Annotated in this window: 51 protein-coding genes and 1 pseudogene (1 of these 52 only partly in view); 41 read left to right on the forward strand and 11 right to left on the reverse strand. The window is 63.2% G+C overall.

Annotation, left to right across the window (positions count from 1 at the left end; all coding sequences use genetic code 11):
* The 3 genes and pseudogenes from AC2VNO_RS19545 to AC2VNO_RS19555 all read left to right on the forward strand — a co-directional run.
* Positions 1-266 (forward strand): annotated as a pseudogene (locus AC2VNO_RS19545) (ribonuclease D); the annotation flags it as partial.
* A complete protein-coding gene (locus tag AC2VNO_RS19550) occupies positions 263-574 on the forward strand; it encodes a YcgL domain-containing protein (protein ID WP_486935693.1) in 312 nt (103 codons plus the stop codon). The pseudogene AC2VNO_RS19545 and the gene AC2VNO_RS19550, both read left to right, overlap by 4 nt.
* A complete protein-coding gene (locus tag AC2VNO_RS19555; protein ID WP_486935694.1) occupies positions 575-1,024 on the forward strand; it encodes a YcgN family cysteine cluster protein in 450 nt (149 codons plus the stop codon).
* Between the two features lie 53 nt (positions 1,025-1,077).
* Here AC2VNO_RS19555 and AC2VNO_RS19560 read toward each other — a convergent pair whose 3' ends face one another.
* Positions 1,078-3,177 carry a S9 family peptidase gene (locus AC2VNO_RS19560; RefSeq protein WP_486935695.1) on the reverse strand — a complete coding sequence of 700 codons (2,100 nt, stop codon included), beginning with the start codon at positions 3,175-3,177 and terminating at the stop codon, positions 1,078-1,080.
* An 85-nt stretch (positions 3,178-3,262) separates the two neighbouring features.
* On the opposite strand from AC2VNO_RS19560, the gene AC2VNO_RS19565 reads away from it, so the two are divergent.
* The 9 genes from AC2VNO_RS19565 (at position 3,263) to AC2VNO_RS19605 (ending at position 16,207) form a co-directional block, all read left to right on the forward strand.
* Positions 3,263-3,745 (forward strand): hypothetical protein, encoded by a 483-nt coding sequence (locus tag AC2VNO_RS19565; protein ID WP_486935696.1) that lies wholly within the window; start codon positions 3,263-3,265, stop codon positions 3,743-3,745.
* A 69-nt stretch (positions 3,746-3,814) separates the two neighbouring features.
* Positions 3,815-5,611: a VWA domain-containing protein gene (locus tag AC2VNO_RS19570; RefSeq protein ID WP_486935697.1), complete on the forward strand. Its 1,797-nt coding sequence runs from the start codon at positions 3,815-3,817 to the stop codon at positions 5,609-5,611.
* Complete coding sequence (locus tag AC2VNO_RS19575) at positions 5,604-6,434, forward strand: class II glutamine amidotransferase (protein WP_486935698.1); 831 nt, start codon at positions 5,604-5,606, stop codon at positions 6,432-6,434. The genes AC2VNO_RS19570 and AC2VNO_RS19575 overlap by 8 nt, the downstream gene beginning before the upstream one ends.
* A 216-nt stretch (positions 6,435-6,650) precedes the next feature.
* Positions 6,651-8,324: an AMP-binding protein gene (locus tag AC2VNO_RS19580; protein ID WP_486935699.1), complete on the forward strand. Its 1,674-nt coding sequence runs from the start codon at positions 6,651-6,653 to the stop codon at positions 8,322-8,324.
* Between the two features lie 95 nt (positions 8,325-8,419).
* Entirely contained in the window at positions 8,420-12,463 is a 4,044-nt protein-coding gene (gene hrpA / locus AC2VNO_RS19585; RefSeq protein ID WP_486935700.1) for an ATP-dependent RNA helicase HrpA, read from the forward strand.
* Positions 12,464-12,542: 79 nt separating this feature from the next.
* Positions 12,543-13,664: a beta-ketoacyl-ACP synthase III gene (locus AC2VNO_RS19590; RefSeq protein ID WP_486935701.1), complete on the forward strand. Its 1,122-nt coding sequence runs from the start codon at positions 12,543-12,545 to the stop codon at positions 13,662-13,664.
* Positions 13,665-13,699: 35 nt separating this feature from the next.
* A complete protein-coding gene (locus tag AC2VNO_RS19595) occupies positions 13,700-14,491 on the forward strand; it encodes an MlaA family lipoprotein (RefSeq protein WP_486935702.1) in 792 nt (263 codons plus the stop codon).
* Positions 14,492-14,502: 11 nt separating this feature from the next.
* Entirely contained in the window at positions 14,503-15,708 is a 1,206-nt protein-coding gene (locus tag AC2VNO_RS19600) for a PP2C family protein-serine/threonine phosphatase (RefSeq protein ID WP_486935703.1), read from the forward strand.
* Positions 15,695-16,207 carry an STAS domain-containing protein gene (locus tag AC2VNO_RS19605; protein WP_486935704.1) on the forward strand — a complete coding sequence of 171 codons (513 nt, stop codon included), beginning with the start codon at positions 15,695-15,697 and terminating at the stop codon, positions 16,205-16,207. Before AC2VNO_RS19600 ends, AC2VNO_RS19605 begins: the two co-directional genes overlap by 14 nt.
* Positions 16,208-16,268: 61 nt before the next feature.
* Here the strand turns inward: AC2VNO_RS19605 and tal are convergent, their stop codons facing one another.
* Positions 16,269-17,207: a transaldolase gene (tal, locus tag AC2VNO_RS19610; RefSeq protein WP_486935705.1), complete on the reverse strand. Its 939-nt coding sequence runs from the start codon at positions 17,205-17,207 to the stop codon at positions 16,269-16,271.
* A 142-nt stretch (positions 17,208-17,349) separates the two neighbouring features.
* On the opposite strand from tal, the gene AC2VNO_RS19615 reads away from it, so the two are divergent.
* From AC2VNO_RS19615 to AC2VNO_RS19645, 7 genes are all read left to right on the forward strand, one after another.
* The gene (locus tag AC2VNO_RS19615; protein ID WP_486935706.1) at positions 17,350-18,534 is read left to right on the forward strand and encodes a multidrug effflux MFS transporter; all 1,185 of its coding nucleotides are present in this window, start codon (positions 17,350-17,352) and stop codon (positions 18,532-18,534) included.
* Positions 18,527-19,261, forward strand: coding sequence for a sulfite exporter TauE/SafE family protein (locus tag AC2VNO_RS19620; protein ID WP_486935707.1), 735 nt, complete (start codon positions 18,527-18,529; stop codon positions 19,259-19,261). The genes AC2VNO_RS19615 and AC2VNO_RS19620 overlap by 8 nt, the downstream gene beginning before the upstream one ends.
* A 137-nt stretch (positions 19,262-19,398) precedes the next feature.
* Positions 19,399-20,415, forward strand: coding sequence for a substrate-binding domain-containing protein (locus tag AC2VNO_RS19625; RefSeq protein WP_486935708.1), 1,017 nt, complete (start codon positions 19,399-19,401; stop codon positions 20,413-20,415).
* A gap of 73 nt (positions 20,416-20,488) precedes the next feature.
* Complete coding sequence (gene pstC, locus AC2VNO_RS19630) at positions 20,489-21,859, forward strand: phosphate ABC transporter permease subunit PstC (RefSeq protein WP_228580066.1); 1,371 nt, start codon at positions 20,489-20,491, stop codon at positions 21,857-21,859.
* 7 nt (positions 21,860-21,866) lie between these two features.
* On the forward strand, positions 21,867-23,237 hold the full coding sequence (pstA, locus tag AC2VNO_RS19635) for a phosphate ABC transporter permease PstA (protein WP_486935709.1): 1,371 nt from the start codon (positions 21,867-21,869) through the stop codon (positions 23,235-23,237).
* Between the two features lie 32 nt (positions 23,238-23,269).
* Positions 23,270-24,052, forward strand: coding sequence for a phosphate ABC transporter ATP-binding protein PstB (gene pstB / locus AC2VNO_RS19640; protein WP_486935710.1), 783 nt, complete (start codon positions 23,270-23,272; stop codon positions 24,050-24,052).
* An 88-nt stretch (positions 24,053-24,140) separates the two neighbouring features.
* The gene (locus AC2VNO_RS19645) at positions 24,141-24,494 is read left to right on the forward strand and encodes a metalloregulator ArsR/SmtB family transcription factor (protein WP_486935711.1); all 354 of its coding nucleotides are present in this window, start codon (positions 24,141-24,143) and stop codon (positions 24,492-24,494) included.
* A gap of 35 nt (positions 24,495-24,529) precedes the next feature.
* Here AC2VNO_RS19645 and AC2VNO_RS19650 read toward each other — a convergent pair whose 3' ends face one another.
* On the reverse strand, positions 24,530-25,735 hold the full coding sequence (locus AC2VNO_RS19650) for an MFS transporter (protein ID WP_486935712.1): 1,206 nt from the start codon (positions 25,733-25,735) through the stop codon (positions 24,530-24,532).
* Between the two features lie 77 nt (positions 25,736-25,812).
* Positions 25,813-26,898, reverse strand: coding sequence for an ACR3 family arsenite efflux transporter (gene arsB, locus AC2VNO_RS19655; RefSeq protein ID WP_486935713.1), 1,086 nt, complete (start codon positions 26,896-26,898; stop codon positions 25,813-25,815).
* 170 nt (positions 26,899-27,068) lie between these two features.
* On the opposite strand from arsB, the gene AC2VNO_RS19660 reads away from it, so the two are divergent.
* Together AC2VNO_RS19660 and AC2VNO_RS19665 are read left to right on the forward strand one after the other, a co-directional pair.
* Positions 27,069-27,680 carry an ABC transporter ATP-binding protein gene (locus AC2VNO_RS19660; RefSeq protein ID WP_486935714.1) on the forward strand — a complete coding sequence of 204 codons (612 nt, stop codon included), beginning with the start codon at positions 27,069-27,071 and terminating at the stop codon, positions 27,678-27,680.
* The gene (locus AC2VNO_RS19665; RefSeq protein WP_486935715.1) at positions 27,677-28,480 is read left to right on the forward strand and encodes an ABC transporter permease; all 804 of its coding nucleotides are present in this window, start codon (positions 27,677-27,679) and stop codon (positions 28,478-28,480) included. The genes AC2VNO_RS19660 and AC2VNO_RS19665 overlap by 4 nt, the downstream gene beginning before the upstream one ends.
* Before the next feature lie 64 nt (positions 28,481-28,544).
* Here the strand turns inward: AC2VNO_RS19665 and AC2VNO_RS19670 are convergent, their stop codons facing one another.
* Positions 28,545-29,732 (reverse strand): acetyl-CoA C-acyltransferase, encoded by a 1,188-nt coding sequence (locus AC2VNO_RS19670; protein ID WP_486935716.1) that lies wholly within the window; start codon positions 29,730-29,732, stop codon positions 28,545-28,547.
* Between the two features lie 180 nt (positions 29,733-29,912).
* Between AC2VNO_RS19670 and AC2VNO_RS19675 the strand changes: the two genes are divergently transcribed.
* From AC2VNO_RS19675 to AC2VNO_RS19695, 5 genes are all read left to right on the forward strand, one after another.
* Positions 29,913-30,518 carry a TetR/AcrR family transcriptional regulator gene (locus AC2VNO_RS19675; RefSeq protein ID WP_486935717.1) on the forward strand — a complete coding sequence of 202 codons (606 nt, stop codon included), beginning with the start codon at positions 29,913-29,915 and terminating at the stop codon, positions 30,516-30,518.
* 177 nt (positions 30,519-30,695) lie between these two features.
* The gene (locus tag AC2VNO_RS19680; RefSeq protein ID WP_486935718.1) at positions 30,696-32,366 is read left to right on the forward strand and encodes an AMP-binding protein; all 1,671 of its coding nucleotides are present in this window, start codon (positions 30,696-30,698) and stop codon (positions 32,364-32,366) included.
* Between the two features lie 60 nt (positions 32,367-32,426).
* On the forward strand, positions 32,427-33,194 hold the full coding sequence (locus tag AC2VNO_RS19685) for an SDR family NAD(P)-dependent oxidoreductase (protein WP_486935719.1): 768 nt from the start codon (positions 32,427-32,429) through the stop codon (positions 33,192-33,194).
* An 89-nt stretch (positions 33,195-33,283) separates the two neighbouring features.
* Entirely contained in the window at positions 33,284-33,736 is a 453-nt protein-coding gene (locus AC2VNO_RS19690; protein WP_228580054.1) for a MarR family winged helix-turn-helix transcriptional regulator, read from the forward strand.
* A gap of 414 nt (positions 33,737-34,150) precedes the next feature.
* The gene (locus AC2VNO_RS19695; RefSeq protein ID WP_486935720.1) at positions 34,151-35,962 is read left to right on the forward strand and encodes an acyl-CoA dehydrogenase C-terminal domain-containing protein; all 1,812 of its coding nucleotides are present in this window, start codon (positions 34,151-34,153) and stop codon (positions 35,960-35,962) included.
* A 94-nt stretch (positions 35,963-36,056) separates the two neighbouring features.
* Here the strand turns inward: AC2VNO_RS19695 and AC2VNO_RS19700 are convergent, their stop codons facing one another.
* Both AC2VNO_RS19700 and AC2VNO_RS19705 read right to left on the reverse strand, forming a co-directional pair.
* Complete coding sequence (locus AC2VNO_RS19700; RefSeq protein WP_486935721.1) at positions 36,057-37,067, reverse strand: alpha/beta fold hydrolase; 1,011 nt, start codon at positions 37,065-37,067, stop codon at positions 36,057-36,059.
* Positions 37,064-37,366, reverse strand: coding sequence for a winged helix-turn-helix domain-containing protein (locus AC2VNO_RS19705; RefSeq protein ID WP_486935722.1), 303 nt, complete (start codon positions 37,364-37,366; stop codon positions 37,064-37,066). The genes AC2VNO_RS19700 and AC2VNO_RS19705 overlap by 4 nt, the downstream gene beginning before the upstream one ends.
* 173 nt (positions 37,367-37,539) lie before the next feature.
* Here AC2VNO_RS19705 and AC2VNO_RS19710 point away from each other — a divergent pair, with 173 nt between their 5' ends.
* Positions 37,540-37,800 carry a hypothetical protein gene (locus AC2VNO_RS19710; protein ID WP_486935723.1) on the forward strand — a complete coding sequence of 87 codons (261 nt, stop codon included), beginning with the start codon at positions 37,540-37,542 and terminating at the stop codon, positions 37,798-37,800.
* A 9-nt stretch (positions 37,801-37,809) separates the two neighbouring features.
* On the opposite strand, the gene AC2VNO_RS19715 is transcribed toward AC2VNO_RS19710, so the two are convergent.
* The gene (locus AC2VNO_RS19715) at positions 37,810-38,286 is read right to left on the reverse strand and encodes a DUF721 domain-containing protein (protein WP_486935724.1); all 477 of its coding nucleotides are present in this window, start codon (positions 38,284-38,286) and stop codon (positions 37,810-37,812) included.
* 519 nt (positions 38,287-38,805) lie between these two features.
* On the opposite strand from AC2VNO_RS19715, the gene secA reads away from it, so the two are divergent.
* From secA to AC2VNO_RS19730, 3 genes are all read left to right on the forward strand, one after another.
* Positions 38,806-41,544 carry a preprotein translocase subunit SecA gene (gene secA / locus AC2VNO_RS19720; RefSeq protein ID WP_486935725.1) on the forward strand — a complete coding sequence of 913 codons (2,739 nt, stop codon included), beginning with the start codon at positions 38,806-38,808 and terminating at the stop codon, positions 41,542-41,544.
* Positions 41,545-41,600: 56 nt separating this feature from the next.
* Positions 41,601-42,830, forward strand: coding sequence for a bifunctional glutamate N-acetyltransferase/amino-acid acetyltransferase ArgJ (argJ, locus tag AC2VNO_RS19725; protein WP_486935726.1), 1,230 nt, complete (start codon positions 41,601-41,603; stop codon positions 42,828-42,830).
* Between the two features lie 79 nt (positions 42,831-42,909).
* Positions 42,910-43,869, forward strand: a complete 960-nt coding sequence (locus AC2VNO_RS19730) for a Nudix family hydrolase (protein ID WP_486935727.1) — start codon at positions 42,910-42,912, stop codon at positions 43,867-43,869.
* Positions 43,870-44,111: 242 nt separating this feature from the next.
* Here the strand turns inward: AC2VNO_RS19730 and AC2VNO_RS19735 are convergent, their stop codons facing one another.
* On the reverse strand, positions 44,112-45,014 hold the full coding sequence (locus AC2VNO_RS19735; protein ID WP_486935728.1) for a carbon-nitrogen hydrolase: 903 nt from the start codon (positions 45,012-45,014) through the stop codon (positions 44,112-44,114).
* Positions 45,011-46,072 carry an agmatine deiminase family protein gene (locus AC2VNO_RS19740; protein ID WP_486935729.1) on the reverse strand — a complete coding sequence of 354 codons (1,062 nt, stop codon included), beginning with the start codon at positions 46,070-46,072 and terminating at the stop codon, positions 45,011-45,013. The genes AC2VNO_RS19735 and AC2VNO_RS19740 overlap by 4 nt, the downstream gene beginning before the upstream one ends.
* Before the next feature lie 164 nt (positions 46,073-46,236).
* Between AC2VNO_RS19740 and AC2VNO_RS19745 the strand changes: the two genes are divergently transcribed.
* Positions 46,237-47,478, forward strand: a complete 1,242-nt coding sequence (locus tag AC2VNO_RS19745) for a lipoprotein-releasing ABC transporter permease subunit (protein ID WP_228576798.1) — start codon at positions 46,237-46,239, stop codon at positions 47,476-47,478.
* Positions 47,471-48,205 (forward strand): ABC transporter ATP-binding protein, encoded by a 735-nt coding sequence (locus AC2VNO_RS19750; protein ID WP_486935730.1) that lies wholly within the window; start codon positions 47,471-47,473, stop codon positions 48,203-48,205. The genes AC2VNO_RS19745 and AC2VNO_RS19750 overlap by 8 nt, the downstream gene beginning before the upstream one ends.
* 54 nt (positions 48,206-48,259) lie before the next feature.
* Here AC2VNO_RS19750 and AC2VNO_RS19755 read toward each other — a convergent pair whose 3' ends face one another.
* Entirely contained in the window at positions 48,260-48,799 is a 540-nt protein-coding gene (locus AC2VNO_RS19755) for a DUF2062 domain-containing protein (RefSeq protein ID WP_228576802.1), read from the reverse strand.
* 140 nt (positions 48,800-48,939) lie between these two features.
* On the opposite strand from AC2VNO_RS19755, the gene AC2VNO_RS19760 reads away from it, so the two are divergent.
* From AC2VNO_RS19760 to murB, 9 genes are all read left to right on the forward strand, one after another.
* Positions 48,940-51,219, forward strand: coding sequence for a DNA internalization-related competence protein ComEC/Rec2 (locus AC2VNO_RS19760; protein WP_486935731.1), 2,280 nt, complete (start codon positions 48,940-48,942; stop codon positions 51,217-51,219).
* Between the two features lie 33 nt (positions 51,220-51,252).
* Positions 51,253-51,921, forward strand: a complete 669-nt coding sequence (locus AC2VNO_RS19765) for a MotA/TolQ/ExbB proton channel family protein (protein WP_486935732.1) — start codon at positions 51,253-51,255, stop codon at positions 51,919-51,921.
* A complete protein-coding gene (locus tag AC2VNO_RS19770) occupies positions 51,918-52,346 on the forward strand; it encodes an ExbD/TolR family protein (RefSeq protein WP_486935733.1) in 429 nt (142 codons plus the stop codon). The genes AC2VNO_RS19765 and AC2VNO_RS19770 overlap by 4 nt, the downstream gene beginning before the upstream one ends.
* On the forward strand, positions 52,343-54,100 hold the full coding sequence (gene msbA / locus AC2VNO_RS19775) for a lipid A export permease/ATP-binding protein MsbA (RefSeq protein ID WP_486935734.1): 1,758 nt from the start codon (positions 52,343-52,345) through the stop codon (positions 54,098-54,100). The genes AC2VNO_RS19770 and msbA overlap by 4 nt, the downstream gene beginning before the upstream one ends.
* A complete protein-coding gene (gene lpxK, locus AC2VNO_RS19780; RefSeq protein WP_486935735.1) occupies positions 54,097-55,104 on the forward strand; it encodes a tetraacyldisaccharide 4'-kinase in 1,008 nt (335 codons plus the stop codon). The genes msbA and lpxK overlap by 4 nt, the downstream gene beginning before the upstream one ends.
* An 81-nt stretch (positions 55,105-55,185) precedes the next feature.
* Positions 55,186-55,395, forward strand: a complete 210-nt coding sequence (locus AC2VNO_RS19785) for a Trm112 family protein (RefSeq protein WP_486935736.1) — start codon at positions 55,186-55,188, stop codon at positions 55,393-55,395.
* Positions 55,395-56,168: a 3-deoxy-manno-octulosonate cytidylyltransferase gene (kdsB, locus tag AC2VNO_RS19790; protein WP_486935737.1), complete on the forward strand. Its 774-nt coding sequence runs from the start codon at positions 55,395-55,397 to the stop codon at positions 56,166-56,168. Before AC2VNO_RS19785 ends, kdsB begins: the two co-directional genes overlap by 1 nt.
* A gap of 9 nt (positions 56,169-56,177) precedes the next feature.
* The gene (locus AC2VNO_RS19795) at positions 56,178-56,657 is read left to right on the forward strand and encodes a low molecular weight protein-tyrosine-phosphatase (RefSeq protein WP_228576818.1); all 480 of its coding nucleotides are present in this window, start codon (positions 56,178-56,180) and stop codon (positions 56,655-56,657) included.
* A protein-coding gene (gene murB, locus AC2VNO_RS19800) for a UDP-N-acetylmuramate dehydrogenase (RefSeq protein ID WP_486935738.1) crosses the window boundary here: on the forward strand, positions 56,654-56,820 show its 5' portion. It continues 841 nt past the right edge of the window; the window shows 167 of its 1,008 coding nt (coding positions 1-167); its start codon is at positions 56,654-56,656; its stop codon lies off the right edge, out of view. The genes AC2VNO_RS19795 and murB overlap by 4 nt, the downstream gene beginning before the upstream one ends.

Here is a 56,820-nt window from a genome sequence, read left to right on the forward strand (position 1 = left end):
AGTGCGAAGCGGAGAAATTGCCGCCGCCCCAGCCTTCGCCGCTGGCGCCTGACTACAAGCGACGCATGAAGGCCCTCAAGCAAGTCGTCAATCAGTGCGCCGAGCAGTTGGGCCTGGCGCCTGAGGTGCTCATGCGCCGGCGCGATCTCGAGGCGCTGATCGCCGCCGATCTGGTTGCCGATCCGTTACCCCTGCCGCAGGGTTGGCGCGGAGAGAGCCTCGCGGCCCCCCTGAAGCAAGCTCTGGAAGAGGTGCAGGCGTCATGACTGACGATCGCATGCAAGGCAACAAGCTGCTGTGCCAGATATACAAGAGTCCGCGCAAGGACGAAATGTATATCTATGTCGACAAGCGACAAGGTCTTGCCAAGGTGCCAGAGGCGCTGCTCGAACGATTCGGCAAACCGGTGCCGACCATGACTTTGATCCTGACGCCGGAAAAGACCCTGGCGCGCGTCAACGTCGTCGATGTGATGGCTGCGATTCGCGAAAAGGGATTCTATCTGCAGATGCCGCCGGCCAAGGATGAGTATTTGCTGGATTTGTATCGAACGCCAACCGAGGCACGCTATTGAATGCGTGAACTGTTCTGGGAGCGCTTCGACCTCGAAGAGCTCACCGCCGAAGAGTGGGAAGCGCTGTGCGACGGCTGCGGCCAGTGCTGCCTGCTCAAGTTTCAGGATGACGAGAGCGGGGATCTTGCCGTGCTGGGTGTCGCCTGCGAGCTACTGGATATCCATAGCTGCCGCTGTAGCGACTACCCCAACCGCCAGGCTCTGGTGCCGGACTGTGCGCGCCTGACACCTCAGCGAGTCGATGAGTTTCGCTGGCTTCCCAAATCCTGCGCCTATCGTCGTGTTGCAGAGGGGCGCCGGCTGGCCGGCTGGCACCCGCTGATTTCCGGTGACCCGGAGCGTGTTCATCGCAAGGGGATCAGCGTACGCAGCTTCGCCATTTCCCAGCGAGACGTCACCGAGGAAGAGCTCGAAGACCACATCATCGCCATTCTGCCGATTGACGGTTGAAGCAACCCCGAACGACGAGACCCGGCCGGCGCCGGGTCGTTGCTTTGTGGGTCTCATGCCTCTCTTTCGGTACGTCCCAACGCCCATAGTATGAAGGCATCCTGACGCGCATTGTCGTGCCAGGCCTTGAAACGGCCCGATGCACCACCGTGACCGGCAGCCATGTCGGTCCGCAGCAGCACCGGGCCGCGTGCGGTCCCCATCTCCCTGAGCCGGGCATAGAGCTTGGCCGGTTCCCAGTAAGGCACCCGAGAGTCGTGCCAGCTCCCTTGCAGGAACAGCGTGGGGTAGGGTTGAGGCGAAAGATTGTCCAGCGGTGAGTAGGCGCGGATACGCTTGCGCGCATCGGCTTCGTCGGGATTGCCCCACTCGGTGTACTCGGCGGTGGTCAGCGGCAGGTCGGGATTCTCCATGGTACGCAGCACGTCGACGAAAGGTACATCGAGCACCGCGGCGCAGAAGGCTTCCGGAGCCAGGTTGAGGCTGGCGCCGACCAGCAGCCCCCCTGCACTGGCGCCATAGGCGGCAATCCGTTCGCCGTCGCTGAGGCCCTTTTCCACCAGGGCATTGCGCGCGGCCAGGAAGTCGCGAAAGCTGTTTTCCTTGTGTTCGAGCTTGCCCGCCAGGTACCAGGGCTCCCCCCGGTCGCCGCCTCCCCGAACATGGGCGACGGCAAAGGCGATACCGCGCTCGAGCAGTTCAAGTCTGGCTACCGAAAACCAGGGATCCAGCACTTCTCCATAGGCCCCATAGCCATAGAGCAGAGTGGGCAAAGGGCGTCCGACCAGATCGGCGCGCATCACTACCGAAACCGGAATCCGTTCGCCATCATGAGCGCGCGCCCAGATCCTCTCGCAGTAAAGATCCTCAGGCTGGAGACTGCCGTGAATGGGCTGAGACTTGAGCACCTGTCGCTCTCCGCTATCGAGATCGTGCGCTAGCCAGCGGACCGGCATCACGAAGGATTCCTCGCGCAGGCGAAGTTGACGGCTGTCGAAGTGGGGCATGTCACCCAGCATCAGGCTGCAAGGCGATTCGGGGAGCGGCAGGCGCTCGTCGCGAAGGATGGCGTGGTCGTCATCGAGTTCGACGATACGCACTCGTACCTGGGCTTCGTGGTGGTCACGCTCGGAAATGGCCAGGCCCCAGGCGAAAGCCTCCACGTCCTCGAGCGTGGTGTCTTCGCGGTGCCCGATGAGCGGTTGCCACGGCGACTCGAGATCGTCCTCGTTCACTCTATCCAGCCGAAAGTGCGCTGCGTTGCGGTTGTGCAGCACGTAGAAGTGGCCGGGACGATGCTCCAACCCATACTCCACCCCTTTCTCTCGCGGGCGAAAACAACGTGGGGGCTGTTCCGGCGCCAGAGCCGGCAGTAGATAGCACTCGCTGGTATCCTTTGAAGCGCTCTCAAGTACCAGCCACTGGCGTGATCGCGTCTTGCCGAGCCCGAGCCAGAACTCGGGGTCGTCTTCGCGTAGCACCAGTGCCGCTTCTCCGGCCTTGCCCTGGCTGAGCGGCAGTCGCCAGATGCTGTCCGGCCGCTGCGTGGCATCGTAGCGCGTGAACAACAGCGTGGTGTTGTCCTCGGCCCAGGTCAGCTCCGGGCCGATATCTTCCAGCAGCAACCGAGGTTCGCCGTCGGGTAGCGCCTTGAGATAGAGCGAGAAGCGCTCGTCCCCGCTGGTGTCCTCGGTCCATGCCAGCCAGTTTTCGTCCGGCGAAAGAGCCATGTCACCCATTTCCAGGTAGTGCTCTTCCCCGGCGCGTGCCTGAAGATCGAGAAACGGTGTGGCCTGTGTGCTTTCGCCATTGCGGTGTCGCCACCAGATGGGATAGTCGGCATGGGCTGCCGTCTCGCTCCAGTAGGTGAAGTGGTCCAACGCGGTGGGTAGGCCTTTGACTGCCAGCTCGCGCCGTGCAAGATGGCTGTGATAGAGCCGCTCGGTCAGGCTCTCCAGCGGTGCCATCCACTGCTTGAATTCCGCATTGGCCGCTTCCAGAAAGGCGCTGACCTGCAGGTCGTCGCGATCTTCCAGCCAGTGCCATTGCGGGTCCTCGGTACGCCGAAACCGCTCGACCGGTGAAGAGGCGGCGGGTGGCTGGGAGCCATGAGCTGGAACAGAAGAAGAACGATGAGGCGGCTGTGCTTTCATTGGGTCGGGTGTACCATACTCGAGATGACTTTCAATTCGTACGATCCGTCATGCGGCGGGGCGTTAATGCAACCACGAGGTATCGATGCTGACATCCGATTCGATGTCCCTACTATGGCTGACCTATCTGGGTTTGTCGCTGGTCGTGCTGATCGCAGGCTATCTGGGGCTGGCTTTCCTTCCACGTGTGCTGCGACTTCCCATTACCTGGGCGGTGGCCGGCGTTCTATTGATGCCGACGCGTTTTCGTCTGCCCCTGGTGGAAGGGGAGTACTATACCGGCATGGCGCCGGCAGTGGTGGTGGCAGCCGTGGCTTTTCTCGAGCGCAACGCTTCGGTAATGATATCTGCAGCTCTGCTGGTGACTGCCGGTGCCCTGCTGGGCTTGGCCATCGGCATCTTGCAGGTATGGCGGTTCCGGGCGGACGATGCGCCCGCGAAGGGTACAAGGGAAAGACAACAGGACGCAGGAAAGGGCAGGAAGCAGGACAATAACAGAAGGCGTGACGGCCATGCCGGTGCACAACCGCATGCGCAGCGCAAGCGCCGGGAGCCGAAGCTCGGCTAGGGAGCCCCGATGGGGAGGGAGCGCATCAAGATATGGCACTGGCTGCTTGGATTGGCCGGGTGTCTCGTCGTGTCGAGTCATCTCATTGCCGCACCGATCGAGGAACGGCCCGAAGTCAGGGTCATCTTCGATGTATCCGGCAGTATGCGGTACAACGACCCCGACCAGCTTGCTGCCGAGGCGTTGGAGCTACTCGCGGCCATGGTCCCCAACAATGCTCGGGCAGGGGTCTGGACCTTCGGTGAGCGGGTGGCCAATCCGTTGCCGCCGATGCAGGTCAACATCGAATGGCGCGATCGCGCCAGGGCTTTGGCCCCGCGGCTGGTCGATTATGAGCAGTTCACCGATATCGAATCTGCCGTCTACGAGGCAGCCAGGTACCGAGCCGCTGTGCCCGCAGAGGCGCGGCTGCATCTGGTGTTGCTCACCGACGGCAAGATCGACCTGCCCGCCTGGCGAGGCAGCAAGCCAGCCATTGACGAGGCATCCCGTGCGGGTCTGCTCGAAGAGCTTGGGCCTCGCCTGGCCGACGAAGGCGTCGTGGTCCATGCCATTGCCTTCTCGGCTGAGGCCGACTTCGATCTGGTGGAGCGACTTGCACAGATGACCGGCGGGCTGTCCGCGCTCGTCATCGCGCCGGATGACCTGCTGGGTGCCTTCCTCGACATTGTCGATCGGGTCTTTCCCAGCGACCGAGTGCCGGTTACCGATCAGCGTTTTCTTATCGAGCCGGGACTAAGCGGCTTCACCGCGCTGCTGTTCCGTGGCGAGGAGCCGATTACGCTCATCGCGCCGGATGGCCGCCGCTATTCTGCCGAGGAACCACCGCAAGGGGCGGAGTGGCGCGGCGAGTCTCGCTACGATCTCATCAAGGTTCCGAACCCTCAGGCGGGTCAGTGGCGCCTGGAAGGCGAGCTCAGTAAAGATAGCCGCGTCACCGTGGCATCGTCGCTCAGTCTGAAGATGGAGGGCGTGCCGGACACTTTCTATCTCGGATTCGACGTGCCGTTGGAGGCGTGGCTGGCACGCGATGGCGAAGCCGTGGATGCCGAAGGACTCCCCGGACATTTGCGGCTGACCGCGGAACTGCGGGACGACTCCGGCTCGGTCCAGTCGGCGACGGTGCTCGGCCAGCAGGAGGAGCGCTTCGTCGGGACACTGCCGGCGCCGGCACGGGCGGGGTCCGCTCAGCTCATCATCCGTGCCGAAGGGCAGGGCTTCCGTCGACAGCGTGTCCAACCCGTCAACGTCCTGCCGGCTGTGGCGGCACGTCACGATGAAGCCAACCAGCGAGTCGTGTTGAGCGCCGAGCATCCGTTGCTCGATCGCCACAATACACGGCTGAGTGGCCAGCTTCAGGGCGCGCACCTGGCCGCCGAACCTGTGGCTGAACGACGCTGGTACATGGCGCTGCCGGAGCTGGATCAGGTGCTCAGCGTACCGCTGGCGCTGCGTGGCGAGGTTACTCTGAATGGCGAGGTGCGCGAACTGCAGCTGCCGCGCCTGATGCTGTTCCCATCGGGGGATACCGCAATCGGCCAGGTCGACGCCAGCCCGGCGCTGGAGGTGGTGCGTTTCCATGAAGAACTGATGCCTGTCCGCGAACCTCGTGACACGGCGTCGTCGCCGCTGCCTGCGGCGGTGGAACAAGTCGTGCGTCAGATCCAGGAGCTGCCGCAGGCTGCCCAGGAGCGCTGGCGGGAGTGGCGCCCGGCATTGCTCGGGCCGCTCGAGGACGCCATGGGTGATTCCAGGTGGACCGGGTTGCTGATAGTAGGCGGGCTGCTGCTGCTGTTATTGCTGTTGGCGTGGCGAATCGCGCTGCGACGACATCGTGCCGGGCCACGGGAGGAGCCGCATGTGTGAGCTGCTGGGCATGAGTGCCAACGTGCCCACCGATATCTGCTTCAGCTTCACGGGGTTCCTGCATCGTGGCGGCGGCACAGGCCCGCATCGCGATGGCTGGGGCATCGCTTTCTACGAGGCAGGCGGCTATCGGGATTTCCGTGACCCTCACCCGTCGGTTCGCTCGCCCATTGCTCGATTGATCACCGATTACCCCATCAAGTCGCACATCGTCATCAGTCATATTCGTCAGGCCAATGTGGGCCAGGTGCGGCTGGCCAATACTCACCCCTTCACCCGCGAAATGTGGGGCAGAACCTGGTGCTATGCGCATAATGGCCAGCTGGAGCAGTGGCAGGAGTTGCCTCTGAGCTTCTATCGTCCGGTGGGCGATACCGATAGCGAGCATGCCTTCTGCTGGCTCCTTGCCGAGTTGCGTGAGCAGTTCGAGGAACCCCCCGCGCTGGACGATTGCGATGCCGAACTGAAAGAACGCCACGTGGCGTTCTGGCGGCTGCTCCACCAACTATGCGAGGCCCTGCGAGCAAAGGGCGTGTTCAACCTGCTGCTTGCCGATGGCGAGTTTCTCTACACCTTTTGCTCGACCAAGCTGGCGCATATCACTCGACGAGCACCATTCGGTGAGGCAGAGCTTTCCGACGCCGAGCTGACGGTCAACTTCGCCGAACACACCACCTGTAACGACATCGTTTCCGTGATTGCGACCGAGCCGTTGACCAGCAATGAGGCGTGGGTTCGCATGCAGCCTGGAGAGCTTCTCGTGTGGCGACATGGGCACATCGTGGCCCGGTTCGTGGCCGAAAGCTCAGCCGTGCAAAGCTGAGAGTTATCCTACCATCGGCTTGCCTTTCTGCAGAATCTTGCCCAGCTTTGTAGTCAATGCATCAGCTCGACTTTGCCTGTTCCTGTGTGAACGGACGTTTGAATCATACGTTTTACAGACATGCGATGCCTGGTATAACGTTACGGTTTTAGTCACAACAAGAACTGGCGGGGTCGAGGTGATCGCCGCGTCGACGAAGCTGTGGAGATAGCGCCTATGAATGAGCAAACCAACGCCGGTATTCTCAACGGACCTGAGTTGCAGGGCATGGAGCAGTACCGATCGCTGATGGACGTCTTCCATGAGGCAGTGAAACGGTTTGCCGACAAACCTGCTTTCACCTGCATGGGCCAGACGCTGACTTTTGCCGAGCTCGACCGGCTGTCGGCCGATTTCGCTGCCTGGTTGCAGCACGAAACGGATCTCAAGCCTGGCGATCGCATCGCCATTCAGCTGCCCAACGTGCTGCAGTTTCCGGTAGCCGTCTTCGGCGCAATGCGCGCGGGCCTAGTGGTGGTCAACACCAACCCCCTCTACACCGAGCGGGAGATGGCACACCAGTTCAAGGATTCGGGTGCGCGTGCCATCCTGATCCTGGCCAATATGGCCAGCAAGCTCGAGAAAGTGCTCGATCGTACCGACATCGAGCACGTCCTGGTGACCGAGCTTGGCGACCTGCACGGCTTCCCCAAGCGCTTTTTGATCAATGCCGTGGTGAAGTACGTCAAGAAGATGGTGCCTTCCTATTCGCTGCCGATGGCGGTGTCCTTCCGCAAGGCGCTGAAGGACGGTGCTTCGCGTCAGCACCGTGAGGTCGAGCGCGAGCTGGATGACATTGCCGCGCTGCAGTACACCGGAGGAACCACCGGCCTGCCCAAGGGCACCATGCTGACCCACTGCAACCTGGTGGCCAACATGCTGCAGGCGGATGCGGCCATCGGGCCGGGCCTGGGAGAGGGCAAGGAGGTGGTGATCGCGCCGCTGCCGGTGTATCACATCTATACCTTTACCGTGAACTGCCTGTTCTTGATGAAAACCGGCAATCACTCGATCCTGATCACCAATCCTCGGGACCTGGACAACTTCGTCAAGGAACTGCAAAAGATCGAGTTTACCGCCTTCATCGGCCTGAATACCCTGTTCAACGCACTGTGCAATCGCGACGACTTCCGCAAACTCGACTTTTCCAAGCTGCGTCTGACCATCTCAGGCGGCATGGCGCTGACCAAGGCGTCGGCAGAGCGCTGGAAGGAAGTGACCGGCTGCCCCATCGCCGAAGGCTACGGGCTTACCGAGACGTCGCCGGTGGTCAGCTTCAACCCCGTTGACGACATTCAGCTCGGTACCATTGGCAAGCCGGTGGCGGGGACTTCGGTCAAGGTGGTGGACACCGATGGCAATACCTTGCCGCTGGGAGAGCCGGGTGAGCTGTGCGTCAAGGGGCCTCAGGTGATGAAGGGCTACTGGAACCTCGACGATGAGACCGCCAAAGTCCTGAGCGACGATGGTTGGTTCTCTACCGGTGATATCGCCGTGCTGCAGGAAGATGGCTTCATCAAGATCGTCGATCGCAAGAAAGACATGATTCTGGTGTCCGGCTTCAACGTCTATCCCAACGAGATAGAAGACGTGGTGTCGAGCCATCCCGGGGTGGTCGAAACGGCGGCTGTCGGTGTCAAGGACGAAGACAGCGGCGAGGCAGTGAAGCTGTTCGTCGTCAAGAAGGACGAGAGCCTCGATGCGAAGACACTGCGAGAGTGGTGCAAGAAGGAGCTGGCCGGCTACAAGGTTCCCAAATTCGTCGAGTTTCGCGATGAGCTGCCCAAGACCAACGTAGGCAAGGTGTTGCGGCGCCAGTTGCGCGATGAAGAGAGCGACAGCAAGGAGTAGTCCGGCTTCCATTGGCCGAACTCCGCTTCCCGGCGTTACAATGATCAGCCCGCTCCGGTTTTCCGGAGCGGGCTGGTTTTTTCCATGGCAAGAGGATGGCTGTGAGCACCGCAATCCGTACTGGTTCCGCCAACGCTGCCGATAGCTCAGAGCTCGAGCGCCTCGAGCGTGCTCTCGATGACGCCATGCTGCGCGACCGGCAGGGGCTGTCTCGCAGACTGAAGGGCCTTGAACGGCGTTTGCGGGACGGCAAGCCGGTAGACCGAGGGCTGGCCGAGGTGGCACGCGACATGGAGCGCTCCGTGGCGCTTGCCGACAGACGCATGGCCCGCCCGGTGACTTTGAATTATCCGCCCGAGCTGCCGGTAGCCGAGCGCCGCGACGACATTCTCACTGCCCTGGGCCAGCATCAGGTGGTGGTCGTGGCTGGCGAAACCGGCTCCGGCAAGACCACTCAGCTACCCAAGCTGTGCCTGGAGCTGGGTCTGGGCCGCCGTGGCCTGATTGGCCACACCCAGCCGCGTCGGTTGGCGGCACGTTCCGTCGCCACTCGCTTGGCCGAGGAGCTCGAGGTGCCGCTGGGCGACCAGGTTGGCTATCAGGTTCGCTTCACCGACCAGACCGGTGACGACACCCTGGTCAAGCTGATGACCGACGGCATCCTGCTGGCCGAGACGCGACACGATCCCGATTTGACGCGCTACGAGGCGATCATCATCGACGAGGCCCACGAGCGCAGCCTCAACATCGATTTTCTGCTCGGCTACCTCAAGCGCCTGCTGGCGCGCCGGCCCGAACTCAAGTTGATCATCACGTCGGCGACCATCGACGTGGAACGCTTCGCCGAGCACTTCGCCCTGCCAGGCGACGATGGCGAGCTAGTGCCCGCTCCGGTAGTGGAGGTTTCCGGGCGTACCTACCCGGTGGAGGTGCGCTACCGCCCGCTGGTACGCGAGGCGGACGACGAAGCCGACCGCACCCTGCAGGAAGGCATTCTTCACGCCGTGGAGGAGATCGAGCAGGTCGAGCGCGAGAAGCGCTGGTTCCATGGCCCGCGCGACATTCTGGTGTTCCTGCCCGGCGAGCGGGAAATCCGCGAGACAGCCGATACGCTGCGGCGCGCCGATCTCAAGGGCACCGAGATCCTGCCGCTCTACGCGCGCCTCTCCAACGCCGAGCAGAACCGCGTCTTCGCCCCCCATACCGGCAGGCGCATCGTGCTGGCGACCAACGTCGCCGAAACCTCGCTTACCGTGCCCGGTATCCGCTACGTGATCGACCCGGGGCTAGTGCGCATCAGCCGCTACAGCTACCGATCCAAGATTCAGCGCCTGCCGGTGGAAGCGGTGAGCCAGGCCAGCGCCGACCAGCGCAAGGGCCGCTGTGGGCGCGTGGCCGAGGGTGTATGCATTCGGCTGTATGACGAGGAGGATTTTCTCTCCCGCGCTGAATTCACCGATCCCGAGATCCGCCGCACCAACCTGGCCTCGGTGATCCTGTCGATGCTGTCGCTCAAGCTCGGCGACATCGAACGCTTCCCCTTCGTCGATCCCCCCGATGCGCGTTTCATCAAGGATGGCTTTCGTCTGCTGTTCGAGCTGGGAGCGGTAGACGAAGGCGACCGACTGACCCCGGTGGGACGCAAGCTGGCTCGTCTGCCCATCGACCCGCGCCTGGCGCGCATGGTGCTGGCGGGAGCCGAGCAGGGCGGCCTGCGTGAGGTGCTGATCGTGGTATCGGCGCTCGCAGTGCAGGACCCGCGTGACCGTCCGGCAGATAAGCGCGAAGCTGCCGATCAGGCTCATCGACGCTGGCAGGACCCCGACTCCGACTTCGTTGCGCTGCTCAATCTTTGGCAGGGTTTCGAGGCGGCACGCGACGAACTCTCGGGCAATCGCTTGCGGCGCTGGTGCAAGGATCACTATCTCAACTACATGAGACTGCGTGAATGGCACGATACGTTCCGTCAGCTGCGCCAGCTGCTGCGCGAGATGGAAATAGAGGTGCCACCGCCAGTGGTTCCGACCCAGTCGTCGGCACAAGAAGAAGACGCTCAGGCGCTTCAGCAGGCTCGCCGACAGAGCGCCGTACAGCTGCATAAAGCGTTGCTCCCGGGCTTGCTATCGCACTTGGGCACGCTCACCGAAAATCGGGAATATCTGGGGGCGCGCAACCGCAAGTTCGTCATCCATCCGGGCTCGGGACTGGCCAAGAAGGCCCCCAAATGGCTCATGGCTTTCGAACTGGTGGAAACGACCCGGCTTTTTGCCCGTATCGTGGCCAAGATAGAACCTCAGTGGATCGAGCCGGTGGCTGGGCACCTGGTCAAGCGTAGCTATAGCGAGCCACATTGGGAGATGAAGCGTGCCCAGGTGGTCGCCAAGGAGCAGGTTACGCTGTTCGGTTTGCCTATCGTTGCCGGGCGCAGCGTTCACTATGGAACGATTGCTCCTGAAGAATCGCGCGAGCTGTTCATCCGTCGCGCACTGGTGGAGGGCGATTTTCGCACCCGGGGCGAGTTCTTCGACTACAATCGTGCTCTGGTCGAAGAGGTCGAGGATCTCGAGGACAGGGCCCGCAAGCGCGACATCCTGGTCGACGAAGAGACGTTGTTTGCCTTCTACGATGAGCGGATTCCCGGGCATGTCGTCAACGGCAAGGGCTTCGAGGCGTGGCGTCGTAAGGCCGAAGCTGAGAATCCCGCCGTGCTCAAGTTCGACCGCGATGCGCTGTTGGCACGCGAGGCGCAGGAAGTCACTGCGGCCCACTACCCCGACGAACTGGTGCTTGGCGGGGTGCGTTATCCGCTTGGTTATCGCTTCGAACCAGGGGCACCGGACGATGGCGTGACCCTGACGGTGCCGGCGGCCATGCTGCCCCAGCTGCCCCGGGCACGCCTCGAGTGGCTGGTGCCGGGGCTGCTGCGCGAGAAATGTATTGCCCTGCTCAAGTCGCTGCCCAAGGCGATTCGGCGACAGGTGGTGCCGATCCCCGACTGGGTCGATGCTGCGCTCGAGACGCTCACGCCCGATGACGTGCCGCTCAGCGAGGCGCTGGGTGAATTTCTGCGTCGCCGAACTGGCGTGCGTGTTCACCCGGACGACTGGCGCTACGATCAGCTCGAGCCTCACCTGGTGATGAATGTCCGCGTGATCGACCATGAGGGCAAGGAGCTGGGGCAGGGGCGCAATGTGCGTGAGCTGGAGCGTCGCTTCGAAGCCGCTGCGGGAGAAGGCGCCAGGGCGCTTGCCGCCGAGGTCAGCGAGGCGCCCGATGTCATCGGCCTGCCGGAATCGCCGCTGCCGGAGTCGCGGGTAACCACCCAGGCGGGTATCCGCGTCGAGGCCTACCCGGCGCTGGTGCCCGAAGGCGAGGCCTTCCGCATCGAGCTGTTCGATCATCCAGGCAAGGCCGAGCAGGCCCATCGACGGGGTGTGGTGCGGCTGGCCATGACGCGCCTGCCGGAGCAGGTACGCGTCATCCAGCAGCTCAAGGGACTCGATGCTTGCGCCTTGCTGTTCACCAAGGTCGGCAGCAAGAGAGCGCTGGTCGACGATGTGGTCGAAGCGGTATTTGCTCGAACCATGGGAATGGCCCCGCTGCCTCGCAGTACCGCCGAGCTCGATGCCAGGCTCGATGCTACCCGCAGCGAGCTGGTACCCGCTGCGGAGGAGGTGGTTGCGACCCTCAAGCGCGCGCTGGAAGGTCACCTGGCGGTAGCCAAGGCACTCAAGGGCAATCTGAATCTCGCCCTGGCCCTGGTTTACGGCGATCTCAAGACGCAGATGCAGCGGCTGGTGCACCCGGGCTTCGTGAGCGAAGCTGATAGGTGGCTGGAGGAGTATCCGCGCTACATGGAGGCGGCGCTGATCCGGCTGGAAAAGGCTCCCCGTGAGCGTATGCGCGACCAGATGCACATGCAGGACGTACAGGATTTCGAGGCGCGCCTGGCGGCCCGGCGCGAGAGCCAGCGGCGAGGGGGGCATGAGGACCCCGAGCTGGTGGAGTTCGGCTGGTGGATCGAGGAGCTGCGTGTGTCGCTGTTCGCTCAGCAGCTGGGCACCCGCATCCCGGTTTCCGTCAAGCGCCTGGAACGGCGCTGGTCGGAGCTGGTGGGACATGGTCAAGGCCGCGCCTGACTTGCCGATAAACGAGACATGAGACATCGCTGAGCCGATGTCGAGCCAGCGGCCTGATGGCCGCATGAGGGAGAAGCTGATGACAGACGTCGTGATTACCGGTACGGGACTCTTCACGCCGGAGCACGCCATCGATAACGATGCCCTGGTGGCCTCGTTCAACGCCTGGGTGGATATCGAGAACGAGCGCAATGCCGCCGCCATTGCAGCCGGCGAGCGCGAGCCGCTGCAATATTCGAGCAGCGAATTCATCGTCAAGGCCTCGGGCATTCACAGCCGTTTCGTCATGGATGCGGCGGGGATCCTCGACCCCCAGCGAATGCGTCCGCGCTTGCCACAGCGCAGCAATGACGACCCTTCCATCCAATGCGAGATGGGACTCAAGGCGGCTCGCCAGGCGCTGGACGCCGCCGGGGTCGAGGCCAGCGATATCGAGATGGTCATCGTGGCCTGCTCGAATCTCGAGCGCGCCTATCCTGCAGTGGCAGTGGAGCTGCAGGCAGCGCTGGGTACGATGGGGCACGCCTTCGACATGAACGTGGCCTGCAGTTCGGCCACGTTCGCCATCGACTTGGCGGCCGGTGCCATTCGCGGCGGTAACGTCAAGCGCGCGCTGGTGGTCAGCCCCGAGATATGCTCGGCCCATCTCAACTTTCGCGACCGCGACAGCCATTTCATCTTCGGTGATGCCTGCACCGCGGTGGTGTTGGAGGATGCCGAGCTGGCAACGGCAGCGACCCGCTTCGAGATTCTCGGCACGCGCCTCGCCACACGGTTTTCCAATGCCATTCGCAACAATGCCGGCTTTCTCAATCGCGTGACCGACAGCGACCCTTTGGCCAGCGACAAGCTGTTCGTGCAGGAAGGGCGGCGGGTATTCAAAGAGGTCTGCCCCATGGTGGCGGCCCTGATCAGCGACCATTTGGCCAGTCTCGGACTGTCCGGTGACGTCCTGGCGCGGATGTGGTTGCACCAGGCCAATCGTCATATGAACGACCTGATTGCCCGGCGGGTCCTGGGGCACGATCCCGAGCCCGGCCAGGCACCGATCATCCTCGATCGTTACGCCAACACCAGCTCGGCGGGCTCGATCATCGCGTTTCATTTACATCATGCCGACCTTTCGTCAGGTGACGTGGGGGTGGTGTGCTCTTTCGGTGCCGGGTACAGTGCCGGCTGCGTGGTGGTACGCCGCTTGTGACTCCCCCGCGCGCTAACCTTCAGGAGACATCACCGATGGTCGTGAAGCAGGCAGGCTTGCTCACTCGTGCTCTGGTTGCCATGGCGGTACTGGCCATGTTGTCAGGCTGTGCGGGACGGGTGGCGATGGAAGATCGTCATCCCGAAGATCCCTGGGAAGGTTTCAATCGGCAGGTGTTCGCCTTCAACGAGGTGGTCGACCGAGCGGTGCTCAAGCCGGTGGCGCGCGGCTATCGTACCGTGACCCCCCAGCCGGTGCAGACCGGCGTCGGCAACTTCTTCTCCAATCTCGGCGAGATCCGTACGGCGCTGAACAGTCTCCTGCAGGGCAAGCCCGCCAATGCGGGGCTTGCCACCTCGCGCTTCGTGATCAACTCGACGGTAGGCATCGCCGGCCTGTGGGACTTCGCCACCCATATGGGTATCACGGCCGATCAGGAAGACTTCGGTCAAACGCTGGGTGTCTGGGGCGTCAACGAGGGGCCCTACCTGGTGCTGCCTCTTCTCGGCCCCAGTACGGTGCGTGATACGGCCGGTATGCCGCTGGATATGGTGACCTATCCTGTCTACTACGTGGAAGATGACAAGGTGCGCTATGGGTTGACTGCACTGCGTATCGTCGACATACGTGCAGGCTTTCTCGATCAGGAAGAGCTGATCCGAGGCGATCGTTATGTCTTCATACGCGATGCCTATCTACAGCGCAGGCGCTTCGAGGTCAGTGATGGGGAACTGGGCGACGATCCCTTCGCCAGCGATGAGTTCGACTTCGATTTCGATGAAGCCGACTTCGACGATGCGTATGAAGATGCCGACTTCGCCGATTGAGGTCTGAGCTGATGGATCTACCCAAGCCGCTGATTGGCGTACTCGACGAGCCCGGTGCCTACCGTGATGCGTTGGCCGATACCATCGCTCGCGACGGTCTGGCAGTATTCGCCGCCGAGCGACTCGAGGACCTGCCCAGGGAGACGGCTCTGGTCGTGGCCCATGCTCAGGCGATTCCCAGCCTGGCCTGGTCGAGTTTGACGGAACGCCTGCCTACCGTTGTGGTCAGTGATTCACGCCTCGATGCCGACCTGCTGACCGCGGTCGACGTGGGGCTGGTGGATTACGTGGTCGAACCCATGCGCCATGGCCAGCTGCTGCGGCGTATGATTCGCAAGGCGATTGAGCTGCGGCGGCTGGAAGCGGAGCGCAATCACGACCGTGACCGGCTTGCCCAGCTCAATGCTCATCTGGAGGAGCTCAACGAGAGCCTGGAGACACATCTGGCCTTGCTGCGGCTCGACCAGCAGGCGGGCGGGCAGATTCAGCGCAAGCTCCTGCCGGTCCACCCGCAAACCCTGGGTGGCGTGACGTGCGATTACTGGCTGATTCCCTCGCTCTACCTGTCCGGGGATTTTCTCGATTTCCAGCGTCTGGACGAGCGTTTCATCCTGTTTTACTTTGCCGATGTGTCGGGCCATGGCGCTTCATCCGCTTTCGTTACCGTTCTGCTCAAGTACCTCTTCAACCGTTGGCTGGGCGAATGGGATGCAAGCCGGCCGGAGGAGCTGCCGGCGCACTGGCTGGCGATACTCAACCGAGAACTACTGGAAACCGGAATTGGCAAGCACGCCACCCTGTTCATTGGTGTCATTGACCGGCAGACCCATGAGCTTCACTATTCGCTTGGCGCGCAGTTGCCGAAACCACTGCTGGTAACCGATGGCAAGGTGGTTGAACTGCCGGGTGAGGGGATGCCGGTCGGTCTGTTTCCCGATGTGGAGTACCCACGTTTGAGGTATACGCTACCGGCGAACTTCCAGTTATGGTTGTGTTCGGATGGAATATTGGAGTGCCTGCCGGGCGAAACGCTCGATGCACGGCTCAGGGAGCTTGAGCAACGTGTACTGAACTGTGCGACGTTGGAGCGGCTTCGCGACAGCCTGATGCTGGACACTCCCCGCGACATCGATGCCGAAGGGGATGGCAGTGGACAGGAACTGCCCGATGACCTGACGATCATGATGTTGAGCGGATTTGGCAATGATCACGAATGAGGGCCGCGTAAAGGCGGCGTTCGACTCTGGTGTCTTCGTGCTCAAGCTGTGCGGCGACGTACGCTTGACGCTTTGTGCGACGTTGGACAGCCAGGCCCAGCAGTTGGCTCGCACCCCTGGGCTGCAATCGTTGATAATCGATTTGCGCGAAGCGACGAATGTCGATTCCACGGCGCTGGGCTTCCTGGCCAAGGTGGCCATGGCCGTCAAGGATCACATTCTCTACAAGCCGACCATCGTGGTGGACAACCCCGACGTACAGCGCATGCTCGAAGTCATGGGCTTTGCTCAATTCTTCGCCATGGTGAAAGCGCCGCTCACCGAAACCTGCGAACTGTGTGACCTGCCCGAAATTCCCGCAGACATCGAGGAGATGCGCAAGCGTATCCTCGAGGCGCATCGAATTCTGATGCGCATGAACGAGCACAATCGTGAGGAGTTTCAGCCGCTGGTCGAGATGCTGGAGGCGCAAGAGGCCCCCCACACCGACAAGAGTTGATTCTCAGTTGGACCGGCATGGCGCTACCCATGCCAGTCGTTGAAACCATCCCCTCTGGTTCTCAGGCCTGGCGCAATTCACCCAGCAGTTTTTCCAGCTTCCGCTGGTCGTCGGCAAACTTGCGTATCCCCTCGGCCAGTTTTTCCGTGGCCATGGCATCCTCATTCATCTCCCAACGGAACTCGCCTTCGTCTTGCGGCTCGGGGGGAGACGTCTCGGCGTCGATGGGGCTCAGGCGGCGCTCGATCCTGTCATGACTCTCGGCCAGCTCGGCGAGCAGGGCCGGGGAGATGGTCAGGCGGTCGCAGCCGGCCAGGGCCAGTATCTCGCCGCTATTGCGAAAACTGGCGCCCATCACGATGGTCCTGTAGCCGTGGCCTTTGTAGTGTTCGTAGATGCGCTTGACCGACTTGACGCCGGGGTCGTTGTCGCCGCTGAAGTCGGCATCGGGCCACTTGTTCCGATTCCAGTCGAGAATGCGTCCAACGAAAGGGGAGACAAGGGTCACGCCGGCATCGGCACAGGCCTGAGCCTGGGCAAAGCTGAACAGCAAGGTCAGATTGCAATGGATACCTTCACGTTCCAGCTGGCGGGCGGCGCGTATGCCCTCCCAGGTCGAGGCGATCTTGATCAGGATGCGCTCGGGACCGATGCCGTGGCGCTCGTAGCGCTCGATAAGAGCGCGGGCCCGGGTCAGGGTCGCCTCGGTATCGAAGGAGAGCCGAGCACTGACTTCGGTGGATACGTAGCCAGGCACCAGGCTGCAGATCTCGCTGCCGATTTCTACCGCGACGGCATCCAGCGCATCGTCGATATCGGTGGCCTCCCGGGCTATCGCCGCCAGGCGCTCGCGGCGGCCCTCGTGTTGCGCCGCCTGTAGAATCAGGGATGGGTTGGTGGTCGCATCGGTGGGCTCGAAACGACGGATGGCCTCGATGTCGCCGGTATCGGCCACCACGGTACTCATCGTTTTGAGTTGGCTAAGCAGGTCCTCTGCCATCGGTTCACTCCTTAATGTTCGTCATCACGCCACTTTAGCAACTGGATGGGAGCGGGAACAGCGGATAGGTTCGACAGGGGCAGTCGGGTATGAGTTGCGCTATGATTAGCGTCCTAGCTAACTCGTTCGGCAGGGAGCTGACTTGACTCTTTCTCCTCGACGCCTGGCACTGCTGGTGGCCGTCAACACGGCATTGGCCCCCTTTGCCATCGATGCATATCTGCCTGCCATGGCGGCGCTGGCCGATAGCATAGGCGCCAGTATTCATCATACCGAGCTCTCGATCAGCGTGTTCATGGCGGGCTTCGCCATCGGGCAGCTGCTGTTCGGTCCGGTGTCCGATCGCCTGGGGCGCAAGCCGGTGTTGCTGTCGGGGCTCGTGGTGTTCCTGCTGGCCAGCCTGATGTTGGCCACGGTCGGCTCACTCACCGAGCTTCTGGCGTGGCGCTTCGTGCAGGCCCTGGGGGGCGGGGCCTGTGTGGTCAATTCGGCGGCCATCGTGCGCGATTGCTTCAGTGGCCGACAGGCCGCCAGTGTCATCTCCACAATGGCGATGATCATGATGCTGGCACCGCTGGTGGCACCGCTGTTTGGCAGTGGGCTGCTCTACCTGGCGGGCTGGCGGCTGATCTTCATCTGCCTTGCCGGCTATGCCGCCTTCCTGCTGTGGCTGATGTCTACCCGCCTGCCCGAGACACGTCACCCCGATCAGCCCGTGGCTTCGTTCGCTCAGGTGTTGCGTAACTACGCCAGTGTGGTGCGCCATCGGGAAGGGCTCGGCTACATCTGCGCGGTAGCGGCATCGTTTGGCGGCCTGTTTGCCTTCGTCACCGCATCGCCCTATGTGTACATGGACTATTTCGGTCTCACGCCAGCCACCTATCCATTCGTGCTGGCGAGCAATGTCGTTTTCATTGCGCTATCCAATCGACTCAACATCCATCTGCTGAAGACGCGCACGCCGCTGCAGAATCTCTATCTGGGGCTGAGTATCCAGCTGGTGGCGGCGGCCGGCCTGGTGGCCGTGACGCTGACCGGCCTGGCCTCGCTGCCGGTCGTGGTGATTCTCATCATGCTCTATTCCGGCATGATCGGCCTGATTTCGCCCAATGCCATGGCCCTGCTGCTGGACCATTTCGGTCATATGAGCGCCACGGCTACGGCGTTGATGGGAGCGGCCAAGTTCGGATCCGCGGCGCTGGCCGGAGTGATGGTGGGTGCCTTCGAAATCGAAAGCCTGTGGCCCATGGTGCTGACCATGCTGGTGGCTTCACTGTTCGGCAACGTCATGCTCTCTCGGCTGACCGGGCGACCCGTGCATGCCTGACGGCCTCGCGCTCTGGCTCGACATGTCGGCGTTGACCTGGGTCGGCTGCGCCGTGGTGCTCGCCTTGGGGGCCTTCGTGCAGCGTGCCACCGGCTTCGGTCTTGCGGTGGTGGGCGCACCGCTATTGTTGATGCTCGAACCACGGCTGGTGCCCGTGATCCTGGTGCTGTTCGGTTTCACCGTATCGCTGATGACGGTGCGTCACTATCGCCATGAGGTGCGCCTTGGCGAAATCGGCTTTGCCCTGCTGGGGCGCCTGCCTGGCAACGGGTTGGGCCTGTGGCTGCTGCTCGCCGCGCCTATGGTGCTACTGGAAAAGTTGATTGCCTTCAGCGTGCTGTTCGCCGTGGCGGTGACGCTGTTCCGCCTGCGTTTGCCGGTCAATCGCGTCAGTCTGTTCGGCGCCGGCGTGGTGTCGGGTATCTTCGGCACGGTGGCGGCCATCGGTGGGCCGCCCATGGTATTGCTGATGCACGGCCTCTCGCCGGATCGCTTGCGCGGCAATCTCTCCGCCTTCTTCATCATCACCGCCAGTCTGACGCTGGCCACCCTGGCGCTGGCCGGCCAGGTGCGCCTGTGGCACCTGGGGCTTGCACTCACCTTCCTGCCGGCGGTGCTGGCCGGCAATGCCGTGGCCGACCGCATCGCTCACAAGCTCGACCGACGCCGCCTGCAGGGGGCTTCACTTGCCTTGTGTACCCTGGCGGCGCTGGGGTTGCTGATTTAGTTGGTTACGTTTCGTTCACGTGTCATCTTTCTGCAATCAATCGCCTCCAATATCACTCCTGCGAATGGCCCTCGGGCTAATACGACACTGCCAGACCGTGGGGTCTGTCGGATCAAAACGCAGAGAGGATAGTGAAGATGAACTTCAAGCAGAGCACGCTGAGCATGGCGATCGCCGCTTCCCTCGCCGTCGGTCTGTCGACCGCCGCCCAGGCCCGCGACACCCTTCAGATCGCTGGTTCCTCCACCGTGCTGCCTTTTGCCAGTATCGTCGCCGAGGAATTCGGTGCTTCCTTCCCGCAGTTCAATACGCCGGTGGTCGGTTCCGGCGGCTCCGGTGGCGGTCTGCGTCAGTTCTGTCAGGGTGTCGGTGAGAACACTATCGACATCGCCAATTCCTCACGCGCCATTCGTTCCGGTGAGCTCGAGAATTGTGCATCCAACGGCGTCAACGACATTCTTGAAGTCATGTTCGGCTATGACGGTATCGTCTTCGCCTCGCGTGCCGACCGCGACGAGTTCGCTCTGACTCCGCAACATGTGTTTGCCGCAGCGGCGGCACAGATTCCCCAGGACGGCCAACTGGTCGCCAACCCCTACACCCGCTGGTCGGAGATCGACAGCGACTTGCCCGATCAGGAGATCGTGCTGGTCATCCCGGCCTCGAATCACGGTACGCGTGAGGTCTTCGAGGAGAAAGTGCTCCATGCCGGCTGTGACGACTATGCCGAGATAGAAGGCGATGCCTGTAACAACCTGCGCGGTGATGGCCGCATCATCGAGATCGCCGGCGACTACACCGAAACCCTGGCGCGGCTGGATTCCCAGTCCGATGCGGTAGGTGTCTTCGGTCTGAGCTTCTACGACCAGAACCGCGACCGCCTGCAGGTGGCTACCGTCGACGGCGTCACGCCTAGCCTCGAGACCATCGGTTCCGGTGAATACCCGGTGTCGCGTCCTCTGTTCTTCTACGTCAAGGGCGAGCATCTCGATGTGATTCCCGGCCTGGCCGAGTACACCGAGTTCTTCCTCAGCGAGGCAATTTCCGGATACGGCAGCCCGCTGGAAGACGCTGGCCTGATCCCGATGGACGATGACGAACGTGCCCAGATCCTGGAGCAGTTCCAGGCGCGCACCGTCGTTACCGCCGAGTGAGACAAGCGCAATACCACGGGGGGCGCAACCGGCGCCCCCCGGCCCGGATGCAAGAGCGCAAGATGGAGAGACGATGAATCTTGTCTTGATCGCAACCGTGCTGATCGTGATGGCCCTGGCCTACCAGGTCGGGCTTTCGCGCAGCAGGGCGGTGGCAAACGGAGGGGTGCGGCTGCATTCCCGTCCCGGATATTACGGCGTGCTGGTTGCCCTGTGGTGCGGGCTGCCGGCACTGCTGCTTTTTGGTGTCTGGTTTCTGCTCCAGGATGCCATTGTCGATACGCTCGTGATCCGTCAGCTTCCCGTTGAGCTGGCCAACGTCAGCGAGCGCGACATGCAGGTGCTGATGCGTCGCATCGGTGCGTTGGCCTCGGGGCAAGGCGTCAGCGGTGAGGTGCAAGCCTACGAGATGGCCGCCGCCCAACAGATGGCACGGCTCGAGAGCATGGGTCGACTGGCCATGTTGGCAAGCATGGCGGTGGTCGCCGTGGTTGGCTTGGTGGTCACGCAGCGCCGTATCTCACCTCAGCTGCGGGCACGCAACCATGTCGAGCATGTGATTACCGCGTTGCTGGCGATGAGTTCGGGAGTCGCCATCCTCACCACCGTCGGCATCGTGCTGTCGTTGGTGGGCGAGGCACTGCATTTTTTCCGCTATATCAGTCCAGCGGAGTTTTTCTTCGGCACGGTCTGGAACCCGCGCTTCAGCACCTCCGGTACCGGTCAGCAGGGCGAGTTCGGGCTGCTGCCGCTGCTGTGGGGCACGCTCATGGTCAGCGTTATCGCACTGTTGGTGGCGATCCCGCTGGGCCTGATGACGGCGATCTACATGGCGGAGTACGCACCGCCGTGGTTGCGCAATGTGGCCAAGCCGATCATTGAGGTTCTGGCCGGTATCCCGACCATCGTATATGGCTTTTTTGCCCTGATCGTGATCGGCCCTTTCCTGTCGATGCTGGGAGACCTGATAGGGATCAATATACGGGCCACGAGCGCGCTGACCGCTGGGCTTGTGATGGGCATCATGATCATCCCCTTCGTCTCCTCGCTCTCTGACGACATCATTACCCAGGTGCCGAAATCGCTGCGCGACGGTGCCCTGGGGCTCGGCGCTACCAAGTCCGAAATGATTCGTCAGGTCGTGCTGCCGGCAGCGCTGCCGGGCATCGTCGGCGCCTTTCTTCTCGCCGCCAGTCGTGCCATCGGCGAGACCATGATCGTGGTGCTGGCGGCCGGTAACAATCCGGTGTTGCATGCCAACCCCTTCGAGGCCGTATCCACCATTACCGTGACCATCGTCAATCAGCTGACCGGTGACATGGACTTCTCAAGCCCGCAGTCACTGGTGGCGTTCGCTCTTGGCCTCACACTCTTCGTCATCACCTTGGGGCTCAACGTAATCGCCCTGGTCGTGGTGCGCAAATACCGTCAGCAATATGAGTGACGCCTACGTGACTGCAACGAATCTCGACATATCCGATACCCGACGCCGTGAGCGCCTCGCCATCATCCAACGCTCGTTGAAGGCGCGCCATGCGCGAGAGCGTCGCTTCAAGTTCACGGGATTGGCTGCCGTGCTCACTGCCCTTGTGCTGGTGGCTATCCTGTTTGCCAGCATTCTGTCGCGCGGACTACCGGCCTTCTGGCAAGCCACTCTCTATCTCGATGTCTATCTCGATCCGGAGATCGTCCAGGTCGACGAGCGACCGGTGCGCCAGGCAGGGGAGAGCCCGGCTCAGTTTCGTGAGAGGGAGCTTGCCTGGCTGAACCAATTGAGCATGGTCAATTGGAACGTCCTGATCGACGAGTCGCTCAAGGCGAACCTGCCTGGGGAAATCGAGTCGCGTCAGGCTCGCGACCTGCGCGCCTTGGTAGCCACCGGCGAACGCTTCGCCTTGCGTGAGCGTGTGGTCGAGAATCCCGAGCTGATCGGTCAGACCGTGAACGTCAAGATGCTTGCCAGTGCCAACGTCGACGTCTGGCTTAAGGGCAACATCGACCGAGACCTTCCGGATCATCGGCAACAGCTGAGCGCCCAGACCCGCGAATGGGCCGATCATCTGCATGAACGGGGCATCATTCGCAACGCTTTCAGCACGGCGCTGTTCCTCAACACTGACTCGCGCAGCTCGCCGGCATCGGCGGGCCTGGCCGGCGCCTTCATGGGCTCGCTGTTCATGATGCTGATCGTCATCCTGCTGTCGGTACCGCTCGGGGTAGCCAGTGCGATCTACCTCGAGGAGTTCGCTCCCAAGAATCGCCTGACCGATCTTATCGAGATCAACATCAATAACCTGGCAGCGGTGCCTTCGATCGTATTCGGCCTGCTGGGGGCGGCCATCTTCATCGGCTATTTGCGCTTGCCTCTGTCGGCCCCGCTGGTGGGTGGTCTGGTGCTCACGCTGATGACGCTACCCACCATCATCATTGCCACGCGAGCGTCGCTGCGCTCGATACCGCCCTCGATTCGCCAGGCAGCGCTGGGTATCGGGGCGTCGCGAGTGCAGACGGTTTTTCATCATGTGTTGCCGTTGGCGTTGCCTGGGATCCTGACCGGTTCGATCCTGGGTGTGGCCCAGGCGCTAGGTGAGACGGCGCCGCTGCTGCTTATCGGCATGAATGCCTTCGTGGCCAACGTACCCAGCTCTCCCCTGGACCAGGCCACCGCGCTGCCGGTGCAGATCTACCTCTGGCAGGGCAATGAATTACGCAACTTCTTCGAGGCGCGCACCTCGGCAGCCATCATCGTGCTGCTCGGGTTGATGCTGAGCCTCAACGGGACGGCCATTTGGCTGCGCAAAAAATTCGAGACGAGGTGGTAACCATGACGGTATCCGTGACTGTGCCAACGGCCATGAACAAGCGCACTGCGCAAGCGGCAAGCGTCAAGATGAGAGCTCGCGGCGTGAAGGTCTTCTATGGCGAGAACGAAGCGCTGCATGGTATCGACCTCGATATCATGGAGCACCAGGTGGTCGCTTTCATCGGTCCGTCGGGCTGCGGCAAGTCGACCTTCCTGCGCTGTCTCAATCGCATGAACGACACCATTGCAGGAAGCCGTGTCGAGGGCCAGGTGACCCTGGACGGCAATGATATCTACGACCCCTCGCTGGATGTGGTGCTGCTGCGTGCTCAGGTCGGCATCGTGTTTCAGAAGCCCAATCCCTTCCCCAAGTCGATCTATGAAAACATTGCCTATGGCCCGCGCCTCCACGGCCTGGCCAGGCGGCGTGCCGAACTCGACGACGTCGTCGAGAGCAGCCTGAGGCGTGCCGGGCTGTGGGACGAGGTGAAGGATCGACTCGACCAGCCCGGTACCAGTCTTTCCGGCGGGCAGCAGCAGCGCCTGTGCATCGCTCGCACCATCGCTGTGAGCCCTGAGGTGATCTTGATGGACGAGCCCTGCTCGGCCCTAGACCCCATTGCCACGGGCAAGATCGAGCAGCTCATCGACGAGTTGAGCGAGAGCTATACCATCGTCATGGTGACCCACAACATGCAGCAGGCGGCGCGGGTGGCGCACAAGACGGCCTTCTTCCACCTTGGCGACCTGGTCGAGGTAGGCGATACCGACGACATCTTCACCAACCCACGCGAACAGCGAACCCACGACTACATTACCGGTCGTTTCGGCTAAGGTGAGGCGCTGGTTCGAGGCAATCGCTGACGCTCGGGTCGCCACTTGGTTAGAATGGGGACCCCTATCGCGCCGCTGGAGACGTCTCGTGCCCGAGCTGGATCCCGTTCGACTTTTCAAATGTCTTGCCGACGAGACCCGCCTGACGCTGACCCTGCTGATTGGCGAGGAAGGGGAGCTGTGCGTCTGCGAAATGACCCATGCCCTGGAGGAGTCACAGCCCAAGGTTTCGCGGCACCTGGCGCAGCTGCGTACCTGCGGGCTGCTCAACGACCGCCGCGAGGGCCAGTGGGTCTACTACCGTATCTCCGATGAGCTGCCGGGCTGGGTGGCCGAGATCCTGGCGGCGGCGGAGAAAGGGAAGGGGCGACGCCTGGTCAAGCTGCAGCAGCGCCTTCAGTGCATGGGCAATCGACCCGAGCGTCGCGCCGCTCTCTGCTAACCCATAGTGCTGGCAGCGCCCACCGGCTACGTCCTTCACGTCTGTCTGGCCGGCGCGGGGTCGGCCGAGGCGATCACTCCACGCAGCGCCCATAAACCGAGAATCGGCCCCGGCAGCAGCCACCACAGCACCCAGGTTCCCTGCATGGCCCAAAGCGACGTCGTCAGCGAAATGGCCGGAATGGTCAGGGCGAAGCCCACGGCGTTCATCACCGCCAGGGTAGAGCCGACACGCTCACGCGGTGCCGTCGCGGCGGCCAGCGCTGAGAACTGCGGTGAGTCTGCAATGACCGTTAACCCCCACATGGCCAGTAAAACCAGCAGCATCCCCGGCGGCGCCCATGCCAGCAGCGGGTAGGCCAGGCAGATCGCTCCTGAAGCCGTGAGCGACCAGCGGGCCACCCATAGGCTGCCCAGGTGTCGGCTCACCAGGCCGCCGCCGACGCAGCCTGCCAACCCCAGTGCAATGATGCCGAAGGAGAGCCAGGCCACCAGGTCGGTGGAAGCGCCCAGTCGTTCGATTTCCCGATAGACGAGGAAAGGGGTCAACATCCAGAAGGCGTAAAGCTCCCAGCAGTGGCCGAAATAGCCACCGGCCACGCTCCGGAATCGCTTCTCGCTCAGGGCGGCAAGCCCCTCGGTGAGCCGTGCCTTGCCGGAGGAGGGGGGCAGGTGAGGGCCGTCACCCAGCAACCAGACCATGGCCCCACCCGCCAGGGCCAGCAGCGAGGCGCCCAGCAGCGGCCACTCCCATGCCATTCCCAGGGTGCCACCGCGCAATAGATGCGGCATGGCGGTGCCCAGGGTCAGCATGCCGACGAGCCAGGCCAGGGCCGCGCCGGTGTGCTTGGGCGTCCAACCGATCACCAGCTTCATGCCCAGCGGATAGATGCCGGCTAGGCACAATCCCGTAGCGAACCGCAGCAGCACGGCCAGCGGGAACTGCGCTGCCACCAGCACGAAACCGGCGTTGACCAATGCGCCTGCCAGGCAGGAGGCGGCGAAGATACGGCTGGCGCGAAAGCGGTCGGCAAGGCCGGTAGTGGCGATGAACAGGGTGCCGCAGATGAAGCCCGCCTGTACGGCCAGCGTCAGTCGGCCGAGTTCGACCTCGGTGAAACCGAGATCGCGCGCTAGCGACAGGCCAACACCATTGACGGAAAACCACAGCGACGTGCCGCACAGCTGGGCCAGCACGATGACGGCCAGGGGGTGACGTTGCCAAAAGGAGTTTTTGTTCATTGCCGGATCGTCGCCCCAGCAGGGCGACAAGGCAAGCGCGAGTTTCGGCTAGTCGCTCCGTTATAGAATGGCCACGCTCAGCCTCTGGCCTCGCTGGGGGCCGGGAAATGGTGGCGAGTGTTATTGGCGATGCGTACCAGCGCCAGCATCAGCGGCACTTCCACTAGCACGCCCACTACGGTGGCCAGCGCCGCGCCGGATTGCAAGCCGAACAGCGCGATGGCGGCGGCCACCGCCAGCTCGAAGAAGTTGCTGGCGCCGATCATGGCGCCGGGGGCGGCCACGTTGTGCGGTACCTTCCAGGCCTTTGCCCAGCCATAGGCAATGAAGAAGATCAGCACCGTCTGAATGATCAGCGGAATGGCGATCAGCACGATGTGCAGCGGGTTGTTGAGTATGACGTCGCCCTGGAAGGCGAACAGCAGTACCAGAGTGATGATCAGTCCGATGGGCGTGATCGGCCCGACCCGCTTCATGAACACGCTTTCATACCACTCGATGCCGCGGCGGGCGATCAGGGTACGCCGCGTCAGGTAGCCGGCAGCGAGCGGGATGACGATATAGAGGAAGACCGAGAGGGCCACGGTATCCCAAGGCACCTGTATGTTGGAGATGCCGAGCAGCAGCACCACGATGGGGGCGAAGGCGAACAGCATGATCAGGTCGTTGAGCGACACCTGCACCAAGGTATAGGCAGCGTCGCCACGGGTCAGGTAGCTCCATACGAAAACCATGGCGGTGCAGGGGGCGGCGCCGAGCAGAATGGCGCCAGCCAGGTACTGCTGGGCCAGCGGCTCGGGAATCAGCGGGCGGAACAGCACCATCAGGAAGAACCAGGCGATGGCGAACATGGTGAAGGGCTTGATCAGCCAGTTCACCGTGGTGGTGATGATCAACCCCTTGGGCTGGCGACGCACACCCAATACCGCGGCGAAGTCGATCTGCGCCATCATCGGGAAGATCATCGCCCAGATCAGGATCGCCACCGGTATCGATACCTGAGCGACTTCGAAGCGCGAAAGCGTTTCAGGCACCGCCGGGGCGAACTGGCCCAGCAGTACACCGGCGACGATGGCTAGGGCCACCCATACGGAGAGATAGCGCTCGAAGCGGCCCATTCCCTCGGTGGGGGACGGAGTCTGCTCACTCTGATCTGAAGTCATTGCGATGTCCCGATGGGGCGAATAGGCTGCCGCCGGTCAAGCCCGCGGGTGGCTATGGCAGCCATAATATATGGAATTCCATATATGCTCAAATGCACGGCGCCTCGACTTGCCAGGCTGAGAGGTTGGCGCCACTGTAACGCTTTTATCCACTGCTGGGGGAAGCGCATTTGACTCTCGAGCGCCTACGACTCGACAACGTTGCCGTCGGTGAACTGGCCGAGGTCAGCCTCGAGCTCGAGCCCGGCGAGATCTGCTGTCTCTCCGGCGCCAGCGGCTCGGGCAAGAGCCGGCTGTTGCGCGCCGTGGCCGACCTCGAGCCCCATGCTGGCGAGGTCTGGCTGGGCGAGCAGGCCCAGTCGCAGACACCCGGTCACACCTGGCGGCGCCAAGTGATGCTGGTGCCGGCGGAGAGCCACTGGTGGTCAGACACGGTGAGGGAGCATTTTCCCAACAGCCTCGAAGAGGCCGAGCTGGCGGCGCTGGGGTTCGAATGCGATGCTCTGGAATGGCAGGTGAGCCGCCTATCCACCGGTGAGAAGCAGCGCCTGGGGCTGTTGCGGGCGATCAGCCGCGAACCCCGCGTGCTGCTGCTTGATGAGCCAACCGCCAATCTGGATGATGCGACCCGTGACCGGGTAGAACGTTGGCTGACATCGCGGATTGAATCGCGCGGCTGTCCGACGCTGTGGGTGGCTCACGATCTGGAGCAGATTGCGCGGGTGGCAAGCCGTCACTGGCGGATTGCCGGCGGGCGGCTCGTGGAGCGGAAAACCTCATGAACGTTATCGAGCTCTCCTGGTGGCAGCTGGCGCTGGCGGCGCTGATGGTGGTGGCGCTTGCCGGTTGCACCGCCGTCATGCGGCTGGGCATGAGTCGCAGTCTATTGATAGCGGCACTGCGAACCGTCATCCAGCTGGCGCTGGTGGGCCTCGTGCTGGAAGCGCTGTTCGCCGCCGAGCGCCTGGTGTGGGTAATGCTGATGGCACTGGCTATGCTGCTGATCGCCGGGCGCGAGGTGATGGCACGGCAGAAGCGTCGACTGTTGGGCGGCTGGGCCTTCGGCATCGGTACGCTGTCGATGTTCCTCTCTTCGTTTAGCGTTACGGTACTCACCTTGACCGTCATTATCGGCCCCGAGCCCTGGTATCGGCCGCAGTATGCCATCCCGCTGCTGGGCATGCTGCTGGGCAATACCATGACCGGTGTGGCCCTGGCATTGGACCGGCTGACAGATACCGCCTGGCGTCAGCGCGGTGTGATCGAGAATCGGCTGATGCTCGGGCAACCCTGGCAGGAAGCGATAGGCGATATCCGCCGCGAGGCGATGCGCAGCGGGCTGATGCCGATGATCAACGCCATGGCCGCCGCCGGGGTGGTCAGCCTGCCGGGCATGATGACCGGCCAGATACTCGCCGGCACCGCGCCGGGCCTGGCGGTGAAGTACCAGATCCTGATCATGTTCGCGATCACGCTGGGCACCGGCTTCGGCACGCTGGCGGCCGTCTCGACGGGCAGTCGTCGACTGTTCGATTCCCGCGAGCGACTGCGCCTCGACCGGCTCTCGTCCCCCGCTACATGAAGACGCCCGCTTCGGTGTCGAAGCGGGCGTCATTGGTTCAACGGCTCGATCGGTCGCTCAGGTTCTAATCCACCAGTTCGATGGCCACTGCGGTGGCTTCGCCGCCGCCGATGCACAGGCTGGCGATGCCGCGCTTGCCGCCCTTGGTACGCAGGGCGTGGATCAGGGTGGCGATGATGCGCGAGCCGGTGGAGCCGATGGGGTGGCCTTGGGCACAGGCGCCGCCGAAGACATTGACCTTGTCATGCGGAATGTCGAGCCCGTCCATGGCCAGCAGCGTGACCACGGCGAAAGCCTCGTTGATTTCGAACAGGTCGACGTCGGCCACGCTCCAGCCGAGTTTCTTCATCAGCTTGTCGATGGCACCGACCGGGGCGATGGTGAACTCGCTGGGGTGCTGGGAGTGGGTGCTGTGGCCCAGCATGCGTGCCAGCGGCTTGCTGCCGAGTCTCTCGGCGGCGGCCTGGCTGGCCAGGATCAGCGCCGAGGCACCGTCCGAAATCGAGCTGGAGTTGGCTGCGGTGATGGTCCCGTCCTTGGCGAAGGCGGGGCGCAACTGGCGGATCTTGTCGAGCTTGGCCTGGAACGGCTGCTCGTCGTGCTCGACCACGCTCTCGCCTTGGCGGCTGGTCACGGTCACAGGCGCCATCTCGGCGTTGAGGTGGCCGGCATTGGTGGCTTCCATGGCTCGCTCCAGCGAGGCGATGGCAAAGTCGTCGAGGCGCTCGCGTGAGTAGCCGCGCTCGCTGGCGATGTCCTGAGCGAACACGCCCATCAGCTTGCCGGTTTCGGCATCTTCCAGGCCGTCGAGGAACATGTGGTCCTTGAGTTCGCCATGGCCCAGGCGATAGCCGGTGCGCGCCTTGGTCAGCACGTGCGGGGCGTTGGACATCGACTCCATACCGCCGGCCAGTATCACCTCGCCGCTGCCGGCGCGAATCAGGTCATGGGCCAGCATGGCGGCTTTCATGCCCGAGCCGCACAGCTTGTTGATGGTAGTGGCTCCGATGCCGTCGGGGATGCCGGCCTGGCGCATGGCCTGGCGGGCCGGGCCCTGCTTGACGCCACCCGGCAGCACGCAGCCCATGATGCCTTCATCGATGTCGCTGGCTTCGATACCGGCGCGCGCGATGGCGGCGCGGATGGCCGTGGCGGCAAGCTCCGGAGCGGTCTGGCTTGCCAGGCTGCCCAGCATGCCGCCCATGGGCGTACGTGCGGCGGAGAGAAAGACGATGTCGTTAGGGCTGCTCATGGTGGCGGTCTCCTGATTCATACGATGTTTGTCGTTGTCGAGAGCCGGCTCGACCGGTGCGGCCGTCTCTGTCGAGTCTTTTCGGCGTACTCGCGGCACTGTGTCGACGCCATTGCGTTGACCTGTCTGCGCCGCTGTGGTTTTCTCAAGATCAACCAAGCAAGCGCTAGTGTAAACCCGATGAATGTCGTTAACGAGTCCCCACGCCGCAAGGAATTGACCCGTCTGGCCGCGCAATTGTTCGTCCAGGAAGGTTTCGATCGCACCACGGTACGCATGCTGGCCCAGGAAATGGGCATCAAGTCCGGCAGCCTGTTTCATCACTTTCGCGACAAACAGGAAATACTTGCCGCCGTCATCGAGGAAGGTACGCAGAATGCCTTGACCCTGGCCCGCCAAGCGCTGGAAGAGTGCGGCGACTCGGCCAGCGAGAGGCTGCATGCCATGGCCAGAGCACACCTGGAAACCTTGCTCACAGATCGCAACGCTCACGTGGTGGCCCTATACGAATGGCGGCGATTGGACTCGGCGGCTCGGGACCACTTGAGCCACCTGCGCGATGCTTATGAGGAGTTGTGGGAGCGTGTCATCGACGAGGCGCTGGCTGACGGCCTCATTCACGGTGACCGTTTCCTCGTTTCGCGCTTCGTGATGGGGGCGTTGAACTGGACGGTACGCTGGTATGACCCAGAAGGCCCCCGCAAGCCTGAGGACCTGGCACACGAATTGGTCGCGATGATCACCTCTTCAACCCGCACCCCGCCTGGGCAGTCGACCAAGGTCTAGCCCTTGCCCCTCGTACGAGGGGTTGCTCCGCCCTGACTTTGCTTCTAGCTTGTACCTAGCGCTTGCTAGGTTGACGCTTACGTCAACTGCATCTAAGCAGAATAGATCCCAACGGACTGTCATGACCGCGATCCGGCCTTTCAACAACAAGCACAATCTCGTACAAGAGGGCAGCCAATGAGCACGCAACAGCTTCCTGAATATTCCACCTACCTGGAGCGTTTCTCCGTCAGCGATGTCATTACTCGTCTCGATGATCATGACGACGGCAAGTTCAACGCTTTTGAATCCTGCTGTGGGCGACATCTGCGCGCGGGTCGCGGTGAAGTTCTGGCGCTGATCCATGAGCATGCTCAGGGCAAGGTCAATCGCCGCACCTATGCCGAGCTCGAAGCCGAGAGCGCCCGTCTCGCCGGCTGGTTTGTCGAACGGGGGCTGGGCGTGGGCGACCGTATCGCCTGCATGTTGCCACGCTCGCCTGAACTGATGGTCGCGGTGCTGGCCACCTGGCGGATCGGCGCGGTCTATCAACCGCTGTTTACTGCCTTCGGTCCCGATGCCGTCGACTATCGCTTGGGCCGCGCCGATACCAGGCTGGTGATCACCGACCATGCCAACCGCTTCAAGTTCGACGGGCTCTCACAGTGTCCGCCGGTGCTCGCCGTGGGTGGAGCGAGCGATGGCCACGCCGACGATCTCGACTGGGACGAAGCGCTGGGCCATACGCCCATCGAGACCAATCCGCCACGGCTCTCCCCCGAGGCGCCGTTCCTGCAGATGTTCACTTCCGGTACCGTGGGCAAGCCCAAGGGGGTGGCGGTACCGCTCTCCGGCATGCCGGCGTTCGCGCTCTACATGGAGCTGGCCATCGACCTGCGCGAGAGCGACCGCTTCTGGAACATGGCCGACCCGGGCTGGGCCTACGGGCTCTACTACGCCATCGCCGGACCGCTGCTGCTGGGCGTGACCACGCATTTCTGCGAGGCGGGCTTCAGCGCCGAAGGAGCGCTCGAGTTCATGCAGCGTCATCGCATCACCAACTTTGCCGCAGCTCCCACCGCCTACCGGCTGATGAAGGCGTCGGGGCTGTTCGACGATGCTCATGAAAAGCTCGAGCTGCGCGTGGCCAGCTCCGCCGGCGAGCCCCTCAATACCGAGGTGGTCTCCTGGGTCGAGCGCTCCCTGGGCTGTCCGGTCATGGATCACTACGGCCAGACCGAAACCGGCATGACCTGTTGCAACCATCATGCGCTGGGCCACCCCAAGCATGTCGGCGCAATGGGCGTGCCCATGCCGGGCTACCGACTGGCGATTCTCGATGCCGAGTACAATGAGTTGCCGCCGGGCGAACCGGGCGTGCTTGCCGTGGACATCGAGCGTTCACCGGCGCACTTCTTCCAAGGCTACACCTGGCAGGAAAAGCACCCCTTCGCCAATGGCTACTATCTCACCGGTGACGTGGTGATTCGCAATGAAGACGGCACCTTCCAGTTTGCCGGACGCGACGACGACATCATCACCACCGCTGGCTATCGCGTAGGGCCCACCGACGTGGAAAATACCGTCATGACACATCCGGCAGTAGCGGAATCCGCCGCGGTAGGGCAGCCCGACGAGATTCGCGGCGAGATCATCAAGTCCTATGTCGTGCTGCGGGAAGGCTTCGAGGCGAGCGACGATCTGGCCGACGAGATTCGTCAGCGGGTGCGCGAGCGTCTCTCCACCCATGCCTTTCCCCGGGTGATCGAGTTCGTCGATACCCTGCCCAAGACACCCAGTGGCAAGATCCAACGCTTCAAGCTGCGCGCCGATGCCGCCGAAAAGGCCGAAACCGGCGCTGCGCAATGACAGCTACCGGGACTTGAAACACGTCAAGCAGCCATAGCCCTTTGAACTCAGGAATTCGATATGCAAGTGAAGGACCGTACCTTTTTGATTACCGGCGCCGCCTCCGGCCTGGGGGCGGCCACCGCCGAGCGCCTGGTGGCAGGCGGCGGCCGGGTTGTGCTGTGTGACCTCAGCGACGCCGTCGAGGCCCATGCCGAAAAGCTGGGCATCGGCGCACGCGCGGTACGCGGCGACGTCACTTCGGCTGCGGATATGCAGGCGGCGGTCGACGCTGCCGTTGCGCTGGGCGGTGAAAGTGGACTGAGCGGCGTGGTGCACTGTGCCGGCGTGGTAAGCGTGGCCAAGCTGGTAGACCGTGAAGGCAATCCGGCCGATCTGGACGCCTACGCACGCACCGTGCAGATCAACCTGGTCGGCACCTTCAACGTCATGCGCCTGGCAGCCGCGGCCATGGCGAAGAATGCCCCTGGGGACGACGGTGAACGGGGAGTGATCGTCAACACCGCTTCCATCGCCGCCTTCGACGGCCAGGTGGGCCAGTGTGCCTACAGTGCCTCCAAGGCGGGGGTGGTGGGGATGAGCTTGCCGGCGGCACGAGAGCTGTCGCGGCACGGCATCCGCGTGATGGGGATAGCGCCGGGAGTGTTCCAGACGCCGATGATGAGCGAGATTCCCGACGAAGCGGCCAAGGCGCTGGCCGCCTCGGTGCCCTTTCCCAAACGTTTGGGCCTGCCCGACGAGTTCGCCCGTCTGGCCGAGCAAATCATCACGAATCCGATGCTGAACGGCGAGGTCATCCGCCTGGACGGCGGCATACGCATGCAGTGAGCGTTGGCAGCCGCACTTGGCAGGCACTGGCAGGCACGCTAGCGTAGGGCGCACTACGAGATGCACGACAAGCATAGGGAGCGTCCGCCATGGCCAGCCAGGAGATCGGCTCCGACCTCGGGCTCGACAGTCAGCTCTGTTTCACGCTGTATTCCACGTCGCTGTTGATGACCAAGTTCTACAAGCCCCTGCTCAAGGGGCTTGGCCTTACCTACCCGCAATATCTGGTACTTTTGACTCTATGGCAGGCGGATGGCCAGAGTGCCGGGGCGATAAGCCGTCGCCTGATGACCGATACCGGTTCGCTGACTCCCGTGTTCAAACGCCTCGAGGCCGATGGGCTACTCCAGCGGGTGCGCAGCCGCCGCGATGAGCGGGTGGTCGAACTCTTTCTCACCGAACGGGGCAGGGCGCTACATGAACAGGCCCGGGAGATTCCCGACTGTGTGATCATGGCCAGTGGTCAGCCCCACGAGGAGCTGGCCGAGCTGAAGGGACGCCTGGAGGCGCTGCGAGACAGGCTCCAGGAGGCGATGCCCTGACAGCGCCCCTGACAGCGCCAGCCACATAGTGGTCCGCTGTTTTGCTGGTGCACCATATTCTATCGTCCTTCTTTGTGGTGCGATTGTTGGTGGCGGGCTTTTTTTAGTCTGCAAGCCATTGATATATATTTATTATCGCCTTGTTGTTCGATTCCAGCTTTGGCTGTGGGCGCGAGGCCGGAGGCCAAGACGTCTCTCTCGGGGTGCAATGACTGGCAAGGGGTGGCCGCATGTTTCCTCCCCGAAGCATAAAGATGCAAGATCATTAAAACGAGCGCTTGACTCAGCCTCGCATGCGAGCTAGTTTCAAACACATGTTTGAAAGCGGTCATTGCCGCTTGCATATTATCGACTTCAGGCGACCGTAAGCGGTGACCCTCAGAGCTTAGCGGCGACCTTCTGTGGAGAGTAGAGATGCCCGATTATCAGGCCCCCCTGCGCGACCTTCGTTTCGTGATGGACGAAATGCTGGACTATCCCGGCCACTATGCCCGTTTGCCGGGCGGTGAAGAGGCGACGCCGGACGTAGTGGCCGCCATTCTCGAAGAGGGCGCTCGCTTTACACGCGAGGTGCTGTTGCCTCTGAACCAGAGCGGTGATCAGGAAGGTTGTCTGCTGGAGGGTGGCGAAGTGAAGGCGCCCAAGGGCTTCAAGGAAGCCTATCAGCAGTATGTCGAAGGCGGCTGGCCCAGCCTGGCGGCGGACCCCGCCCATGGCGGTCAGGGCTTGCCCCACTCGCTGGCCATGGTGCTTTCCGAGATGATCTGCGCCACCAACCTGGCGTGGGGCATGTATCCGGGCCTTTCCCATGGCGCCGCCGATGCCCTGCGCCATCATGGCACCGAGGAGCAGCAGGCCACTTACCTCACCAAGCTGGTCGAGGGCGTGTGGACCGGCACCATGTGCCTCACCGAGCCGCACTGCGGTACCGATCTGGGTCTGATCAAGACTCGTGCAGTGCCCACTGCCGATGGCGGCTACGACATCACCGGCACCAAGATATTCATCTCCGCCGGTGAGCACGACCTGGCCGAGAACATCGTGCATCTGGTGCTGGCCAAACTGCCGGACGCACCTGAAGGCTCCAAGGGTATTTCGCTGTTCGTGGTGCCCAAGTTCCTGCCCGACGCCGAGGGCAACCCCGGCGAGCGCAATGGTGTGACCTGCGGCTCCCTCGAGCACAAGATGGGCATTCACGGTAACGCTACCTGCGTCATGAACTTCGATGCCGCTCGTGGCTATCTCGTCGGGCCGCCCAACAAGGGCTTGGCCTGCATGTTCACCATGATGAACGCCGCGCGTCTGGGTGTGGGCATTCAGGGCCTGGGTCTGGCCGAGGCTAGCTTCCAGAACGCTCTGGCCTATGCGCGTGACCGTCTGCAGATGCGGGCGCTCTCCGGCCCCCAGGCGCCCGAGAAGCCCGCCGACCCGATCATCGTGCATCCTGATGTACGGCGCATGTTGCTGACCCAGAAAGCCTTTGCCGAAGGCGGCCGGATGCTGGTGCTCTACACTGCCCAGATGCTCGATATCGTCGAGCATGGCCAGGACGCTGCCGAGCGTGAGCGTGCCGAGACCCTGCTGAGCCTTCTCACGCCTATCGTCAAGGCGTTCCTCACCGAGGTCGGCTTCGAAGCTACCAATGAGGGCGTGCAGGTGTTCGGCGGTCACGGCTTCATCCAGGAGTGGGGCATGGAGCAGCTGGTGCGCGATGCCCGTATCACGCGCCTCTACGAAGGCACTACCGGTATCCAGGCCCTCGACTTGCTGGGTCGCAAGGTGCTGATGAGCCAAGGCGAGAGCCTCAAGGTCTTCACCAAGGAGATCCACAAGTTCTGCAAGAGCGAAGAGGAAAACGGTGAAATGGCCGAGTTCGTCAAGCCGCTGGCCAAGCTCAATGCCGAGTGGGGCGAGCTGACCATGGGTATTGGCATGAAGGCGATGAACGACCGTGAGGAAGTGGGTGCGGCCAGCGTCGACTACCTGATGTACTCCGGCTACGTGACCCTGGGCTACCTTTTCGCCAAGGCCGCCAAGCAGGCTCAGCAGGCTCTGGCATCAGGCAGCGGCGAAGCGGCCTTCTACCAGGCCAAGGTCAACACCGCGCGATTCTACTTCCAGCGCCTGCTGCCGCGTACCCTGGCCCATGCTCGCATGATCCAGGCGGGTGCCGAGCCGCTGATGGCGCTGTCGCCGGAAGAATTCGGCCTCGGCTTCGAAATCTGATCACTACCAGGCATCTCTCTCGGTCAGTGCGACTGATCGGTGGTTTGCGGCGGGCTTTGCCCGCCGCTTTTTTTTGTCTGGTAAGAGTGTCTTGTCAGTTGCACAGCATGGCCAGCGGGATCTCGCGAGCCACCTCGAAACCCGAGGGAAGCTCGGCGGTGGGGTCATGCAGCCAGGCGATCAGGTCCTGTTCGGTGCGCTCGCGCTGACTGTAGCGCGTAAGCATGTGGTAGCCGTCAGGGTAAAATGCCAGGCGTATGGCCTCGTCGTCCGGTAGGCGTTCCAGCAGCGCGCAATAGGCTTCCTCGGGAATGATCTGATCCTCGTCACCATAGAGCACCAGGGCAGGAGAGGGCAGCTGCTCGGCAGCCTCCAGAGCCTGCCCCATGGCCTGGGTCAGCCCGGCGATCGTATCGATGCGTGCACTGCGCAGAATCATGGGGTCGCGGGCCAGCTGGCGCTTTATCTCCTCGTCGTCGGTGGGTTCGATACCCAAGCGGCGGGTAGTGCGTATGGAAAAGGTGCTGTGCGGCATTATCCGTACACCGAGCCAGAGTCCCGCCCGCTGATACCAAGGCATGATTTGCGGGCCCCATACGGCGGGAGCGATCAGAACGCTGCCGTCTACCGGCGGCGGGGAGTCGGCGGTCATGGCGAGCAGCGTTATCGCGGCTCCCATGCTCTTGCCAACGAGGAAGAGTGACGCATCTGGATGGCGCTCGCGCAGCAGCTCGGCGAGCATGATGACGTCGTCGCGTAGCCGTTCGTGGCCGGCCCACAGGCGACGCTGCTCCGTGGTGCCGAAACCGCGCTGGTCGTGGGCGTAGACTTCGATCCCGTGGGCGGAGAGTGCCTGGGACATGACCTCGAAGCTGCCGCCATGGTCGTTGAATCCATGCACCGCCAACACCACCGTATCGGCGCCGTTCTCGGCGGGCCAGTGGCGTAGTGGCAGGCGATAGCCGTCATCGGCAATCACTTGGAAAGCCGTTAGTTGAGGCGCTCTTGCGCCAGGCCCCGGCGATTGCAGCATGGGGCCGGCACAGGCAGCCAGAAGAGGGCCGAGCGCCAGCATCAGGCCTAGAGGGAAGCCGAGTCGCCTCATGTCGCCTCGGGGTAATCCAGGGCACGACGAAGCCGTTCGGCATTGCGCTTCACCCATGCGCAATCGATGGGTCCCCAGTCCACGATTTCATAGTGTCCGCTGTTGTGGCGCTCGCCCGGGGCGGGTTGGAATTCGCAGCGAATGTCCAGTTCGTCGAGCGCCTTGAGCGTATCCTGGGCGGTACGCCGGGGCATGCCGGTGGCAGCAATGATTGCCGGTATGCTACCGATGCCGCTGGCAATCAGATGGGCGAGATAAAGACGGCGATAAAAGCTGGACTGAGTCTTGCTGAGCGACATGGTTACCTGCAGTTGACGTAGGCTGGCATGGGATTCTTGCACTTCCTAGCATAGCGCTGCGTGTGGACATGGCTCCAGTATCGGCAGCTCATGCGAGGGTGTCGTGATGGCCGAGATCACCTACAGTAAGAGCCACGGAAGACATTTTTGCAGAGAGAACAGGGAGGAGTGCGATGTCAGTCAAGCAGGTGGACGAGGCAGAACTGCTGGCCCAGGTGGAGCGCTGCATGTTCGGAGAGCGCATGGTGATCGAACGTGAGGGCAAGCGCTTTTCCGCGCGGGTTCAGCACATCGGCGCCACCGGGGTGAAGGTCGTGCCCGAAACGACACTCATGGAGCACGATGGGGCTCCCGGCGACATCAATGGCGTCACCGTCTCTTATGCCGATATTCGGGAAGTGGAGATTGACGGCATCACGTATCGACTGGCCTGACCGCTCGAGTTAAGGGGGGCAGGTCTCGTCGTTGCGCTTCGCGTGCGAGGCGAGGCGCTCTAGCGCGCGCTTGAGGCGAGGATCCTCGACGTCCGCAGCGCAGGCGGCGATTTCATCGGCGGCTGGTGTCGGCAGGGTGCGAACCTGGCGTGGTGGCACTTTCAGCGGTCGCACCGGCCGTACTTTGAGACTGAAGCCCGTGACCGCGGCAAATTCCGGTAAGCGGTGGAGCAGCTCCAGCAGGCGAGGCTGCTCATAACGCAGCCAGGTCAGCCACACGGCGCCATCGGTAAGCAGCGTGAGCTTGCCGTCGCGAAAGCCGCCGACGAACAGATGATCCCGCACCTCTTCGGGCAAGTGATCGCGCAGGTGCTGCTGCGCCTGGGAGATCAGCTTTGCCGTACGCATCAGCGGTGCCAGTTCTCCCTTCCCCCCCAGCAGGCGAGACATGGGCTGTGCTCGTGAGCGCTTAACCTTTATACTCATGTGCTTGTTTCTCGTCCTTACCAACACGGCAAGCCTAGCACGCTCGGAGATCAGCGACAGCATGACCGCCGCCCAGCCACAGGATCGTAGCGTTGCCAGCCCACCGGCTGCGTCGACGCGTTGCCGACAGCGTTCGCGCTGGTGGCTTGCCGGGCTGTTGGTCGGTTGCCTGCTTCCGGCCGGTTTGACCCAGGCGGAAACCCTGCGCCTGGCCGAACGTGTGGTACAAACCTGCATATTCGCCCCGACGCTGATGCGTGCTCGCTGTCGCTATGTGGCCCGGCGGCGTGCCATGCCCCACTGGCCGCGACGCCGGCCCGCGGTCGTGGCGAAACGCGTTCCACCCCCGCCTGCCTTGCCCCAGTCTTGCCGTTGGGCTGCCGGCCATGACGTCCAGACGCGTCGTGGTCCGCCCCCTGTGTGCCGTTCCCTTGAAGCAGCATAATGCTGCCGGCGTAGACTGGCTCTCGTCAGTTCTGCTCAACGCCGGCTGAACGCGACACGCAGATTGGAAGTTCCATGATCAATACATTGTTACGCAAGGTCGTCGGTTCCAAGAACGACCGTGAAGTCAAACGCATGCAGCGCCAGGTCCAGCAGGTCAGCGCGTTGGAGCCGCAATTCGAGGCTCTCGACGACGCTGCGCTCAAGGCACGCACGACGGAACTGCGAGAGCGCTTCTCCAACGGCGAGAGTCTCGACGCCTTGTTGCCCGAGGCGTTTGCCACGGTTCGTGAGGCCAGCAAGCGCGTCATGGGGATGCGTCATTTCGACGTGCAGATGGTGGGGGGCATGACCCTGCACCGCGGACGCATCGCCGAAATGAAGACCGGTGAAGGCAAGACGCTGGTTGCGACGCTTGCCGTCTATCTCAACGCGCTGCCGGGCAACGGCGTCCACGTGGTGACCGTCAACGACTACCTGGCACGACGCGACGCCGAATGGATGCGCCCGCTGTACGAGTTTCTGGGGCTCTCGGTAGGTATCATCTTTGCCGGCCAGACCTCCGAGGAGAAGCGAGCCGCTTACGCTTGCGACATTACCTACGGGACCAACAACGAGTACGGCTTCGACTACTTGCGCGACAACATGGCGTTCTCGCTCGAGGACAAGGTTCAGCGCGGCCTGAGCTTCGCCATCATCGATGAAGTCGACTCCATCCTCATCGACGAGGCCCGTACGCCGCTGATCATCTCCGGCGCCGTGGACGAGAACACCGAACTCTACAAGGTGGTCGATCGGCTCGCAGCGCAGCTGGAAAAAGGCGAGGTGTCCGAGGACGCCGACGCCCCCGTCGAAGGCGACTTCCTGCTCGAAGAGAAGCAGAAGCAGGTCGAGATCACCGAGGCCGGCCACAACAAGGTCGAGGAGCTGATGCGCGCCGAAGGCCTGCTGGGTCCGGACGATTCGCTCTACGCCGCGCAAAACCTCAACCTGCTGCATCACATGCACTCTGCTCTGCGTGCCCGCCATCTCTACCTGCGCGACGTCGATTACATCGTCGCCAACAATCAGGTGGTCATCGTCGATGAGCACACCGGCCGCACCATGCCGGGGCGCCGCTGGTCCGAGGGCCTCCATCAGGCGGTTGAGGCCAAGGAAGGGGTGCCGGTACAGCGCGAAAGCCAGACGCTGGCCTCGACCACCTTCCAGAACTATTTCCGCCTCTACGACAAGCTGGCCGGCATGACCGGTACCGCCGACACCGAGGCCTTCGAGTTCCGGCAGATCTACGGGCTCGACGTGATCGTCATTCCCACCAACCGGCCGCTGGTGCGTCGCGACCTCAACGATCTCGTCTATCTCACGGGGGAGGAGAAGTACGAAGCGATCATCAACGACGTCAAGGCCGAGACCGAAGCCGGACGCCCGGTTCTGGTGGGTACCGCCTCCATCGAGACGTCCGAATACCTGGCCGGGCTGATGAAGAAGGCCGGTATCGAGTTCAACGTACTCAATGCCAAGCAGCACCAGAGCGAGGCCGAAATCATTGCCCAGGCCGGTCGTCCTGGAGCCGTTACCATTGCTACCAACATGGCGGGTCGCGGGACCGACATCGTGCTGGGTGGCAACTGGGAGGCCGAGGCGGCCAAGCTGGAGGATCCGAGCGAGGAGCAGATCGAACAGCTGCGTGAAGAGTGGCGTGCGCGCCACAAGGCGGTGCTCCAGGCCGGAGGCTTGCACGTAATCGGCTCCGAACGTCATGAGTCGCGGCGTATCGACAATCAGCTGCGTGGCCGTGCAGGCCGCCAGGGCGATCCGGGCTCGACGCGCTTCTTCCTCTCCATGGAAGACAGCCTGATGCGCCTGTTCGGCTCCGATCGCGTACAGCGCATGATGAAGGCATTGGGCCTGGAGCGCGGCGAGGCGATCGAGCACAAGATGGTCACCAATGCCGTGGAGCGGGCTCAGAAGAAGGTCGAGAGCCGTAACTTCGATATTCGTAAGCAACTGCTCGAATATGACGACGTGGCCAACGATCAGCGCCGCGTGATCTATGAGCAGCGCAACGAAATCCTGGCAGCCGAAGACGTGTCCCAGAATGTCCTTGGCATTCGCGACGAGGTGCTGGAGCTTGCCATCAGCGATTTCGTGCCGCCCCAGAGCCTGCCGGAGCAGTGGGATCTTGCCGGGCTACAGGAGCACCTGAAGTCCGAGTTCAACATCGAGGCCCCGCTGGTCGAATGGTCCGCAGCCGACGAGCGCTTCCACGAAGAGCAGCTGCGTGAACGTCTGCTCGAAATGCATCGACAGCTATATCAGGAGAAGGTCGATACGGCAGGTGAAGCGCTGATCCGGCGTTTCGAGAAGCAGATCATGCTGCAAGTCCTCGATACGCGCTGGAAGGAACATCTGCAGTCGATGGATCATCTGCGTCGCGGCATTCACCTGCGCGGCTATGCTCAGAAGAATCCCAAGCAGGAGTACAAGCGCGAATCCTTCGAGCTGTTCCAGACGCTGCTGACCAACATCAAGGCCGATATCACCCGTATCACCAGCCATGTTCAGGTGCGCAGGCCCGAGGAAGTCGATGAGCTCGAGCGTCAGCGCCGCGAAGCGCTGGAGCGCGAAAAAGCCGCGGCTGCGAGCCGCCACGAGGCACCCGAGCTGGAAAATGACGACCAACCCCTGGCCGCGGCGGCACCTGCCGGCGATAGCAGGCCGGTACGCCGCGAAGGGCCCAAGGTGGGGCGCAACGATCCCTGTCCTTGCGGCTCGGGCAAGAAGTACAAACAGTGCTGCGGCCAGCTGAGCTGATGCACAAGTCTGCACAAGCGTAGCGCTGGCTCTAACCGATCGAGGAGTACAGGTCCATGGCAGTGGGTGAGACACATTTTCCGGCCATGCCGGCGATAGAAGGGCTGCGTTTGGGAACTGCCATGGCCGGCATCAAGAAGCCTGGGCGACGTGACCTGGTGGTGATCGAGATCCCCGAAGGCGCTCGGGTAGCTGGCAGCTTTACCCTCAACGCCTTCTGCGCCGCCCCTGTCACGGTGGCCAAGGACCATTTGGCGCAGTGCCATGCGCATGGAGAGAACGCTCGCCTGCTGCTGATCAATACCGGCAATGCCAATGCCGGTACCGGCGAGGGTGGGCTGCGCGATGCCCGCGCTTCCTGCGCTGAGCTCGCAAGGCTCGCCGGTGTTGCTGAGCGCGGCGTGCTGCCGTTTTCCACCGGTGTCATCGGCGAGCCGCTGCCCATGGATCGGCTGCTGGCGGCGTTGCCGTCGGCGCTTGATGCGTTGTCGTCCGAAGGCGAAGCCTGGCAGCTGGCCGGCGAGGGCATCCTGACCACCGATACGCGGCCCAAGGGTGCCAGCGTGACACTGGAGATGGGCGATCGTACGGTGACGATCAACGGCATCAGCAAGGGTTCGGGCATGATCAAGCCCAACATGGCCACCATGCTCGCCTTCGTCGCCACCGACGCGAACATCGAACAGCCGCTGCTCGATACGCTGCTGCGCGAGACAGTGGATCGCTCCTTCAACTGCATCAGCGTGGATGGCGATACCTCCACCAACGACGCTTGCATGCTGATTGCCACCGGCCGCGGTGCCGCAGTGGTCAGCGATGAGCAGGTGGCGATTTTCCGCAATGGACTGCAGCGGGTCATGACGGAGCTGGCGCAAGCCATCGTGCGCGATGGTGAAGGGGCGACCAAGTTCGTTACGCTGCAGGTCTTCGAGGCGGCAAGTCGTGAGGAGGCATTGGAGGTGGCTTTCACGGTGGCACATTCGCCGCTGGTCAAGACGGCCCTGTTCGCTTCGGATGCCAACTGGGGTCGAATCCTGGCGGCGGTAGGGCGTGCCCCGCTAAGCGATTTCGACGTCCATCGGGTGACCATCGATCTCGGCGACGTGCGTCTGGTGGAGCACGGCGGTCGCGCTTCCGGCTACACCGAAGAGGATGGCAGCCGGGTAATGAGCGAAGCAGAGATCACCATTCGTATTGCGCTGGGACGGGGTGATGAGAGCGCCACGGTATGGACTACCGACCTATCCCACGACTACGTCAGTATCAACGCCGACTATCGCAGCTAGACGAAGACGTCTCGATGCAAGTACGACACCCGTGCCGAGCGGTCGGTGCGGACCAAGCGGGCAGGAGTCAATGAACGTAATGGTGAAAAGAAGGGTGCACGTGGCGGCGGCCGCCATCATCAGTAACGACGGCCTCAAGGCGCTTATCGCTCGTCGCCCCTCGAATGTCGATCATGGTGGATTGTGGGAGTTCCCGGGCGGCAAGCTGGCCCCCTATGAGACCGGACTCGAGGGTCTCAAGCGTGAACTCCACGAAGAGCTGGGAGTGGAGATCAAACGGGCCCAGCCGCTGATCCGTATCCACCATGAGTATCCGGACAAGCATATCCTGCTGGACGTATGGCAGGTGCATGAGTTCAGCGGTGAGCCGTTTGGACGGGAGGGGCAGGCGGTGCGCTGGGTGCCTCTCGAGGAGCTGGTCAATTACCCCTTTCCTGCGGCCAATCTGCCCATTCTGCAGGCAGTGATGCTGCCTACCGAATATCTGATTACCGCCGAAGAGCAGGATGAGGGCGTTTTCGATGCCTGTCTCGAACGCGCTCTGGTGGAAGATGGCGTACGGCTGGTCCAGCTGAGGGCCAAGGCGCTGGATGAAGCCGTCTACCTGGCCCGTGCCGAGCGCGCCCTGGCGCTGTGTCGCCAGCATGGAGCCCGGCTACTGCTGAATGCCGATCCCGCGCTGCTGCAGAGCATCGATGCCGATGGCGTGCACCTCACCAGCGAGCGTCTGATGAGCCTCGAACGGCGTCCCATCGCCGAAGACAAGTGGCTGGCGGCCTCGACTCACGACAGTAAGCAGTTGGGGCAGGCGGCGCGCATCGGCTGCGATTTCGTCACGCTTTCGCCGCTGCGTACCACGCCCTCCCATCCCGAGGTGGCGCCGATGGGCTGGCACGACTTCCAGCAGTTGGTGGAGCGTGCCGCCATGCCGGTGTTCGCGCTGGGCGGTATGACTCGCTTCGACGCCAACCACGCCCGCGCGGTGGGCGCCCAGGGCATCGCCTCGATCCGCGACTTCTGGAAAGCGCCGGACGCTTGAGCCCCCCTCTCACAGGGTGAGGGGCGCCGGGGACAGGTCGTGGCGGAGGTCATGCGCCATGGTGATGTGCCTTGCTCCGAACGGGCTGGCCATGGATGGCCAGCCCGGTCCTGCAGGCGGAGCAGGATGCGAGAGCGAAGCAGGGCGAATGTAGCGCCCAGGGATGGAGTCACAGCGCCTCCGCAACGGTCCGGCGCTCCTGGACCTGCCGGCGGGTCAGCCGCGTGCCGTACCTCGAGAATTCAATCCCGGTAGCGCCGGGTCAGGTCGCCATAAGCGTCGATGCGGCGGTCGCGCAGGTAGGGCCAGATGCGCCGCACATCCTCGCCGCGGCTCATGTCGAGCGTGACCAGCAGGCGTTCGGCCTCGGTGCCCCCGTGGGCCAGCAGCTCCCCCTGAGGGCCGGCGATGAAGCTGCCGCCCCAGAAATCGATGCCGTCGCCCACGCCGGAGTGATCCGGTTCGTGGCCGACACGGTTGGCCACGATCACCGGCAACCCGTTGGCTACCGCATGGCTGCGCTGAATCAGTGTCCAAGCCTCTTTCTGGCGAGCTTTTTCGGCATCGTCATCCGTGAGGCTCCAGCCGATGGCGGTTGGGTAGAGCAGCACTTCCGCTCCGGCCAGCGCCATCAGGCGCGCCGCTTCCGGATACCACTGGTCCCAGCATACCAGCAGCCCCAACCGACCCACCGAGGTGTCGATGGGCTGGAAGCCCTGCTTGCGATCGTCATCCTGATCGCCCGGTGTGAAATAGAATTTCTCGTAGAAGCTCGGGTCATCGGGGATGTGCATCTTGCGATAGTGGCCCACCTGGCCACTATCGCGGTCATAAACGACGGCGGTATTGTGATAGAGCCCCGGTGCGCGGCGCTCGAACAACGACCCCACCAGCACGATATTCAGCTCCGCGGCCAGGGCGGCCAGACGCTGCCCGGTGGGGCCATCGAGAGGCTCGGCCAGATCGAACAGCTCGGTGGCTTCGTACTGGCAGAAGTAATGAGTGGCATGCAGCTCCTGCAGCATTACCAACTCGGCGCCCGCAGCCGCCAGTTCGCGTACGCCGGCTTCGCTCTCGGCCAGGCTCTTGCTCTTGTCCGGCCAGGCCTGTTGCTGGACCAGGCCGACCTTTAGGGTGCGGGTCATGATGTCTCTCCTTGCTGTGTAGCAGCGCTCAGGCTACCCCGGGGGAGTTGCATGGTCAGGCAGTGCAGGCTGCCGTGCTGGCGTATCACGCTCAAACAGTCGATAGGCACGATATCTCGCTCCGGAAAGGCCTCGGCCAGGGCAGCGAGGGCCTCGCTGTCGGCGGCATCGCCATAGACAGGCACCAGCACCGCCGAGTTCACGATCAGGAAGTTGGCGTAGGTGGCCGGCAGTCGGTGGCCATCTTCGGGGTCGTAGCAGGGGCGTGGCCAGGGTAGCGGTATCAGGCGATAGGGTTCGCCGTCGGCACGGCGCAGCGCCTCAAGCTCCTGCTCCATGGCGGCCAGCGCGGGGTAGTGCGGGTCGGATTGGTCATCGCAGCGCACATAGGCAATGGTGGCCGGGTCGCAGAAGCGTGCCAGGGTGTCCACATGACTGTCGGTGTCGTCGCCTTCCAGGTGGCCGTTGGCCAGCCACAGCACCCGTTCGATACCGAAGTCGGCCTTGAGCAAGGTTTCCACCGCTTCGCGATCGAGGTGCGAATTACGGTTGGGATTGAGCAGACAGGCTTCGGTGGTGAGCAGCGTGCCCTCACCGTCGGTCTCGATGGCGCCGCCTTCGAGTACGATGTCACGGCTCTCGACAGCACAGGCGTAGACGCCGGCCTCGGCAAGGTGTCCGGTCAGCCGGTTGTCATGACCTGCTTCGAACTTGCCGCCCCAGCCGGTGAAAACGTAGTCGAGCAGCACGGGCTTGCCGTCGCGCTCTATGGCGATGGGGCCGTGGTCGCGGGCCCAGGTGTCGTCGGCATCGGCCACCACGAGGTGCAGGCGCGCCGTATCGACCCCCAGGTTGGAGAAGCGCTGGAGAAGATGCCGGCGGGTCTCTGCGTCGGGCACCGCGATCAGCACGCTCTCATAGCGTGCGATGGCCACTACCATGGCTTCCAGGGTGGCCTCGATACGCTCGAGTAGCGGGGCCCAGTCGCTGGTGGGGGTGGGCCAGGTCAGTTGGATGGCATCCTGTGGGTGCCATTCGGGTAACAGGCGATTGGGCATGAACGAAGCCTCATGAGTCGCGTCTCAGCACGGGTGCCGAACAGGGAGTCGGCGCAATGTAGGCGGGCGCCGGCAATGTTGCAAGCTTCGGGGAAACCCAACGCAGCCGATGCAGGGCGACGAAAAAAACCGTACCATGGCCACCTCTGACAAGGAATGCGATGATGCTCGACCGCCTGCCACTGTTGATCGGGTTGCGCTATGTGCGCGCCAAGCGCCGCAACCACTTCATTTCTTTCATATCTATGACTTCCATGCTGGGCCTCATGCTGGGCGTGGCCGTGCTGATTCTGGTGCTCTCGGTGATGAACGGTTTCGATCACGAGTTGCGCACGCGTATTCTCGGGATGGTGCCACACACCAAGATCGAGGCGCGAAGTGGCCTGGTGGAGTGGGAGACCCTCGCCGAGCAGCTGATGCAGCGTGAGCGTGTGATCGGAGCGGCGCCCTATATCCAGCAGCAGGGCATGTTCTCCGTCGCGGGCCGCAACGAAGGGGCCATGGTCAACGGCATTCACCCAGAATGGGAAGACCGTGTCTCGATCATCGGCAGCCACATGCGCCAAGGCAGCCTCGATGACCTTCAGCCGGGCGAGTGGAACATCGTGCTGGGCTCGCTGCTGGCACGCCACCTGGGCGTTGGCGTCGGCGATCGGGTCACGCTGCTGGTTCCCGAGGCGTCGATCACGCCGGCCGGTGTGTTCCCCCGGCTCAAGCGCTTCACGGTAAGCGGCATCTTTAGCGTGGGGGCCGACCTCGATGCCAACCTCGCCTATGCCAATATCGAAGATATGCAGACGCTGGCGCGGCTGGGCGATGCCGTGGGCGGGCTGCGCCTGGAACTCAACGACCTGTTCCTGGCCGCCAGCGAGACCCGCGCCATCATCAATGAGCTGGGCACCGGCTACCGCGGCATCGACTGGACCTTCTCCCACGGCAACCTGTTCCAGGCCATCCAGATGGAGAAGCGCATGATTGCACTGCTGCTGACGGTGATCATCGCCGTGGCGGCCTTCAACATCGTTTCCACGCTGGTCATGGTGGTCACCGACAAGCATGCCGACATCGCCATCCTGCGCACGATTGGCGCCACGCCACGCTCGATCATGGGCATCTTCGTGGTGCAGGGCATGGCCATCGGGGTGATCGGCATCGCCATCGGCGTGGGGCTCGGCATCCTGCTGGCTTTGACCATCTCCGATCTGATCGGCTGGGTGGAGTCGGCCCTCGGCATCCAGTTCCTCGACGCCGGGGTCTACTTCATCAGCGACCTTCCGTCACGCCTGCACTGGAGCGACGTGCGCGACATCGTTGCCGCCGCCTTCGGCCTGACCTTCCTTTCCACTCTTTATCCGGCCTGGCGCGCCTCCCGCGTGCAGCCTGCGGAGGTCCTGCGCTATGAGTGATTCGGCGATCGGCAGCAGCGAAAGCCTGGTGCAGCGTACGGCCAGCGGCAGAGTGATGCTGGCATGCCGCGACCTGACCCGTATCTACCACGAGGGGCCGCAAGACGTCACCGTGCTCGATGGCCTCTCGCTCGAGGTCCGCGCCGGGGAGCGGGTTGCCATCGTCGGCAGCTCCGGTTCGGGAAAGACCACTCTGCTCAATCTGTTGGGGGGGCTTGATCGCCCCACGCGTGGAGAGGTCAGCATTGCCGGGGAGTCGTTGCTGGATCTGGGGGAGGCGGCATTGGGGCGCTTTCGTAACCGCCATATCGGTTTTGTCTACCAGTTCCACCATCTTCTGGCGGAGTTCACGGCACTGGAAAATGCCGCGCTACCAATGATCGTGCGTGGTATGCGCAAGAAGGCCGCCGAAGCGAAAGCCCGTGAGCTGCTGGTCAAGGTGGGTATCGAGCAGCGTGCGGACCACAAGCCGGGAGAACTGTCCGGCGGCGAGCGCCAGCGCGTGGCCATAGCACGTGCCCTGGTGACCGACCCCAGCCTGGTATTGATGGACGAACCGACGGGCAATCTGGACCAGAGTACGGCAGCCAGTATCCTGGCTATGATGGATGAGCTGGCGCGTACCACCGAGTGCGCGTTCGTCGTGGTGACCCACGACCCTTCCCTCGCCGCACACCAGGATCGAGTCATGAAGCTGGACGGCGGTCGGCTTACCGAACAGACCTGATTTTGCCCCGTCCTGCCTGTGTTGCCTCACGAGCCCCCGTTCACCAGCGGGGGCTCAATCCTCCAACTCGAGACGCCGAAGCCGACGTCGCATGGAGCGCTGCTTCCAACTGCGTGAGATATGCCAGCGCCATACCAGGCGTACCAGCAGGTTGCTGACGATGGCCAGCACCACGGCCGAGACGACAGAGCCGAGCGCCAGGGCCGGGAGAATGTCAGCCATGCGGTCGGCGATCCATCGTGTCGATAATCGTGCCGGGGCTGCACGCACTGGCGTATCCATCAGCCAGGCGCCGATTCGGTAATTGCCGTAGAAGATCAGCGGCATGGTCAGCGGATTGGTGATCCATACCAGGCCCACCGAGAGCGGCAGATTGCAGCGCAGTACCCAGGCGCCGAACGCAGCCACCACCATCTGAAAGGGGATCGGCAGCATGGCGCTGAACAGGCCCACGGAGAAGGCATTGGCCACGGTGCGGCGGGAAAGAACCCAAAGTCCGGGGTCGCCAATCATACGGCTCATGAAGCGCAGCGAGCGCTGGCGCCTGAGCGTGTCGGGGTTGGGCATGTAGCGCTGCAGGAATCGGCGCGGCATGTCGGATTGGCTCGCTGCTTCGGGACCCGGGTATTATCCATGGATGGGACGTGGCCCGCCATGCTGAGCGCAACAATATGAGTGTCGCCTGACATGAGCCAGGGCAGGGAGCGAGAGGGGGCAGGGAAGTGCGATTTGGCATGGCAATGCCGCTGGCACTGGCGACGCTTGTGGGAGTCGGGCTTGGATACCTGGCGCCATCCGGTCTGTTCGAGGCCTGGGCGCTGTGCCTGCTTTGCCTTCTTGGGCGCGGTCACTGGCGTGGCATCGGTCTTGGGGTGATTATCGCTTTTTCAGCCAGCCAGGTACTGCTGGCCCGGGGGGCCGTGCTTCCCGATGGACTGCTGCGAGAGGACCTGCTGGTCGAAGGGCGCATCGAGTCGGTCGCGGATGAGGGACGCCTCAGCCGGCTGCTGATTCGTGTCGAAGCTTGTCGACCACTGGATCCTGCCAGGCTCCCGTGCGATGCGCTGCGGCGGGTGCGGCTGAGCTTTTTTCAGGCACCGGAAATACGCCCCGGTGAGCGCTGGGAAATGACCGTACGCTTGAGGCCCCCCGCTGGCTTCGTCAACCCGGGCACTTTCGATTACGGCGCCTGGCTGTGGCGGGAGGGTATCCAGGCGACGGGCTACGTGCGCAGCGAGCCGGCTGCCCAACGTCTGGCGCCGGCGTCGATCTCGCTGCGTGAGCGCGCGCTTGGCTACCTCGACGCTCAGGACATGAGCCCACAGACTCGCCGTTGGCTGGCCGCTCTCACTCTGGGAGTGGGTGAACGGCTCGAGCGTGACGATTGGGATCTTCTCAATGCCAGCGGCACGACACATCTGGTCGTCATTTCCGGCTTGCACGTAGGCCTGGTAGCCACCTTCGTGCTGCTGACTGCACGCGGCCTGGCCCGCGTGGTTACCCCTCGACGTTGGCGGATGTCGGTGTGGCCGTGGTGGCTGGCCGGAGCGGCGGCCGTCGGCTACGCCTGGCTGGCGGGACTGCAGCCACCTGCCATGCGCGCCATGATCATGACCCTGGTAGGCCTGTGGGTCGCCAGTGGACGCCATGCGCCAGGTGCATGGCAGGCCTGGTGGCTGGCGCTGGGCCTGGTCGTACTGGTAGACCCTCTGTCGGTCTGGCGGCCCGGACTATGGCTCTCATTCATTGCCGTGGCGTTGCTGATCCTCATCTGGCAGGGACATCCACGGCTCAAGGGGCTCCGCGGCTGGAGTTGGGGGCTGGTACGGACCCAGCTGCTACTGGCGCCATTGATGGCGGCTGCCGTGTTGCTGGCATTCGCCAGGCTCGCCCCGGCGGCACCGTTGGTCAACCTGGTGGCGGTGCCTCTGGTGAGCATGCTGTTGGTGCCGCTGGGGCTGCTGGGGTGGCTGTTCGCCCCCTTGCCCCTGCTCGGCACGCTGTGCTGGCGGCTCTTCGAACTCAGCGCCCAGCTGTTGGTTTCCTTGCTGGCGTTTGCGGTAGAGGTACTGCCGTTATGGTGGCCGGCTGCGGAACTCGTCGTGCCCTTGGCGCTCATGCTCGGGTTCGTTGCCATGCTTTGGGCGCTGCCCGGGCTGAACGCGGCACTGCGCATGGGAGCGACGATGCTGCTGGTCCCGGCGATGCTGGGGGTCAAGTCGCCCGCGCCCGAACCAGGCACCCTGAGAGTGAGGGTGCAGGATGTCGGCCAGGGGCAGCTCATCGAGCTGCGCAGCGCCAATTATCGGCTGCTCTACGATGCGGGGCCTCGCTTCGCTTCGGGCTTTGCGCCCTTGAGCTCGCTGTGGCCGGCAGGTCAGCACTTCGACGAAGTGATGGTGAGTCACGACGACCTCGATCATGCCGGTGGGGTGGGCGTTCTGGCCGAGCGGCACTCGGTGGGGCGTTTCATGGCGCCGCCCGGTGAGTCCATCGGCGTGGCCTTCGAACATTGCCTGCGCGGTCAGACCTGGGAGCGGGATGGCATCACCTACCGTGTTCTCTGGCCGCCCGAGGAGACCGAGCATCTTTCGAGCAATGATCGCTCCTGTGTCCTGGAAGTGACGACAGGGCATCAACGCCTCCTGGTCACGGGCGATGTCGGGCGAGAGATGGAACGCAGGTTCCTGCTGGACGTCGAGTCGCCAGTGACTTTGCTGGTCGCAGGTCACCACGGCAGTCGCACCAGCTCCGGGGCCCAGCTGGTGCAGATGCTCGAGCCGGCACACGTGATCTACAGCGCCGGTCGGCATAACGCCTTTGGCCACCCTCACGATGAGGTGGTGCGTCGCTTCCGCCGCGCCGGCAGCTGCCAGTGGAGCACGGCGCTGGACGGTGCCGTGACTTTTTGGCTCGGCGGGCCGGAAGAGTTGAAGCTCGACGCCGCGCGTCCAATGGCCTGGCGCCGTGGCGGTGTCGAAGCCAGGTGCCATGCGGTAGAATCGCGCCATTGATCGCGCTGCTCGTTGCGTGAAGAGGGGATACCGATGGACATGACGGATGCGCTGATCGCCGGCGGCTGGCTGATGATTCCCCTGCTGGGCTGCTCGCTTCTGGCAACGGCCATCATCATCGAGCGTTTGTGGAGCCTACGCGCCAAGCGCATCGCCCCCTATGGCCTGGGCCAGGAGGTTTGCTCGCTGGTGGCGCGTGGGCAGATCAATCTCTATTGGCTGGAAGGGCATTCGCCGCTGGGCGGCGTGTTGGCGGCCGGGCTGCGCAATGCTCGCCTGGGCCACGAACAGGTCAGGGCGCGACTGCAGGAAGCGGCCACTGCGGTGATACATGACATGGAGCGCTTTCTCAGCCCGCTCGGAACCATCGCCGCCATCACTCCGCTGATCGGGCTGCTGGGCACCGTGGTAGGGATGATCGAGGTCTTCGCGGTGATCGTTTCCGCTGACGGGGTGGGTCGTACCGCCGAGCTTGCCGGGGGTATCTCACGCGCTCTGGTCACCACGGCGGCGGGGTTGACGGTGGCGATCCCGGCGCTGATGTTTCATCGTTACTTTCAGCGTCGGGTCGAGGACATTACCGTACGCATGGAGGAGCAGGCCGGTCAGGTAGTCGAATTTCTCGCCCACTACCGTGGCGAGGTGGGGGTTCGCGAGCATCCCGAGGGGGCGAACTCTGCCGCGGGAGTCGGGACGGCGTGAAATTCGCACGTCGGCGCCGCGATCCGGTGGAGGTCAACCTCACGCCACTCATCGACGTGGTCTTTCTGCTGCTGATCTTCTTCATGGTTTCCACCACCTTCGAGACACGTCAGGCGCTCGAGCTGACCCTTCCCGACAGCGTGTCGGGCGTGGGTCTGGAAGTCTCGCCGGTGACTCTAGCGGTGACCGAGCAGGGGCGTTATCGAATGGGCGGGCGCGAGTTCGGCGACGCTGAATTGGCGCAGGTACTGGCTGCCGAGGCCGATCAGGCCAGGCAGCATGGCCTCGTGGTCGAGGCCGATGCTCGAGCGCTGCATGCCGACGTAGTGCGGGCGCTGGATCAAGCGGGTATTCTCGGCATTCGCCAGGTGCGCATCGCCACACGCGAAACACAGGCAACATCCACGCTAGCGGAGACACCGTGATTCAAGACCGGTTCCAACATTCGGGCTGGACCCTCTACAAGCAGCTGCTGGCTTATGTAAAGCCTCACTGGATTTCCTTTTCGCTGGCGATCGTCGGTTACGTCATCTATGCCGCTTCGAGTACCGCGCTGGCGGAAATGATGAAGCGGCTCATCGACGGCATACAGGATCCGGATGCCGCCTTTCGCCTGTTCCTGCCGCTGTTCGTGGTGTTCATGTTCGCCGCCCGGGGGCTAGGGACCTTCCTCGGCACCTATTTCATGAGCAACGTGGCGCGCAACGTGGTGCATACCCTGCGCTGCAACGTGTTCAACCACATGCTGCATCTTCCCGGACGCTTCTTCGACTCCCACTCCAGTGGCCACTTGATCTCTCGGGTCACTTATCACGTCGAGCAGGTCACCGGTGCCGCTACCAATGCCATCACCATCTTGCTGCGTGAAGGGCTGTTCGTGCTTGGACTGCTGGCCTATCTGCTATGGACCAACTGGATGTTGACCCTGCTGTTCGTGGCCGTGACGCCTCTGATCGGCGGAGTGGTAAGCTACGCCAGCAAGCGGTTTCGTCGCATTTCCCAGCGCATTCAGGACTCCATGGGCGATGTGACCCACGTCGCCTCGGAAGCGCTGACCGGCTATCGGGTGGTGCGGACCCATGGCGCCGAGGCCTACGAAAAGGCACGCTTTGCGCGGGCCAGCGACTACAACCGTCAGCAAAAAATGAAGGAAGCCCTGACCAAGGCGATCAGCACCCCGGTGATTCAGTTGCTGATCGCCGTCTCGCTGGCCGTGCTGGTATGGCTGGCAATGTCCCCGGCGCTGCTTGACGATATGACCCCCGGTGAATTCGTCGCCTTCATCACTGCAGCGTCGCTGATGGCCAAGCCGGTGCGTCAGCTCACCGAAATCAACAGCGAGATTCAAAAAGGAATCGCGGCTGCCGGGGAGCTGTTCGGCCTCATGCAGGTCCCCCTCGAACCCGACGAAGGGACTCGCGAGCCCCACCGCCTGCAGGGCAGGGTCGAACTGCGCGGCGTTTATTTCCGCTATGGCGACGATCAGCCGGAAGTGCTCAAGCGCATCGATCTGATGGTGGAGCCCGGAGAGATGATCGCTATCGTCGGTCGCTCCGGCAGCGGCAAGACGACCCTGGCCGGGTTGCTGCCGCGCTTCTACCGGCCCACTGCCGGGCAAGTGCTGATCGACGACGTGCCCATCGACGAATACCGCTTGGCTCCGCTGCGCCGGCAGATAGGGCTGGTGTCGCAGCAGGTGACGCTGTTCAACGCCAGCGTGGCCGACAATATCGCTTACGGCGTTCCCGATGCCGATCGAGCGGCAGTCGAGGCAGCGGCGCAGGCGGCCTATGCCCATGAGTTCATCGAACGGCTCCCCGACGGCTACGACACCATCGTCGGCGACAATGGGGTGATGCTTTCCGGCGGACAGCGCCAGCGCCTGGCCATTGCCCGGGCGATCTTCAAGGATTCCCCGCTGCTGATCCTGGACGAAGCCACGTCGGCGCTGGACACCGAGTCGGAGCGCTATATCCAGCAGGCTCTCGAGGTGGTCTGCCGCGGGCGTACCACGCTGGTCATCGCTCATCGCCTTTCCACCATCGAACGCGCCGATCGCATATTGGTGATGGAACAGGGCCAGATCGTCGAACAGGGCAGCCACGCTGAGCTGCTGGCACGCAACGGTGCCTATGCGGCCTTGCATCGCCTTCAATTCCAGGAGACGGCGCCGACATGATGCCGGGGCTGGGCGAGCGCTGGCTTAGGGCGGCCTACGAAGGGGCCGCCTGGCTAAAGCTGCTGAGTCCGCTCGAGGCGCTGTATCGCTGGGTCGTGACAAGGCGTGCCGCCGCCTATCGCGATGGGCGGCGCCGGGTATGGCGAGCCGAGGTTCCTGTCATCGTGGTCGGCAACGTGACGCTGGGGGGCACCGGCAAGTCGCCTCTGGTGGCCTGGCTGGCGCGCCACTTGAGCGATAAAGGATGGCGGCCGGGCATCGTCTCGCGCGGCTACGGGGGCAGGGCGGAACGTGAGAGCTATCCGCTGCACGTCACTATCCACACCCCGATCGCCCAGAGCGGCGACGAGCCGCGGATGTTGGTACGTCAGACCGGGGTGCCGGTAGTCGTCGATCCCGATCGGCCTCGGGGCGCCAGGGCGCTGCTCGCGCAGGGGTGCAACATCCTGCTCAGCGACGATGGCCTGCAGCATCTAGCGCTGGGGCGCGATATCGAACTGGTGGTAGTGGACGGTGCTCGCGGTTTCGGTAACCGTCGCTGCCTGCCGGCAGGGCCTCTGCGTGAGCCCCTGTCGCGCTTGAGCGAGGTCGATGCGCTGCTGATCAACGGTGCCCCGACCTTCGAACCCCCTGACGGTGCCTGTACCTTCCGTCTGATGCCGGTACGCTGGCGTTCGCTCGAGAACGGTGTGGCATGTCCGCTGGACCCGCCGCCGTTCGAGGGGGCCGTTCATGCCGTGGCGGGAATCGGAAATCCCGGTCGCTTCTTCGCCACCCTGGAGGCATTGGGACTCCAGGTGAAGGCGCATGCTTTTCCCGATCATCACCGCTTCACGCCGAGGGATCTAGGCTTCGGCGATACCTTGCCGGTGGTGATGACGGCCAAGGATGCCGAGAAATGCGACACCCTGGCTTTGAAAAATGCCTGGGTGCTGGAAGTGGAGGCCGCCCCGGAGCCGGCCTTCGTGGCTTGGCTGGACAGGCGGCTGGCAAGGCTGCGATAACCGTGGGTAACGTGGCGCGAATGAATTTGCTGGCGGGGCGGATCGGCCCCGACCCGGCCGTTGACGAAAAGAGGTGAGACGATGGACAAGGAACTGCTGGCGATGCTGGTCTGCCCGCTGTGCAAGGGCAAGCTCAAGTACGACCGCGATGCCCAGGAGCTGCGCTGCCACTATGACGGCCTGGCTTACCCGATCCGTGACGGTATTCCGGTCATGCTGCCCGAAGAGGCGCGCCGAATGGAGGTCGACGAAAAGCTGCCGGCCTCGCCGGGACGTACCGGAGAGGTGTGATGACCCAGAATAGGGACTTCATTGCGGTGATCCCTGCACGTTTCGGCTCCTCGCGCCTGCCGGGAAAGCCGCTGCTCGATATCTGCGGCGAGCCCATGGTGGCGCATGTATGGCGTCGCGCTGGCGCAAGCTCCGCCAGTCGTGTGGTGGTGGCCACGGACGACACGCGCATCCGCGATGCCATGCTGCCGCTGGGTGCCGAGGTGGTGATGACGCGTGACGACCACCCAACCGGCACCGACAGGCTGGCCGAGGTCGCCGAGCATCTTGGGCTGGCTGACGAGGCGGTGCTGGTGAATGTCCAGGGCGACGAGCCGATGATACCGCCGCGTCTGATCGATCAGGTCGCCCTGCGGCTGCATGACGACCCGGGCGCCTCCATCGCCACGCTCGCCGAACCCCTCGGCGACGTGGAGACGCTGTTCAATCCCAATGTGGTCAAGGTGGTGCGTTCGCTCTCCGGCCGCGCTCTCTATTTTTCGCGGGCGCCCATTCCCTGGGATCGTGAAGCCTTTGCCAGTCGTCCCGAGTGGCTCGAAACCGATGCCTGGCTGCGGCATATCGGCCTGTACGCCTATCGAGCGAGCTTCCTCAGAGAGTATCGCGACTGGGCACCCACGACGTTGGAACAGCTGGAACAGCTGGAACAGCTCCGTGCGCTGCAGCACGGGCATGCGATTCAGGTGGCCCTAGCCGCCGAGCCCAATCCAGCCGGAGTCGACACGTATGAGGACCTGGAGCGGGTCAGGTCTCTGCTGAGCGAGAACCCATAAGGAGAGATGATGCGCGTTCTGTTTGTCTGTCTGGGCAATATCTGTCGCTCGCCCACCGCCGAAGGAGTTTTCCGCCTTGAGCTGGAGAGGGCGGGCCTGGCCCACCGGGTGGAGGTCGACTCCTGCGGCATCGGCGACTGGCACGTGGGCAAGTCGCCCGACTCGCGTTCGGCGGCTGCCGCTCGCCGGCGCGGCATCGACTTGAGCGAGCTGCGTGCACGGCAGCTGGCGGCGGATGATTTTCAGCGCTTCGATTACCTGCTGGCCATGGATCACGACAACCTGGAAGCGCTTAGGGCCCAGTGCCCCGATGGCTGCCGGGCGCACATCGGCCTGTTCCTCGACTTTGCAGGTCACAGCGACCGTGCGGTGCCCGACCCCTTCTACGGCGGTGATCAGGGCTTCGAAGATGTACTTGACCTGATAGAAGCCGCAGCTCGTGGCCTGGTCGAAGCGATTGCGCTTCGTCTCGAGGGGACGCAGCGTTGAGAGATGAGTGGCGGGTCGAGCACGATCTGACCCCGTTCAATACCCTGGGACTCCCATGCCTGGCCGAGCGTTTTGCCGAGCCGGTCACTGTGGTGGCACTGCGCCGACTGCTGCGTCTAGCCGCCGAACGGAACTGGCCCGTGACCTTGCTGGGTGGCGGCAG

The sequence above is a fragment of the Halomonas sp. TH-94 genome (assembly GCF_057473365.1).

Coding starts and splice junctions, on each gene's coding strand:
- AC2VNO_RS19550 (WP_486935693.1), top strand. CDS start 263: ATGACTGACGATCGCATGCAAGGCAACAAGCTGCTGTGCCAGATATAC.
- AC2VNO_RS19555 (WP_486935694.1), top strand. CDS start 575: ATGCGTGAACTGTTCTGGGAGCGCTTCGACCTCGAAGAGCTCACCGCC.
- AC2VNO_RS19560 (WP_486935695.1), bottom strand. CDS start 3,177: ATGAAAGCACAGCCGCCTCATCGTTCTTCTTCTGTTCCAGCTCATGGC.
- AC2VNO_RS19565 (WP_486935696.1), top strand. CDS start 3,263: ATGCTGACATCCGATTCGATGTCCCTACTATGGCTGACCTATCTGGGT.
- AC2VNO_RS19575 (WP_486935698.1), top strand. CDS start 5,604: ATGTGTGAGCTGCTGGGCATGAGTGCCAACGTGCCCACCGATATCTGC.
- AC2VNO_RS19580 (WP_486935699.1), top strand. CDS start 6,651: ATGAATGAGCAAACCAACGCCGGTATTCTCAACGGACCTGAGTTGCAG.
- hrpA (WP_486935700.1), top strand. CDS start 8,420: ATGGCTGTGAGCACCGCAATCCGTACTGGTTCCGCCAACGCTGCCGAT.
- AC2VNO_RS19590 (WP_486935701.1), top strand. CDS start 12,543: ATGACAGACGTCGTGATTACCGGTACGGGACTCTTCACGCCGGAGCAC.
- AC2VNO_RS19595 (WP_486935702.1), top strand. CDS start 13,700: ATGGTCGTGAAGCAGGCAGGCTTGCTCACTCGTGCTCTGGTTGCCATG.
- AC2VNO_RS19600 (WP_486935703.1), top strand. CDS start 14,503: ATGGATCTACCCAAGCCGCTGATTGGCGTACTCGACGAGCCCGGTGCC.
- AC2VNO_RS19605 (WP_486935704.1), top strand. CDS start 15,695: ATGATCACGAATGAGGGCCGCGTAAAGGCGGCGTTCGACTCTGGTGTC.
- tal (WP_486935705.1), bottom strand. CDS start 17,207: ATGGCAGAGGACCTGCTTAGCCAACTCAAAACGATGAGTACCGTGGTG.
- AC2VNO_RS19620 (WP_486935707.1), top strand. CDS start 18,527: ATGCCTGACGGCCTCGCGCTCTGGCTCGACATGTCGGCGTTGACCTGG.
- AC2VNO_RS19625 (WP_486935708.1), top strand. CDS start 19,399: ATGAACTTCAAGCAGAGCACGCTGAGCATGGCGATCGCCGCTTCCCTC.
- pstC (WP_228580066.1), top strand. CDS start 20,489: ATGAATCTTGTCTTGATCGCAACCGTGCTGATCGTGATGGCCCTGGCC.
- pstB (WP_486935710.1), top strand. CDS start 23,270: ATGAACAAGCGCACTGCGCAAGCGGCAAGCGTCAAGATGAGAGCTCGC.
- AC2VNO_RS19650 (WP_486935712.1), bottom strand. CDS start 25,735: ATGAACAAAAACTCCTTTTGGCAACGTCACCCCCTGGCCGTCATCGTG.
- arsB (WP_486935713.1), bottom strand. CDS start 26,898: ATGACTTCAGATCAGAGTGAGCAGACTCCGTCCCCCACCGAGGGAATG.
- AC2VNO_RS19665 (WP_486935715.1), top strand. CDS start 27,677: ATGAACGTTATCGAGCTCTCCTGGTGGCAGCTGGCGCTGGCGGCGCTG.
- AC2VNO_RS19670 (WP_486935716.1), bottom strand. CDS start 29,732: ATGAGCAGCCCTAACGACATCGTCTTTCTCTCCGCCGCACGTACGCCC.
- AC2VNO_RS19675 (WP_486935717.1), top strand. CDS start 29,913: ATGAATGTCGTTAACGAGTCCCCACGCCGCAAGGAATTGACCCGTCTG.
- AC2VNO_RS19680 (WP_486935718.1), top strand. CDS start 30,696: ATGAGCACGCAACAGCTTCCTGAATATTCCACCTACCTGGAGCGTTTC.
- AC2VNO_RS19685 (WP_486935719.1), top strand. CDS start 32,427: ATGCAAGTGAAGGACCGTACCTTTTTGATTACCGGCGCCGCCTCCGGC.
- AC2VNO_RS19690 (WP_228580054.1), top strand. CDS start 33,284: ATGGCCAGCCAGGAGATCGGCTCCGACCTCGGGCTCGACAGTCAGCTC.
- AC2VNO_RS19695 (WP_486935720.1), top strand. CDS start 34,151: ATGCCCGATTATCAGGCCCCCCTGCGCGACCTTCGTTTCGTGATGGAC.
- AC2VNO_RS19700 (WP_486935721.1), bottom strand. CDS start 37,067: ATGAGGCGACTCGGCTTCCCTCTAGGCCTGATGCTGGCGCTCGGCCCT.
- AC2VNO_RS19705 (WP_486935722.1), bottom strand. CDS start 37,366: ATGTCGCTCAGCAAGACTCAGTCCAGCTTTTATCGCCGTCTTTATCTC.
- AC2VNO_RS19710 (WP_486935723.1), top strand. CDS start 37,540: ATGTCAGTCAAGCAGGTGGACGAGGCAGAACTGCTGGCCCAGGTGGAG.
- AC2VNO_RS19715 (WP_486935724.1), bottom strand. CDS start 38,286: ATGAGTATAAAGGTTAAGCGCTCACGAGCACAGCCCATGTCTCGCCTG.
- secA (WP_486935725.1), top strand. CDS start 38,806: ATGATCAATACATTGTTACGCAAGGTCGTCGGTTCCAAGAACGACCGT.
- argJ (WP_486935726.1), top strand. CDS start 41,601: ATGGCAGTGGGTGAGACACATTTTCCGGCCATGCCGGCGATAGAAGGG.
- AC2VNO_RS19730 (WP_486935727.1), top strand. CDS start 42,910: ATGGTGAAAAGAAGGGTGCACGTGGCGGCGGCCGCCATCATCAGTAAC.
- AC2VNO_RS19735 (WP_486935728.1), bottom strand. CDS start 45,014: ATGACCCGCACCCTAAAGGTCGGCCTGGTCCAGCAACAGGCCTGGCCG.
- AC2VNO_RS19740 (WP_486935729.1), bottom strand. CDS start 46,072: ATGCCCAATCGCCTGTTACCCGAATGGCACCCACAGGATGCCATCCAA.
- AC2VNO_RS19745 (WP_228576798.1), top strand. CDS start 46,237: ATGCTCGACCGCCTGCCACTGTTGATCGGGTTGCGCTATGTGCGCGCC.
- AC2VNO_RS19750 (WP_486935730.1), top strand. CDS start 47,471: ATGAGTGATTCGGCGATCGGCAGCAGCGAAAGCCTGGTGCAGCGTACG.
- AC2VNO_RS19755 (WP_228576802.1), bottom strand. CDS start 48,799: ATGCCGCGCCGATTCCTGCAGCGCTACATGCCCAACCCCGACACGCTC.
- AC2VNO_RS19760 (WP_486935731.1), top strand. CDS start 48,940: ATGGCAATGCCGCTGGCACTGGCGACGCTTGTGGGAGTCGGGCTTGGA.
- AC2VNO_RS19765 (WP_486935732.1), top strand. CDS start 51,253: ATGGACATGACGGATGCGCTGATCGCCGGCGGCTGGCTGATGATTCCC.
- lpxK (WP_486935735.1), top strand. CDS start 54,097: ATGATGCCGGGGCTGGGCGAGCGCTGGCTTAGGGCGGCCTACGAAGGG.
- AC2VNO_RS19785 (WP_486935736.1), top strand. CDS start 55,186: ATGGACAAGGAACTGCTGGCGATGCTGGTCTGCCCGCTGTGCAAGGGC.
- kdsB (WP_486935737.1), top strand. CDS start 55,395: ATGACCCAGAATAGGGACTTCATTGCGGTGATCCCTGCACGTTTCGGC.
- AC2VNO_RS19795 (WP_228576818.1), top strand. CDS start 56,178: ATGCGCGTTCTGTTTGTCTGTCTGGGCAATATCTGTCGCTCGCCCACC.